This window comes from Syntrophothermus lipocalidus DSM 12680, from assembly GCF_000092405.1.
Taxonomy (GTDB): domain Bacteria; phylum Bacillota; class Syntrophomonadia; order Syntrophomonadales; family Syntrophothermaceae; genus Syntrophothermus; species Syntrophothermus lipocalidus.
The window spans coordinates 978,840-1,036,510 of the sequence record NC_014220.1 but is presented as its reverse complement, the minus strand read 5'-3'; the positions used below and the strand labels follow the sequence as shown (position 1 = coordinate 1,036,510).

61 protein-coding genes (2 of these 61 cut by a window edge) are annotated in these 57,671 nt (G+C 50.1%); all 61 read right to left on the bottom strand.

The window, feature by feature from the left end:
- Positions 1-51: the start of a 30S ribosome-binding factor RbfA gene (gene rbfA / locus SLIP_RS04955; RefSeq protein ID WP_013175185.1), read on the bottom strand. It extends 330 nt beyond the left edge of the window; the window shows 51 of its 381 coding nt (coding positions 1-51); its start codon is at positions 49-51; its stop codon lies off the left edge, out of view.
- 84 nt (positions 52-135) lie between these two features.
- Complete coding sequence (infB, locus tag SLIP_RS04950; RefSeq protein ID WP_013175184.1) at positions 136-2,466, bottom strand: translation initiation factor IF-2; 2,331 nt, start codon at positions 2,464-2,466, stop codon at positions 136-138.
- A complete protein-coding gene (locus SLIP_RS04945) occupies positions 2,454-2,801 on the bottom strand; it encodes a L7Ae/L30e/S12e/Gadd45 family ribosomal protein (RefSeq protein ID WP_013175183.1) in 348 nt (115 codons plus the stop codon). The genes infB and SLIP_RS04945 overlap by 13 nt, the downstream gene beginning before the upstream one ends.
- Complete coding sequence (rnpM, locus tag SLIP_RS04940) at positions 2,798-3,067, bottom strand: RNase P modulator RnpM (protein WP_013175182.1); 270 nt, start codon at positions 3,065-3,067, stop codon at positions 2,798-2,800. The genes SLIP_RS04945 and rnpM overlap by 4 nt, the downstream gene beginning before the upstream one ends.
- Positions 3,068-4,120, bottom strand: a complete 1,053-nt coding sequence (nusA, locus tag SLIP_RS04935) for a transcription termination factor NusA (protein WP_013175181.1) — start codon at positions 4,118-4,120, stop codon at positions 3,068-3,070.
- A gap of 102 nt (positions 4,121-4,222) precedes the next feature.
- The gene (locus tag SLIP_RS04930) at positions 4,223-4,684 is read right to left on the bottom strand and encodes a ribosome maturation factor RimP (RefSeq protein WP_013175180.1); all 462 of its coding nucleotides are present in this window, start codon (positions 4,682-4,684) and stop codon (positions 4,223-4,225) included.
- A 168-nt stretch (positions 4,685-4,852) separates the two neighbouring features.
- Positions 4,853-8,509, bottom strand: a complete 3,657-nt coding sequence (locus SLIP_RS04925) for a PolC-type DNA polymerase III (protein ID WP_013175179.1) — start codon at positions 8,507-8,509, stop codon at positions 4,853-4,855.
- 165 nt (positions 8,510-8,674) lie between these two features.
- Complete coding sequence (locus tag SLIP_RS04920) at positions 8,675-9,337, bottom strand: MgtC/SapB family protein (protein ID WP_013175178.1); 663 nt, start codon at positions 9,335-9,337, stop codon at positions 8,675-8,677.
- Positions 9,338-9,372: 35 nt separating this feature from the next.
- Entirely contained in the window at positions 9,373-11,076 is a 1,704-nt protein-coding gene (locus SLIP_RS04915; protein WP_013175177.1) for a proline--tRNA ligase, read from the bottom strand.
- Positions 11,073-12,149 carry a flavodoxin-dependent (E)-4-hydroxy-3-methylbut-2-enyl-diphosphate synthase gene (ispG, locus tag SLIP_RS04910; protein WP_041432745.1) on the bottom strand — a complete coding sequence of 359 codons (1,077 nt, stop codon included), beginning with the start codon at positions 12,147-12,149 and terminating at the stop codon, positions 11,073-11,075. Before ispG ends, SLIP_RS04915 begins: the two co-directional genes overlap by 4 nt.
- Complete coding sequence (gene rseP / locus SLIP_RS04905; protein ID WP_013175175.1) at positions 12,146-13,183, bottom strand: RIP metalloprotease RseP; 1,038 nt, start codon at positions 13,181-13,183, stop codon at positions 12,146-12,148. The genes ispG and rseP overlap by 4 nt, the downstream gene beginning before the upstream one ends.
- 410 nt (positions 13,184-13,593) lie before the next feature.
- The gene (locus tag SLIP_RS04900; RefSeq protein ID WP_041432742.1) at positions 13,594-14,739 is read right to left on the bottom strand and encodes a 1-deoxy-D-xylulose-5-phosphate reductoisomerase; all 1,146 of its coding nucleotides are present in this window, start codon (positions 14,737-14,739) and stop codon (positions 13,594-13,596) included.
- Positions 14,740-14,746: 7 nt separating this feature from the next.
- Positions 14,747-15,868: a sporulation integral membrane protein YtvI gene (gene ytvI, locus SLIP_RS04895; protein WP_013175173.1), complete on the bottom strand. Its 1,122-nt coding sequence runs from the start codon at positions 15,866-15,868 to the stop codon at positions 14,747-14,749.
- An 11-nt stretch (positions 15,869-15,879) separates the two neighbouring features.
- Positions 15,880-16,704, bottom strand: a complete 825-nt coding sequence (locus tag SLIP_RS04890) for a phosphatidate cytidylyltransferase (protein WP_013175172.1) — start codon at positions 16,702-16,704, stop codon at positions 15,880-15,882.
- A complete protein-coding gene (locus SLIP_RS04885; protein ID WP_013175171.1) occupies positions 16,673-17,422 on the bottom strand; it encodes an isoprenyl transferase in 750 nt (249 codons plus the stop codon). Before SLIP_RS04885 ends, SLIP_RS04890 begins: the two co-directional genes overlap by 32 nt.
- A gap of 61 nt (positions 17,423-17,483) precedes the next feature.
- A complete protein-coding gene (frr, locus tag SLIP_RS04880) occupies positions 17,484-18,050 on the bottom strand; it encodes a ribosome recycling factor (RefSeq protein ID WP_013175170.1) in 567 nt (188 codons plus the stop codon).
- On the bottom strand, positions 18,034-18,774 hold the full coding sequence (gene pyrH / locus SLIP_RS04875) for a UMP kinase (RefSeq protein ID WP_013175169.1): 741 nt from the start codon (positions 18,772-18,774) through the stop codon (positions 18,034-18,036). Before pyrH ends, frr begins: the two co-directional genes overlap by 17 nt.
- Before the next feature lie 60 nt (positions 18,775-18,834).
- Complete coding sequence (gene tsf / locus SLIP_RS04870) at positions 18,835-19,449, bottom strand: translation elongation factor Ts (protein ID WP_013175168.1); 615 nt, start codon at positions 19,447-19,449, stop codon at positions 18,835-18,837.
- A 139-nt stretch (positions 19,450-19,588) separates the two neighbouring features.
- The gene (gene rpsB, locus SLIP_RS04865; protein ID WP_423218581.1) at positions 19,589-20,272 is read right to left on the bottom strand and encodes a 30S ribosomal protein S2; all 684 of its coding nucleotides are present in this window, start codon (positions 20,270-20,272) and stop codon (positions 19,589-19,591) included.
- A 176-nt stretch (positions 20,273-20,448) separates the two neighbouring features.
- Positions 20,449-20,901 carry a DUF6115 domain-containing protein gene (locus SLIP_RS04860; RefSeq protein WP_013175166.1) on the bottom strand — a complete coding sequence of 151 codons (453 nt, stop codon included), beginning with the start codon at positions 20,899-20,901 and terminating at the stop codon, positions 20,449-20,451.
- A gap of 10 nt (positions 20,902-20,911) precedes the next feature.
- Positions 20,912-21,238, bottom strand: coding sequence for a hypothetical protein (locus tag SLIP_RS04855; RefSeq protein ID WP_013175165.1), 327 nt, complete (start codon positions 21,236-21,238; stop codon positions 20,912-20,914).
- Positions 21,239-21,261: 23 nt separating this feature from the next.
- A complete protein-coding gene (locus SLIP_RS04850) occupies positions 21,262-22,662 on the bottom strand; it encodes a FapA family protein (RefSeq protein ID WP_013175164.1) in 1,401 nt (466 codons plus the stop codon).
- Between the two features lie 30 nt (positions 22,663-22,692).
- Positions 22,693-23,469, bottom strand: a complete 777-nt coding sequence (locus tag SLIP_RS04845; protein ID WP_013175163.1) for a FliA/WhiG family RNA polymerase sigma factor — start codon at positions 23,467-23,469, stop codon at positions 22,693-22,695.
- A complete protein-coding gene (locus SLIP_RS04840) occupies positions 23,470-23,955 on the bottom strand; it encodes a chemotaxis protein CheD (RefSeq protein WP_041432739.1) in 486 nt (161 codons plus the stop codon).
- On the bottom strand, positions 23,955-24,581 hold the full coding sequence (locus tag SLIP_RS04835; RefSeq protein ID WP_041432738.1) for a chemotaxis protein CheC: 627 nt from the start codon (positions 24,579-24,581) through the stop codon (positions 23,955-23,957). The genes SLIP_RS04840 and SLIP_RS04835 overlap by 1 nt, the downstream gene beginning before the upstream one ends.
- Before the next feature lie 51 nt (positions 24,582-24,632).
- Positions 24,633-25,091, bottom strand: coding sequence for a chemotaxis protein CheW (locus tag SLIP_RS04830; RefSeq protein ID WP_013175160.1), 459 nt, complete (start codon positions 25,089-25,091; stop codon positions 24,633-24,635).
- A 19-nt stretch (positions 25,092-25,110) separates the two neighbouring features.
- Positions 25,111-27,186 (bottom strand): chemotaxis protein CheA, encoded by a 2,076-nt coding sequence (locus tag SLIP_RS04825; RefSeq protein WP_013175159.1) that lies wholly within the window; start codon positions 27,184-27,186, stop codon positions 25,111-25,113.
- 19 nt (positions 27,187-27,205) lie between these two features.
- Entirely contained in the window at positions 27,206-28,285 is a 1,080-nt protein-coding gene (locus SLIP_RS04820) for a protein-glutamate methylesterase/protein-glutamine glutaminase (RefSeq protein ID WP_013175158.1), read from the bottom strand.
- A 20-nt stretch (positions 28,286-28,305) separates the two neighbouring features.
- Positions 28,306-28,956 (bottom strand): flagellar brake protein, encoded by a 651-nt coding sequence (locus tag SLIP_RS04815; protein WP_013175157.1) that lies wholly within the window; start codon positions 28,954-28,956, stop codon positions 28,306-28,308.
- A gap of 19 nt (positions 28,957-28,975) precedes the next feature.
- Positions 28,976-29,872 carry a MinD/ParA family protein gene (locus SLIP_RS04810; RefSeq protein WP_013175156.1) on the bottom strand — a complete coding sequence of 299 codons (897 nt, stop codon included), beginning with the start codon at positions 29,870-29,872 and terminating at the stop codon, positions 28,976-28,978.
- A complete protein-coding gene (gene flhF / locus SLIP_RS04805) occupies positions 29,872-31,032 on the bottom strand; it encodes a flagellar biosynthesis GTPase FlhF (protein WP_013175155.1) in 1,161 nt (386 codons plus the stop codon). Before flhF ends, SLIP_RS04810 begins: the two co-directional genes overlap by 1 nt.
- Positions 31,029-33,074 carry a flagellar biosynthesis protein FlhA gene (gene flhA / locus SLIP_RS04800; RefSeq protein ID WP_013175154.1) on the bottom strand — a complete coding sequence of 682 codons (2,046 nt, stop codon included), beginning with the start codon at positions 33,072-33,074 and terminating at the stop codon, positions 31,029-31,031. Before flhA ends, flhF begins: the two co-directional genes overlap by 4 nt.
- A 482-nt stretch (positions 33,075-33,556) precedes the next feature.
- On the bottom strand, positions 33,557-34,657 hold the full coding sequence (gene flhB, locus SLIP_RS04795; protein WP_013175153.1) for a flagellar biosynthesis protein FlhB: 1,101 nt from the start codon (positions 34,655-34,657) through the stop codon (positions 33,557-33,559).
- A 7-nt stretch (positions 34,658-34,664) separates the two neighbouring features.
- A complete protein-coding gene (fliR, locus tag SLIP_RS04790) occupies positions 34,665-35,429 on the bottom strand; it encodes a flagellar biosynthetic protein FliR (RefSeq protein WP_013175152.1) in 765 nt (254 codons plus the stop codon).
- Positions 35,430-35,451: 22 nt separating this feature from the next.
- Positions 35,452-35,727 (bottom strand): flagellar biosynthesis protein FliQ, encoded by a 276-nt coding sequence (gene fliQ / locus SLIP_RS04785; RefSeq protein WP_013175151.1) that lies wholly within the window; start codon positions 35,725-35,727, stop codon positions 35,452-35,454.
- Positions 35,728-35,814: 87 nt separating this feature from the next.
- Positions 35,815-36,594, bottom strand: a complete 780-nt coding sequence (fliP, locus tag SLIP_RS04780) for a flagellar type III secretion system pore protein FliP (protein WP_013175150.1) — start codon at positions 36,592-36,594, stop codon at positions 35,815-35,817.
- Positions 36,587-37,234 (bottom strand): flagellar biosynthetic protein FliO, encoded by a 648-nt coding sequence (locus tag SLIP_RS04775; RefSeq protein WP_013175149.1) that lies wholly within the window; start codon positions 37,232-37,234, stop codon positions 36,587-36,589. Before SLIP_RS04775 ends, fliP begins: the two co-directional genes overlap by 8 nt.
- Before the next feature lie 15 nt (positions 37,235-37,249).
- Complete coding sequence (locus SLIP_RS04770; RefSeq protein ID WP_013175148.1) at positions 37,250-37,612, bottom strand: response regulator; 363 nt, start codon at positions 37,610-37,612, stop codon at positions 37,250-37,252.
- Positions 37,613-37,630: 18 nt separating this feature from the next.
- On the bottom strand, positions 37,631-38,833 hold the full coding sequence (gene fliY / locus SLIP_RS04765) for a flagellar motor switch phosphatase FliY (protein ID WP_013175147.1): 1,203 nt from the start codon (positions 38,831-38,833) through the stop codon (positions 37,631-37,633).
- Positions 38,826-39,818, bottom strand: coding sequence for a flagellar motor switch protein FliM (fliM, locus tag SLIP_RS04760; RefSeq protein WP_013175146.1), 993 nt, complete (start codon positions 39,816-39,818; stop codon positions 38,826-38,828). Before fliM ends, fliY begins: the two co-directional genes overlap by 8 nt.
- 49 nt (positions 39,819-39,867) lie before the next feature.
- Positions 39,868-40,350: a flagellar basal body-associated FliL family protein gene (locus tag SLIP_RS04755; protein ID WP_013175145.1), complete on the bottom strand. Its 483-nt coding sequence runs from the start codon at positions 40,348-40,350 to the stop codon at positions 39,868-39,870.
- Positions 40,351-40,407: 57 nt separating this feature from the next.
- Positions 40,408-40,602, bottom strand: a complete 195-nt coding sequence (locus SLIP_RS04750) for a flagellar FlbD family protein (protein ID WP_013175144.1) — start codon at positions 40,600-40,602, stop codon at positions 40,408-40,410.
- 80 nt (positions 40,603-40,682) lie between these two features.
- Positions 40,683-42,146: a flagellar hook protein FlgE gene (locus SLIP_RS04745; protein WP_013175143.1), complete on the bottom strand. Its 1,464-nt coding sequence runs from the start codon at positions 42,144-42,146 to the stop codon at positions 40,683-40,685.
- Positions 42,147-42,226: 80 nt separating this feature from the next.
- Positions 42,227-42,604 carry a TIGR02530 family flagellar biosynthesis protein gene (locus SLIP_RS04740; RefSeq protein ID WP_013175142.1) on the bottom strand — a complete coding sequence of 126 codons (378 nt, stop codon included), beginning with the start codon at positions 42,602-42,604 and terminating at the stop codon, positions 42,227-42,229.
- Complete coding sequence (locus SLIP_RS04735) at positions 42,601-43,116, bottom strand: flagellar hook capping FlgD N-terminal domain-containing protein (RefSeq protein ID WP_013175141.1); 516 nt, start codon at positions 43,114-43,116, stop codon at positions 42,601-42,603. Before SLIP_RS04735 ends, SLIP_RS04740 begins: the two co-directional genes overlap by 4 nt.
- A gap of 11 nt (positions 43,117-43,127) precedes the next feature.
- Positions 43,128-44,543, bottom strand: a complete 1,416-nt coding sequence (locus tag SLIP_RS04730) for a flagellar hook-length control protein FliK (protein WP_013175140.1) — start codon at positions 44,541-44,543, stop codon at positions 43,128-43,130.
- A 104-nt stretch (positions 44,544-44,647) separates the two neighbouring features.
- Positions 44,648-45,280 carry a MotE family protein gene (locus tag SLIP_RS04725; protein WP_013175139.1) on the bottom strand — a complete coding sequence of 211 codons (633 nt, stop codon included), beginning with the start codon at positions 45,278-45,280 and terminating at the stop codon, positions 44,648-44,650.
- 116 nt (positions 45,281-45,396) lie between these two features.
- Positions 45,397-45,858, bottom strand: coding sequence for a flagellar export protein FliJ (gene fliJ, locus SLIP_RS04720; RefSeq protein WP_013175138.1), 462 nt, complete (start codon positions 45,856-45,858; stop codon positions 45,397-45,399).
- On the bottom strand, positions 45,859-47,202 hold the full coding sequence (fliI, locus tag SLIP_RS04715; protein ID WP_013175137.1) for a flagellar protein export ATPase FliI: 1,344 nt from the start codon (positions 47,200-47,202) through the stop codon (positions 45,859-45,861). It abuts the gene before it with no gap.
- The gene (locus SLIP_RS04710; RefSeq protein ID WP_041432732.1) at positions 47,180-48,004 is read right to left on the bottom strand and encodes a FliH/SctL family protein; all 825 of its coding nucleotides are present in this window, start codon (positions 48,002-48,004) and stop codon (positions 47,180-47,182) included. The genes fliI and SLIP_RS04710 overlap by 23 nt, the downstream gene beginning before the upstream one ends.
- Positions 47,997-49,004: a flagellar motor switch protein FliG gene (gene fliG / locus SLIP_RS04705; RefSeq protein ID WP_013175135.1), complete on the bottom strand. Its 1,008-nt coding sequence runs from the start codon at positions 49,002-49,004 to the stop codon at positions 47,997-47,999. The genes SLIP_RS04710 and fliG overlap by 8 nt, the downstream gene beginning before the upstream one ends.
- Positions 49,005-49,008: 4 nt before the next feature.
- Positions 49,009-50,547: a flagellar basal-body MS-ring/collar protein FliF gene (fliF, locus tag SLIP_RS04700; RefSeq protein ID WP_013175134.1), complete on the bottom strand. Its 1,539-nt coding sequence runs from the start codon at positions 50,545-50,547 to the stop codon at positions 49,009-49,011.
- Positions 50,548-50,577: 30 nt separating this feature from the next.
- Positions 50,578-50,895 (bottom strand): flagellar hook-basal body complex protein FliE, encoded by a 318-nt coding sequence (fliE, locus tag SLIP_RS04695; protein ID WP_013175133.1) that lies wholly within the window; start codon positions 50,893-50,895, stop codon positions 50,578-50,580.
- Positions 50,896-50,909: 14 nt separating this feature from the next.
- Positions 50,910-51,347 carry a flagellar basal body rod protein FlgC gene (flgC, locus tag SLIP_RS04690; RefSeq protein WP_013175132.1) on the bottom strand — a complete coding sequence of 146 codons (438 nt, stop codon included), beginning with the start codon at positions 51,345-51,347 and terminating at the stop codon, positions 50,910-50,912.
- Between the two features lies 1 nt (position 51,348).
- Entirely contained in the window at positions 51,349-51,765 is a 417-nt protein-coding gene (flgB, locus tag SLIP_RS04685) for a flagellar basal body rod protein FlgB (RefSeq protein WP_013175131.1), read from the bottom strand.
- 139 nt (positions 51,766-51,904) lie between these two features.
- Complete coding sequence (gene codY, locus SLIP_RS04680; protein WP_013175130.1) at positions 51,905-52,687, bottom strand: GTP-sensing pleiotropic transcriptional regulator CodY; 783 nt, start codon at positions 52,685-52,687, stop codon at positions 51,905-51,907.
- 31 nt (positions 52,688-52,718) lie between these two features.
- On the bottom strand, positions 52,719-54,122 hold the full coding sequence (hslU, locus tag SLIP_RS04675) for an ATP-dependent protease ATPase subunit HslU (RefSeq protein ID WP_013175129.1): 1,404 nt from the start codon (positions 54,120-54,122) through the stop codon (positions 52,719-52,721).
- Between the two features lie 13 nt (positions 54,123-54,135).
- Positions 54,136-54,669, bottom strand: a complete 534-nt coding sequence (gene hslV / locus SLIP_RS04670; RefSeq protein WP_013175128.1) for an ATP-dependent protease subunit HslV — start codon at positions 54,667-54,669, stop codon at positions 54,136-54,138.
- Between the two features lie 5 nt (positions 54,670-54,674).
- Positions 54,675-55,595, bottom strand: a complete 921-nt coding sequence (gene xerC / locus SLIP_RS04665; RefSeq protein ID WP_013175127.1) for a tyrosine recombinase XerC — start codon at positions 55,593-55,595, stop codon at positions 54,675-54,677.
- Positions 55,596-55,622: 27 nt separating this feature from the next.
- The gene (trmFO, locus tag SLIP_RS04660) at positions 55,623-56,921 is read right to left on the bottom strand and encodes a methylenetetrahydrofolate--tRNA-(uracil(54)-C(5))-methyltransferase (FADH(2)-oxidizing) TrmFO (protein WP_041432729.1); all 1,299 of its coding nucleotides are present in this window, start codon (positions 56,919-56,921) and stop codon (positions 55,623-55,625) included.
- A 24-nt stretch (positions 56,922-56,945) separates the two neighbouring features.
- Positions 56,946-57,671, bottom strand: the 3' portion of a protein-coding gene (gene topA / locus SLIP_RS04655; protein WP_148216515.1) for a type I DNA topoisomerase. It continues 1,356 nt past the right edge of the window; 726 of the gene's 2,082 nt are visible here — the last part of the coding sequence; its start codon lies off the right edge, out of view; the stop codon is at positions 56,946-56,948.

Sequence of the window (57,671 nt, the reverse complement as noted above, 5' to 3'; positions counted from 1 at the left end):
TAATCCCCGTTTGATTTCTTCAGCCAGTCTTTCTTGGCGACGAGAACTCATCCATAACACCCCCAACAAATCGGAGTTGCATCGGTCTACTTGGAACTCTCCGGAAAACTCTCAGGGTCATAATCGACGACGATATTAAAGCTCCCTGGGGATTTGCTCTATGGTGTAAGCTTCTATGATATCCCCTTCTTTAACATCATTGAAATCTGCGATACCGATTCCACACTCGTACCCCTCAACTACTTCGCGCACATCGTCTGTAAATCGCTTTAGTGAAGCCAAACCGCCTTCGAACAACACCACTCCGTCGCGCAATAATCGGACTCTAGCGTTCCGGTTAATCTTTCCTTCCTGCACGTAGCACCCAGCCACATTCCCCACTTTTGGTATTTTGAAAACCGCCCTTACTTCGGCTCTTCCCAGGAATACTTCTCTCAGCTCTGGTTCCAACAGCCCTCCCATGGCTTTTTTAACATCATCGATGGCCTCATAAATGACCCGATAGAGCCGGACATCGATATGTTCATTCTCCGCGTATTTACGGGCTTTACTGTCAGGTCTAACGTTAAAACCTATGATTATGGCCTTCGAGGCCGAAGCCAACATAACGTCCGTTTCGGTAATCGCACCCACACCGGAATGTATAACATTAACCTTGACCTCGTCCGTAGACAGCCGCAGCAAGGATTGGGTCAAAGCTTCAATTGAACCTTGAACATCTCCTTTTACTATGAGGTTCAGTTCTTTGACTTCGCCCTCTTTTATCTGCTTAAACAAGTCGTCCAGACTTACCCTAGCAGTCTTGGCCTGTTCTTCTCTCTTTTTCTCATCTAGGCGCATCGCACTGACTTGTTTAGCTATCTTTTCATCCACAACCCGGAAAATATCCCCGGCCATAGGTACCTCTTCCAGCCCGACAACTTCTACTGGGCAGGAAGGTTCAGCAGTCTCCACCCGCTGCCCGCGGTCATCCACCATAGCCCTGACCTTACCCCAGGTCAAACCGCACAGGATACTGTCACCCACTCTTAAGGTTCCTTTTTGAACCAGCACTGTTGCCACTGGACCTCTCCCTTTGTCCAGCCTGCTTTCAATAACCACTCCTTCGGCCGGGCGGTTAGGATTGGCTGCTAGTTCCCTCATCTCAGCTACCAAAAGTATCATTTCCAGAAGCTGCTGGATGCCCTTACCTGTCTTAGCCGACACCGGCACCATTATCGTATCTCCGCCCCATTCCTCAGCCACAAGGTTGTATTCCGTTAACTGTTGTTTGACCCGATCCGGGTTGGCGTCGGGTTTGTCGACCTTGTTTATGGCTACGATAATAGGAACCCCAGCTGCCTTGGCATGGTTAATAGCCTCAACCGTTTGTGGCATTACCCCGTCATCGGCCGCCACTACCAGCACGGCAATGTCCGTAACTTGAGCTCCCCTGGCCCTCATCGCAGTAAATGCCTCGTGACCCGGAGTATCGATGAAGGTGATCTTCTCTCCCTCGATCTCTACTTGATAGGCACCGATGTGCTGGGTAATACCTCCTGCTTCGCTAGAAACAACGTTGGTTTTTCTGATAGCATCGAGCAGAGAAGTCTTGCCGTGGTCAACATGCCCCATGACCGTCACTACTGGTGGCCGCGGCACAAGGTTAGCCTCGTCATCCACGATTTCCTGCAAAAGCTCCTCTTCCTCGGTTTTTTCGCTTTCTACTGCCACATCAAATTCTGCCGCCAGTATTTCTGCGGTCTCAAAGTCTATAGTCTGGTTTATCGCCGCCATTATTCCCAAACCCATGAGTTTTTTCATTATCTCAGCGGGGTTACGATTCAGCTTCTCTGCCAGCTCTCTTACCGTAATCGTCTCCGGGATCACGATGATATCAGGAGTTGCCACATCCAGTTCGTTCCTCCGGCGCTCCTTTTTCTTTCCCTTGGCCTTTGGTTTCTTTTTTATGTCCCTGACCTTGCTGTCAGCCAAAGCCGAATGTCCTGCAAAGGGAGAAACTTTTCTTACCGGCGGGGTGGCTTTTGCGTGGGCTGTAACCTTCCCTGATTCAGGTGGGGCTGCCGGGATAGGTTTGGTTGGTCCCGGCTGGGCAGAAACGGATGCAGCGTGAGGTCTCCTGCTACCTTTAGACTGGTCCGAAAGTTGGGACCTCACTGGCCGGCCAACTTCGTTTCCGGCGGGCAGATTGCGCGCAGGCATCATATCACGAGACCGCTGTTCTTGTGGTTTCGCCACCTCTCTGGCTTCGCCCACCCCTTTACCCTTTCCGGCAGGAGTAGCCTTATCTTTTGACACCCCCGCTGCTTTTTCCTCCAATCTACGCTTAACCCATTCGGCTTGTTCTTCTTCTAAGGTGCTCATATGGTTTTTTACGTCCAAACCCAGATCCTGAAGCACCCCAACTAGCTCTTTACTGGATATGTGCAGGTCTTTTGCTAGTTCGTGAACTCTTACTTTCGCCATTCAACCACCCCCGTAAAATTAGCCTCGTTCCCCTCTGCATCGATCAGTTCTAATATCGTTTGGGCAAAACCTTTATCGTTAACCGTAACCGCCACCCGGTATGCCTTGCCTACGCTGGCACCTAGCCTGTACTTGTCGCCCACAACCCGCCAGGGAACATGGTATTTTTCGCAGGCACTGACGAGCGACTCCCGGGTTCTGGGTGAAATATCACCGCTCATTATCAATAGATGAGCCCGCCTTCTCAAAAGACTGGTCTTTGCTGCCATCGTTCCAGCTGAAACCAGTCCCGCCTTGCGCGCGAATCCGAGCACTTGATATAAGTCTTTTCTCAAGTTTCCACCAGCTCTCTCCTAAGTTCTTCCAAAACCTGGTCCGGAATTTCGTGTTCTAGGGACTTCTGCAACCTCTTGCCTTTGACCGCTTGGTTAAAACAGTCCAAGTTAGGGCAAATATAGGCGCCACGGCCAGATTTCTTCCCAGTCTTGTCGATGATTATTTGGAGATCAGGGGTCCTTACTACCCTGATAAGTTCTTTCTTGTTCTTCATTTGACGGCAACCAACACACATTCTCTGAGGGATTTTTCGGGCTTTGGGCAACTATATCCCTCCCCTTACAGCTTCTACCTGGGACTCGCTCTTTATATCTATCTTCCAGCCCGTAAGCTTGGCCGCCAGTCTAGCATTCTGCCCTTCCTTACCGATAGCCAGTGACAACTGATAGTCGGGTACTACCACCCGCGCCATTTTTTCACTTTCAGACGCCTCTACCGATACTACCTTGGAAGGGCTTAAGGCGTTGGCAATATACTGCTCGATATCCGGGCTCCACTTTATTATATCTATTTTTTCTCCATTTAGCTCTCTGACGATGTTTTGCACCCTCAATCCCTTGGGCCCGACACAAGCTCCGACCGGATCCACTTTCTCGTTACGCGAATAAACGCTTATCTTAGACCGTGAACCAGCCTCCCGGGCTATTGACTTTATTTCGACCAACCCCTCGTAAATCTCCGGAACCTCCAACTCAAAGAGGCGTTTCAAAAAGTTGGGATGAGTCCGGGAAAGAAATATCTGCGGTCCCTTAGCACTTCTCTTAACCTCGCTTATATAAGCCTTAATCCTTTGTCCTGGCTCGTACGCCTCGTTCGGTATCTGGTCCTGGGACCCCATTAAGGCTTCTGTTCGCCCTAGGTTGATTATCACTGTCTTCTGTTCCACCCTCTGCACGGTCCCGGTGACGATTTCGCCTGCCCGGTTGGAAAACTCGTTAAAAACTATGCTTCTTTCTGCCTCTCGCAGCCTTTGGATCACCACTTGCTTAGCGGTTTGCGCAGCTATCCTTCCAAAATCGGCAGGAGTTACTTCTACATCGATTTCATCGCCTATTTCAACCTCAGGGTAAATCTCGCGGGCTTCCGCAAGACGCACCTCCAAACGCTCATCCTTAACTGTTTCCGCTACGGTTTTCTTGGCATAGACCTTCACTTCGCCGCTTTCCATATCCATCTGTACTGTTACGTTTTGTAGAGAACCAAAGTTCTTTTTGTAAGCCGTTCTAAGAGCAGACTCAATCGCCTCTACCAGAACTTCTTTGGGTATACCTCTCTCTTTCTCAATCTCGCCCAACGCCTGGATTAATTCACTAGACATCCGCTTTTCCTCCTCTTACCATCCAGGTGCTAATTGCATCTCCAGCACTAACATACTTACAACACTGTCCTGTCGAATCATCACGCCTAACAGCCTCATTCTTTAGATTTCAGCTACTAACCTTACTTGAAGAGCTTCCGTTCTGGGAACCTCTAGAATCCGATCCCCTAAATCTACCATGATTTTGCCATCTCTCAGCCCCAAAAGTAGTCCTTTAAAGTTCTTCTGATTATTTATAGGTTCCCGGACTTTCACAGTAACCTTTTTCCCAGTAAACCTTTCAAAATCCTTGTCTTTCTTCAAAACCCGGTCCAAACCGGGAGATGATACCTCCAGGACATAGCTGTGGGGAATGGGGTCTTCCCAATCCAGTGCTCGCCCAATGATCTCACTTGCCTGCTGACATGTATCCAGATCTACTCCTCCCGGCTTATCTATAAAAACCTGCAGAACCCAGCGTCCCGCTTGATTCTTGTACTGAACATCGACTACATCAATCCCGACGGGCTCGAGTTCCCTCTCTATAATCGGCTCTACCCTCTCGACCACGCCCTTCGATTTCATCGAAAACCACCTCTGATGTCACACATAATAAACGAAAGAGTGGGGTCACCCACTCTTTGCTTCTCAACGATGTTGTCTCGCCCGTTACTGGTTATAATAATACCACACATGCCCTTCTCCACACAAGCGAAAACTGGGTTTTGTTCGTAAGCCCGCACAAACACCCGTCTAAGCAAACAGGCTCAACTGGCTGGTCTCCGGGAGGTCGTGCAGACACCCGTTTCGCTTGAGGGTGTCGACCACAGCTCGGGAAACACCGGCCCGAAACTGCAAGTCTTCAATCGACGCGAACGTCCCTAGCTTGCGAGCTTCTATAATGCTCAGGGCCGCCTTTTCCCCTAGCCCCGGCAACGCCGAAAACGGCAACAGCAGGCCTTTCTTTGTAACCAAGAATCGAGTAGCATCGGAAAGCAACAAATCCACGGGCAAAAACCGGAATCCCCTCGCGTACATCTCCAACGCCACCTCTAGGACAGGCAAGAGTTTCCGGTCTTTAGGCGCAGCGTTGCTGTTCATTTTTTCGATCTCGACTACCCGTTGTCTGACCTTGTCGTAGCCCCCTAAGATCACTTCGGCGTCAAAATCCTCAGCCCTTACGCTGAAGAACGCCGCGTAGAATTCCCGGGGGTAATAGACTTTGTAATAGGCTATGCGAAAGGCCATCATAACGTAAGCTACGGCATGGGCCCTGGGGAACATGTACTTTATCTTCTGGCAGGAGTCTATGTACCATGCAGGAATTCGGTATTCCTGCATGGCTTGGACCTCTTCCCGTACCAAGCCCTTTCCTTTTCTTACGTTCTCCATAATCCGAAAAGCCTGCTTTTTGTCCATCCCCTTATGAATTAGAAAAGTCATTATGTCATCGCGAGTCGCTATGACTTCTTTTAAAGGCGCGGTCCCATTCTCAATCAATTCCTGTGCGTTATTGAGCCAGACGTCGGTGCCGTGGGACAGACCACTGATTCTGACCAACTCCCCAAAGGTTTGCGGACGCGTCACCTCCAACATCTGTCTCACGAAGCGCGTGCCGAATTCCGGCACGCCGTAGGTTCCTACCGCGGATCTAATAGCTTCGGGGGTAACCCCCAGGGGTTCAACCCCTGAAAAAAGCCTCATAGTCTCCCTGTCATCCAAAGAAATATCCAAGGCCCGGTAACCGGTCATGTCTTCCAACACTTTGATCATGGTCGGATCATCATGGCCAAGGATGTCCAGCTTGACTAGGCGTTCGCTTATGGAGTGATAATCGAAATGAGTAGTTATGATCCCGCTCTCCGCTTTATTGGCAGGGTAGTTCAGAGGCGTAAATTCGTGTACATCCCGCTCGCGCGGGACCACCATAAGCCCCCCGGGATGCTGGCCAGTCGTCCTCTTCACCCCGGCCAAGCCCCTAGCTAGTCGCAGCACCTCGCCTTTGCGTAGGTGAAGCCCGTTCTTTTCCGCATAATTTTTTACCATTCCAATAGCCGAAGCTTCGGCCAGGGTATTTATCGTACCCGCCCTGAAAACGTGTTCACTCCCGAATATCTCTTCCACGTACTGGTGAGCTCGTGGCTGGTAGTCCCCAGAAAAGTTAAGATCTATATCCGGTATCTTGTCTCCCTCAAAGCCGAGAAAAGTCTCGAAAGGAATGTCGTGTCCATCGCGAACGAGTCGTTGCCCGCACCTCGGGCAGGTTAGATCTGGCAGGTCGACACCACACTCAACCGATCCATCATTTACGAATTCGGTATAAAAACAGTTCGGGCATCGATAATGAGGAACGAGAGGGTTAACCTCGGTTATTCCAATAAGAAAAGCAACCAAAGACGACCCGACAGACCCACGTGATCCCACCAGATAACCGTCTTCATTCGACCTCTTCACCAGCTTGTGAGCAATCAGGTACAGCACGCTAAACTTGTTATCTATGATGGCCGCGAGCTCCCGCTCAAGACGCTCTCTGACCAGCTCCGGCAGTGGACGGCTATACATCTGGTAAGCCTTTTCCCAAGCCAAAGTTTTAATCTCTTCTTCAGCTCCCGGAATAGATGGAAAGAAGTTGCCGTCTGGCACGGGTTGCAGGTCTTCTACGCCTTCTACTAGCCGATTAGGATTGATGACAACAACCTGATAAGCCTTCTCCTTTCCTAGATACGCAAACTCCGCCAACATTTCTCCTGTGGTGCGCAAATACAGCGGGGCCTGGGCTTCGGCATCTTCATACCCTTTGTTGGCCTGCAGAATCCTCCTGAAAACTTCGTGGTGGGGATCCAAGAAGTGAACATCTCCGGTGGCTATGACCGGCAGGTTTAATCTTTCTCCTAATTCTACTATGTAGCGATTCATTTGGATGAGATCCTCGAACGAGGATACCCGTCCTTCCCTAACCAAGAATTCGTTGTTCATTAACGGTTGAATCTCCAGGAAATCATAAAAAGAAGCTATCCTTTCGAGCTCATCATCGCTCTTGTTTTGAAGGTAACCGGTAATGAGTTCCCCCGCTTCACACGCCGTTCCGAGTATCAAGCCTTCTCGCAGCTCGACCAATTGTTTTCGCAAAATGCGCGGGTTACGGTAAAAACCCTCCAGGTGAGATTTGCTGACCAATCGATAAAGGTTTTTCAACCCTTCTCGGTTTCTCACCAGGATTATAATGTGATAGGCCTGTTTCTGTCTCAGATCATCGACCAGATACCCTTCCATTCCATAAACCAGTTTGATACCCTTGAGCTTAGCATAATCGTAGGCCTCGGGGAAGGCTTGAACCGCACCGTGGTCAGTTATCGCTACCGCCTTATGTCCCCATTCTGCTACCCTTTCTAACAGGTCCTTTATCTTGACTACCCCGTCAAGGGTGCTCATAACCGTGTGAAGATGAAGTTCAACCCGTTTCTCCGAGGCATCGTCAACCCTCTTGGGTACGGGAGCCGTTTCCCAGGCCTGGACTGACAAAACCAACTCTTTTTCAAACTCGTCGTATCTAGTAGCTCCTTGAACCTTTATCCAATCGCCTTCCTTAAAAGGCAGATCCTCGTCCGGCTCCAAAAAATACTTTAACATGATAGAGTCTGTAAAATCAGTCAAGTAGCAGGTCAACAGTTGCCGTTGATCCTTAAGCAGGCGCCGCTGTACTTCGAACACTTCTCCTTCAACTACTACCTGGCGCAATCCCTCGGTCAATTCTGCAATGGTAGCCCGAGTGCCTTGAACAGGCTTTTCATCGGAACCGGTTTTCCGCCGGGATGAGCCCCGGACTGTTCTGCGCGGCCCGTTCAAATGAGGTTGCACCGCCAACAAACTCGCCACGGAAACAGCAGCTTCGGCCGAAGCCTCCTGGTATTCCTGCTCTGACCATGGCCTGGCAGAGCAAACACACTTGGCCACTACCTGCCAACGGTATTCACGTCTAAACCACTCAGATACCAGTGACCCGAGGTCCCTTGCCAGCAGCCCCTCCCATTTCTCACTATCATCAACCTCGAAAATAATCGACCTACCGTTAACCCTCCAGTGAATATCACCTAAACTTGGTTTTTCTATTCCTTCCGACACCAGGAAAGAGAGCAGCTCATTTTTTCTAGCTTCCAATACTTGGGTTAAACATGCTTCGACGTCAACCAGAGCGATGTTGAGCCTGACCTCGGCGTCCAGCCCAATCTCTTCTTTCAATAGCCTTTCCACCAGCTCCAGGTCCGCCGTAGGCACAAGGCGTTCTGTCCTAACATGTATGTCCCAGCGCCTTTCTCCCAAGCTAACTTGAACCTTGGTCAACTGAGCTCTTTCCCAATTTACGTTAGGCTTCAGTCTCAGCTTTTCTCGCAAGAAACGCTCCCAGTCCAAGAATATTCCTCCCAACGGTGCCGATAAGTACACGGTCCCATATTGCTGCAAAACCTAAATCACATAGAGCATCTCGTTAAAGGGCGTTTGCCAAGGGATCCGGCCCTCCATTCCGTGCCTTGTACCGGTGTTACCCTCCAAAAGATGAGTCCAGGGGTTGAACTGCTAGTTGAGCCTCTCTACCTCCCGGCATCCGGGCGCGTTCTGCAGGGCATCGGCGACCTGGTCCGGGGTCACATTCGGGGGCAGCTGCAGGAGGAGTTCCACTTCCAGCCCTTCCTCTTCCACCCTTTCCAGTTGAATATTCTTGATAAGGACGTTCATATCCCCTAAAACTGAACCAATCCGCCCCACCTGTCCTGGCTTGTCATCGACAACGACCAGAAACCCTTTATATTCCCGCATGCCGGTGTACTTCTCTTCAAATTTCACAAAGTAAACAAGCACAAAAAGTATGAGACCAGTGGTTATAACCGCCGGCAGATACATACCTGCTCCTACCGCCAAGCCAATACAAGCAACCACCCATAAACCCGCGGCTGTAGTCAACCCTCTTATGTTTGCGCCCTCGCGCATGATGGTACCTGCTCCCAGAAAACCGATTCCGCTCACGACTTGGGCCGCAATTCTTCCCGGGTCCGCATTTACCGTGTGCGCGTATTGATAATACATGTCTAAAGACACAATCATGGCCAAGGCCGAACCCATACAAACCAGGGTATAGGTGCGCAAGCCGGCAGGGCGGTTAAGACTCTCTCTTTCCAGCCCTATAACGCCTCCCAGAAAACAAGCCAAGGCCAGTTTTAAGATAATTTCGTAGTCAGACATCAACGCACCCGCCTTTTTCTCAAAATGAAGGTCGTCTAGTCTTCGCGCAGTATCGACCTGACCTCAGTTGAAACGTGCTCAATGGGTACGCCCTTAACCTCGTTTTCCCAACGTTTCTTGATTTCTACCTGCCCAGCTTTTAATAACTTTGGACCTATAGTTATCCTGACAGGAACACCGATGAGGTCGGCATCCTTAAACTTTACCCCCGCCCGTTGGTCTCGGTCATCGATAATGACTTCATACCCCTGTTTAACCAGTTCATGGTACAGTTTCATTCCTATTTCCATCTGCTGCCCGTCCTTGGAGTTTACCGGGACAATGATAATTTGGTAAGGAGCGATAGCGAGAGGCCAGATTATACCGTTTTCATCATGATTCTGCTCCACGGCTGCAGCCATGGTTCGGGAAATGCCAATACCGTAACACCCCATGACCATAAGCCTTTCCTTGCCGTTCTCGTCTAAAAATGTTGCCCCCATCTTCCCCGAATACTTGGTGCCTAGCTTGAAAATATGGCCGGTTTCGATACCGCGAGTGGCCTTCAGTTTCCCCTCTCGGCAGACCGGGCAAATATCCCCCTCTTCGGCGTTACGCAAGTCGCAAAACGCTTCCGGTTGGAAGTCCCGCCCGGGATTGACGTTAATGTAATGATAATCGTCCTCATTAGCCCCGCATACAAAGTTGTTCATACTTTGAACTTCGAGGTCGGCATAAACCTTCATGTTCATTCCCACTGGCCCCAACGACCCAAAGCCGGCCCCCATAACCTCCCGCACCAACTCCTCCGGAGCCAGCTCGATGAAGTTCGCGTTTAAGTAATTCTTAACCTTGATCTCGTTGACCTCCCGGTCTCCACGCACCAAAACCGCTACCGGAACTCCATCGGCCACATAGACCATGGTCTTAACCTGTCTCGTGTCTGGTATATTCAAAAACACGCTGATGTCCTGAATCGTTTTCTGTCCAGGCGTACTGACCTTGGTAAGAGGCAACTCATTTTCTGCGGCCGACATGTGTGGTATACATTCGGCCTTTTCGATATTGGCAGCATATTCGCAAGCATCGCAGAACACAATAACCGATTCCCCGGTCGGAGCTAAAACAATGAACTCATGGCTCACGTTGCCGCCGATGGCTCCGCTATCCGCTTCGACTACCCGGTACTGAAGTCCCAGCCGTTCAAACACCCGGCAGTAGGCATCATACATCTTTTGGTACGATACCTCCAATCCCGCTTCGTCCACATCAAAAGAATACAGATCCTTCATAATAAACTCCCGGCCCCGCAACAGTCCAAACCGCGGTCGGATCTCGTCCCGGTATTTGTTTTGAATCTGGTACAACAACAGAGGCAGGTCCCGGTAAGAATGCACTTCATGGTTGACCACATCCGTGATAACTTCTTCGTGAGTAGGCCCAAGGCAGAAGTCTCTCTGGTGACGGTCTTTAAGGCGAAACATCTCGTCTCCATACACTTCCCAACGCCCGGATTGCGCCCACAATTCCCTGGGTTGGATAATGGGTAGGCCTACTTCTTGCCCTCCTGCCCGGTCCATTTCTTCCCGGACAATATTCATAATCTTCTTTATGACCCTAAACCCGAGAGGCAAGTATGTATAGATCCCCGCCGCCGTCTTTCTAACCATGCCCGCCCGAAAAAGCAAGCGATGACTTACGGTTTCGGCTTCCGCGGGATCCTCTCTCAAAGTCGGGAAAAACAACTCTGAGGCCTTCACTGGCTGTAACCCCCTTGCAGGATATTGTCTATCTCATCCATCAAAGCCTTTACCAACTTGTCCTCTTCGACTTTCCTTACTATTTTACCTTTTTTGAACAAAAAGCCAAATCCGCGTCCCCCGGCAATACCGACGTCGGCATCTCGGACTTCTCCTGGCCCGTTCACTACGCAACCCATCACCGCCACTTTGATGGGCTCCCTTATTGAGCGCAAACGACTATCCACTTCCTCGGCAATCTTGATGATATCTACCTCGGTGCGCCCGCAGGTAGGGCACGACACCAGCTCTGCCCCTTCTTTTCTTAAACCCAAGGCTCTCAAGATTTCATATGCTGCCCAAACCTCATCGACCGGATCAGCCGTCAACGATACCCTCACCGTATCTCCTATACCCTCAGAAAGCAGCAGTCCTAAACCCAGTGCTGACTTGATCAAACCTCGATCCTTGGTGCCAGCTTCCGTTATGCCTAGGTGAAGAGGGTAATCGACCATGCCTGCTATCCGGCGGTAAGCTTCCAGAGTAAGCTTAAGCGACGAAGCTTTCAACGATACCTTGATGTTCTTAAAGTCCAGGTCTTCCAATATAGCTATGTGATGCATAGCGCTCTCTACCATGGCCTCGGCACAAGGTTCGCCGTACTGGTCTAGAAGCCTCTTTTCCAAGGATCCGGCATTGACCCCGATTCGGATGGGAACGTTTCGTTCCTTGGCTGCCCGCACCACTTCCTCAACTTTACGCCTGCTTCCAATATTTCCGGGGTTTAACCTCAACCCGTCTGCACCCGCATCTAGACTCAAAAGAGCTAAACGGTAGTCAAAATGGATATCCGCGACCAGAGGGATGGCAATACGGGGACGTATCGCCCGGATAGCCCGGGCTGCTTCCTCGTCCATCACCGCCACCCGCACCACTTCGCACCCTGCTGCTTCTAGAGTCTTAATCTGGTTGACTGTGGCATCTACATCTCGGGTGTCGGTGTTGGTCATGGACTGAACCACTATGGGGTTATCGCCTCCGACTAACACTCCACCGAGGTTAACCACGCGGCTTTTCCGCCTCACCGATTTCATCCCCTCACGAGCCTAACGATATCGTTATAGGTCACCAGCAAAATCAAAACCATGAGAAACACGAAGCCGAGAAAATGTATAAAGTTCTCCCTTTCGGGTTCTACCGGTTTCCTCCTTATACCCTCGATAACCGCGAACACAATCCGGCTCCCATCCAGGGCAGGGATGGGCAACAGGTTCAGAATGCCCAGGTTTATGCTCAAAAGGGCAGTAAAATTGGCAAGGTACACCAATCCTCCTTCAGCCGCATCCCCTATCATCCTGGTAATGCCTACTGGGCCGGCTAAATCCGCGCTGGAAGCAGCCCCGGTCAAAAGTTGGCCTAACCCGGAAAGAAGCAACCACGTAATATGAAACGTTTGATAAAAACCTAGCTTAAGCCCGTCCCAGATTCCGACCCTCTCAAACTCTATCGTTTGCCGTACTCCGATGATAGAGGTCTTCTGTTCTCGATCAAATTCTGGCCGGACTGTTAATTCAATCTTCTGCCCGTTTCTCACTACAGTCATCGATATAGGCTGCCCGGGCTCCGCCTTCCTCACCTCGGCCACAAACTCGTTCCAGGTAGATATGTTCTCTCCATTTACTGACACTACCCGGTCCTGTGCCCTCAAACCGGCCTCATATGCCGGCTTGCCTTGGATAACCTCCCCGATAACTGGGCTCTCCACCGCATGGGGTATTCCGACAAAAGTAAAAGTATAGACAAATATCAAAGCCGCAAGCAAGAAGTTCATTCCGGGCCCGGCTGCAAGAACCTCAACTTTTTGTAAGGGGGTTTTCCGGTTAAAACCCTGCGGGTTGTCTTGGTCTTCGTCCTGTGCTCCCATGCCAGCCATGCGCACAAAACCACCCAAGGGAAGTAAGCGCAAAGAGTACCTGGTCTCCCCTCTCTTGATGCCGATGAGGCTCGGACCGAAACCTATGCTGAACTCTTGCACCTCGACGCCTTGCCACTTGGCTGCCACGAAATGTCCTATTTCGTGCACCATAACAATGATCGCGATTACCAATAAAGCCGTTACAATCGTCATAACCTATCCAACTCTCCTCATATTTACGCAACATTCCTTCCCACTGAAATACCCTCCTGACACCCAGTAGTGTCACTACTAGAGAATGAAAATTGGCATACCGTAGGGCCAAAGGACCATAACCTTTTATAATATTTGATTCTCACGCAAAAACCCCTGTCTGTCCCTAGAAGAAGTCAACATATAGTGGTGAGACAGAAAACCACTACTAAATATAGCGGATAATCGAACCAAAAATTGGTTTTTACAGTGGAATCAATATTTTTTATTTATAATCAGTGTAAATCTGCGTTCATCTGCCCGGCACTCAGTTAGCTGAGTTTGCAGCACCGTGCTGTTTCGCATGCAAAAGGGCATTTACTAAGAATTTAGAACTTGAGCTGAGTGCCGGGTCTGTGTCTATCAGTGGCTCATTTTCGGAGCAGCGTCCTGAAACACTCTCGAGCCCATGCGTCTGCCTCGAGGACAGATTCTAAATCAGGTTCTAGAACCACCCCATGCCGTCCCATGACCTCAGCTACCAGCTCCGCTATCTGTACAAATCGTATCTGCCCATCCAGAAACGAATAAACCGCCTCCTCATTGGCCGCGTTGAGCACCGCGGGCATAGTCCCACCAATCCGCCCGGCTTCATAGGCGAGCTCCAGGGCCGGAAACCGTTTGGTGTCTGGCGGTTCAAACTGTAGAGTTTGGCAGGAAGCCCAATCCAAGGACAAAGCCGGTGAAGGCCACCTGTCTGGATAACTCAACGCATATTGAATAGGAATCCGCATATCAGGCACTCCTAAGTGAGCCAAAAAAGAACCATCAATAAACTCCACCATTGAGTGGACAATACTCTGGCGATGGACCAAGACCTGGATATCGTCATATCCTACTGAAAAAAGATAATGAGCCTCTATTACCTCCAACCCCTTGTTCATCAAAGTTGCCGAATCAACCGTTATTTTCTTTCCCATTGACCAATTAGGGTGATGTAAAGCCATTTCCGGCGTAACCTTTCCCAGCTCTTCTGGCGTGAAGTCTCGAAAAGGACCCCCGGATGCGGTTAACCAAAGTTTGCGCAAAAACCTTCCTTCATTTCGGAGACATTGAAAAATCGCAGAATGCTCGCTGTCCACTGGAATAATGGCGGCGTTGTACTGGCGGGCCAACTTCGTCACAACTTCCCCTCCAGCCACCAGCGTTTCTTTATTGGCCAGGGCTACCTTCTTCCCAGCCCTGATGGCCGCCAAGGTAGGCAAAATGCCAACTGCTCCGGTTACTGATACTATCACAGTCTGGGCTTCCTCAAGCCCGGCCAAATAACACAGTCCTTCTTCTCCCGCCCATAGCTCCAACCCAGATACCGCCGTTTTAATGTTTGGATATAAAGCTTTGTCTCCTATCGCTACCTTCTTTACCCCAAAATGCAGGGCTTGTTCAGCCAGTCTCTGCCAATTACTGCCCGCTGCTAACCCCACAACCTGGAACTTGTCGCTGTGGTAAGCGATAACCTCCAATGCCTGTTCCCCTATGGATCCTGTCGAACCTATAATCACGACCTTCTGCCTCATAAACCGTTCACACTTTCCGGATGTAGTTCGCCAGTTGATGGAACACTCCCGCCCTTTGGCAGGCAAGATAAAGGATAACCATAACCGGGCCCAGAACTAAACCCGCCGGGCCCAACAATTTCAGACCAATGTAAAGAGAAACCAAAGTAGCTAAAGGGTGAAGTCCTATGCTGTCTCCTACCAGCTTCGGTTCCAACACCTGCCTGACCGCTACCAGAATCCCGTAGAGTATTAACAGCCCCGTGGCAAAACCGCTGGCTCCTGTAATATACGAGAAGATTATCCAAGGAACAAACAAAACACCTGGCCCTAGAACTGGAAGAATATCGAGTAAACCCGTAACCAGGCCCAGAGTCAAAGCGTACTCTACTCCCAGCAGCTTTAGCCCGACTATTGTTTCGATTCCGGTGACGGTCACTAGCAGGCTGTACGCCTTAAGAAAACCGGTGAAAGCGTTGAATAAGTCCTTGATTACAGTGCGAACAGTGATTTTCCAAGAATCTGGAAGTAGTTCGAAAAACCCAGATCTAAGTTTGTTCCAGTCTCTTAGGATGAAGAAGGTTGCCACCGTGCTGATTAGAAAAAAAACAAACAGCCCTGGCAACCCAACCAAAAAGTCTATCAACACATCGACCGAGCCACTCAATATCTTCTCCAAACCGCTCAAGTACTGCAACAAGCTGTTACGAATAGACTCCTGCACATTATCGGGCAAATTTAAGCGCAAATAGAAAAGTTCAGCCTGTCCCAAGGCCCTGGCAATGGTGTTGGTTATGCTCACGGAATGTTCCGTTATCACCTTGTACAAACCTATAAGTTCACCGATAAGCCTACTGACGAAATAAGTCAGCAGGAACCCGGCTGTGCCCCATACCAAGAGTAAACTAAGGAAAACCGCCCAACCCCGGCGAAGGCGTAATCGATAGTTCAGAAACCTCGCCAAGGGCTCTATCAGTAACGCCAAAAGTAAAGCCACCAAAAAAGGCAAAACGTACCCGGGGATGGCAACGAGGATTGCGCCCACCAAAGGAAGTACATAACGAAACAAAAGGTATACTGACAGTAATGCAAGAAACACCACTGCTGTCTTTACCAAGGTCCTGACACTTCTTGCAAGCTGGGGATCCAATACTAGACCTCCTATCCACCTTTAAAGAAATAATAAACGACCGGTAAAACCCACATAAAACTGTCAAAACGATCCAGGACCCCTCCGTGGCCAGGTATAATCTGCCCCGAGTCCTTGACGCCAAAATGCCTCTTCATAGCAGAAAGCACCAGGTCACCGACCTGGGCACAAATACTTCCGGCGGCCCCCAGGACGAGACCTAAGCCTGGAGAGAAGGATAAGCATCCTATTCCTGCAGCTACTAGCATCGACAAACAAAAACCTCCCAAGGCTCCTTCCCAAGTCTTATTAGGACTTATCATCGGTGCTAACTTGTGCTTCCCCAAGAGCCTGCCTGCCAAGTAAGCCCCGGTATCGCTGGCCCAAGTAATCCCAAATACCATTAATAAGGCGAAAAACGGGTGACTGAGCTCCCGTTCAATGAGAACCCCATAGCTCAAAAATATCCCTAAATACAAAGCCCCCATCCAAGCCAAGGATAAGTCTACTAGTGAACACCGGGGAAAACCCAAAAGCAGGAGCACCCCGCTTAAAGCGATGAGCCCTAACAGCCCTGGTTCGAAATAACCGGGCAAGAACCACCCTGAACCCCCAAACCCGGCTAACAGAAACAAAAGAACCAAATAGGCCAATCCGGGACTAGGCCTGTACCCTTTTGGTCGCGCCATCGTCAATAACTCGTGCATGCCGACTCCCGCTACCAGGACGATGAACGCGGTCCAGTACACTCCGCCTACATACGCCAAACTCAAGACCGCCGGTATTCCAACAGCCGCTGTAGCCAAACGCTTCTTTAAATTAGAATCACGCGTCGACCGTTTCCTTGATGGTTCCAAACCTGCGGTCTCTCCTTTGATAATCTATTATGGCTTTGACCAGATCATCCTTAGTAAAATCTGGCCACAAGGTATCGGTGAACCACAATTCAGCATAGGCTGCCTGCCACAACAAAAAGTTGCTGAGCCTCATCTCTCCTCCGGTACGTATCAAAAGATCCGGGTCCGGCAGGTGAGAAGTACATAGATATGAAGACATCATCTCCTCCGAGATATCAGCCACATCAATCTCACCGTCCCTAACCCTCTCTGCCAAACGCCTCGCCGCCATTACCAACTCTGCTCTTGCCCCGTAATTTAAACCTATATTGAGGATGAGCCCGTCGTTACCCGCTGTCAACTCCACTGCTCGCTGAAGCTCGCGCTGAATAGCCGGGTCTAGCTGGTCAGTTATCCCTATAATCGTAATACACACGTTTTTCTCATGCAGGTTTTCGAGTTCGCGGTTCAAGTACTCCAACAAAAGATTCATCAATGCACTAACCTCTTCGGCTGGCCTTTTCCAATTCTCTGTCGAAAAAGCGTAAACTGTCAGGATGTGAACACCTAGCTCAGAGCAGGCCTCCACTGTCCTCTTGAGCGACTCCATCCCTGCCCGGTGTCCAAAAGAGCGGGGGCGCAGCCTTTTTCTAGCCCACCTTCCATTGCCATCCATTATGATGGCGATATGTTGGGGAATTCGGGTGAAATCGAGTTCGTACAAATTGCCATCCAACACGCTCGTACTCCTCTTAAGGAAAAATAATTAACAAAACCCCCGCAGAAGGGGGCTTGCCACATCAGACTTCCATAATGTCTTTTTCTTTGGTTTGTAAGACCTTGTCGATATCCTTTATAGTATTATCGGTCAATTTCTGTATCTCATCAAGCCTCTTTTTAGCTTCATCCTCTGATATTAACTTCTCTTTTTCGGCTAGCTTGATCTCGTCATTCGCCTCCCGGCGAAGATTTCTAACCGCCACCTTGGCTTCTTCTGCCCTTTTTCTAACCATCTTTACCATCTCTTTTCGCCTTTCCTCCGTCAGAGGCGGAATAGCTATCCGGATAACGTTACCGTCGTTTGTCGGATTTACTCCCAGGTCGGACTTCAGTATGGCCTTCTCTATTTCGGGAATAGCCGTCTTGTCCCAAGGCTGAATCACCAACATCCTGGGCTCAGGAACCCCGATGTTCCCGAGTTGGTTGATGGGTGTAGGTTGCCCATAATATTCTACGGTTATCTTGTCAAGCATTGCCGGGTTGGCTCGACCCGCCCGCAAAGAAGCGAGATCCTTGACCAGGTGCTCGACTGTTTTCTTCATCCTCGACTCTACGTCCTTGACTATTTCCTTAACTTCCTTTGCCATTTACCTGCTCCCCTCCTATGAAGGTTCCGATATCGTGACCAGTTATGGCTTTCAAAATGTTTCCGTTTCTGGTGAGGTCAAAAACTATGATAGGTATATCGTTGTCCATGCACAGAGAAGCTGCGGTCGCGTCCATCACCCCTAACCCCTGGTTAAGAATGTCTATGTAGGTCAGATGGTGGTACTTTTTAGCCTCTGGATTACTTTTAGGGTCCGAGTCATATACCCCGTCCACTCTTTTGGCCATGAGAATGACTTCAGCCTCTATCTCAGCTGCTCGTAGAGCAGCCGCCGTATCCGTTGAGAAATAAGGGTTACCGGTTCCGGCTGCAAATATCACTACCCTTCCTTTTTCCAAATGACGGATAGCCCTTCTTCTGATGTACGGTTCAGCCACTGCCTTCATCTCGATCGCTGACTGAACCCTGACCTGTAGCCCTTCTGCCTCTAGCGCATCTTGAAGCGCGAGAGCGTTGATAACCGTGGCCAACATCCCCATGTAGTCGGCAGTAGCCCGGTCCATACCTTTTGCGCTCCCCGAAACGCCGCGCCAGATATTGCCACCACCGACCACGATAGTTACTTGCACTCCGATATCGACTACCTCTTTCACCTGAGCCGCTATATCAGTCAAGATGCTGTGTTCAATGCCAAAACCGGCTTCCCCTGCCAGAGCTTCACCACTCAGTTTGAGCACCACCCGTTTGTATTTGGGTCTTTCCAAGCCTACTACCTCCCCGGAGCTGCTGTCTAGTCGCTCAACCGGCCTGTGGCCTCAGTCAAACTACTCTACTGACTTCTTTTCGATGCCTTCTCCGACCTCAAAACGTGCAAACCTCCGCACCGTGATGTTCTCTCCCAATCTGACGATATACTCGTTGACTACTTCCTGAATAGTTTTGTCCTGGTCTTTAATGAAAACCTGCTCTAACAGACAGTTTTCTTTGAAATACTTTTCCATCCGTCCTTCTACCATCTTTTCGATGACCTTTTCCGGTTTGCCTTCGTTCAAGGCCTGTTGCCTCAGTATCCGCTTTTCCCGTTCAATTATTTCTGGGCTTACCTCATCCCTGGTTACAAATTCTGGCCTAGCAGCGGCAATCTGCATGGCTATGTCGCGGCACAACTGTTTGAATTCATTCGTTTTAGCTACAAAATCGGTTTCGCAGTTCACTTCAACCAGCACACCGATGCGCCCGCCGAGGTGTATGTAAGCTTCCACCAATCCCTCGCTAGCTACCCGTCCTGCTTTCTTAGCCGCTTTAGCCAAACCTTTACTTCTCAACACCTCTATGGCTTTTTCTAAATCTCCTCCTGCCTCTACCAAAGCGTTTTTACAGTCCATCATGCCACACCCGGTTCTTTCACGAAGTTCCTTTACCATAGCTGCTGTTATCACTCTACTTTACCTCCTTACTTTTCCCGCAAGCTAACTTTATCTCAAAAAAAGGGGTGATATCAAGGCATAAACCTTATCCACCCCATAAACCGCAACCCCATTTTACCCTACCCGACTGTTCTTCAATCTCGAAGCCGGGTTAAGCACTCGCCTGTTCTCCCTGTTTCCCTTCGAGCACCGCATCGGCGATCTTTGACGTTATTAACTTCACCGCTCTAATGGCGTCATCGTTGCCAGGTATAATGTAATCGATCTCGTCCGGGTCACAGTTGGTGTCAACAATACCTATTACCGGTATTTTGAGCTTCCTGGCCTCGGCAACCGCGATCTTCTCTTTGCGAGGATCAACTACATAAACAGCCCCGGGCAATTCATCCATGTCCTTGATGCCTCTCAAGAAACGCTCCAGCTTTTCCCGCTCCGCCCTCAAACGAGCAACTTCCTTCTTCGGAAGTAGCTCGAAAGCACCTTCTTCTTCCATTTTTTCCAGTTCCTTAAGGCGATATACACGTTTGCGGATGGTCTTGAAGTTGGTGAGCATCCCCCCAAGCCATCGCTGGTTCACGTAAAACATCCCGCAACGGGTAGCTTCGTCTTTGATGGTTTCCTGGGCCTGCTTTTTGGTACCGACAAACAGTATGGTCTTCCCTTCTGAAACCATGCTTCTAACGAAATCAAAAGCTTCTTCAAATTTCTTGACTGTTTGCTGCAAATCGATGATGTAAATCCCGTTGCGTTCCATATAAATATACGGAGCCATTTTGGGGTTCCAGCGTCGGGTCTGATGACCGAAGTGAACGCCGGCTTCCAACAACTGTTTCATTGTTACAATCGACACGCTCCCACCTCCTTCCTCAAGTTGTACCGCCGCTCCGTCATTCCCCGGGGAAACTCATAGAGCACCACCCTCGGAGTCAGAAAGCGTGAGAGATATGGGATTTAACCCCCGAATAACCAAACGTTAGTATACCATAAAACAGATAAAGCTTGCAACTCCTATCAGCTGCAAGCTTCTTTTCTGCGATGAAGGTCGAGAATAAGCTGAACCTCGCCTTGCCCTCGGCCTAATACCTCCGCAATCTCCTGCACTGTCAACCCTTGTTCTTTCAACCGCGGGACGACGAGATAAGGATGAGCCCGCCTGAGGTCCTCGATACTAAATGGTAAAGGCGTTCTCCCAGCCTTTGCTTTGTCTGCGTGGTGTTCTTTCCCGGCACCATTCACAATTTCAGCCCGTTTTATTCTTTCGTCCAGCGACTGTGCCAAATTCCGAGATAACAGTACAGCGTTCTCCATAGCCGCTTCCAGGTCTTTCTTAACCAGTACGGCTTCATCCAACACATCTCTCATCTCGGAGGTAAACTCCTTTACAAACCTATCCTGTTGAAGAACACTGTATAACGCAGTCACAATTAAGGCGACAGCCGTCACCATCAATATCAACCAACTCAAAAACGCCACCTCACGCCTTAATGTCAATCCTGCCGCCAAGCCCGGGGCTTTCCCACAATGGCCCTTGTTCTAATTTATTCTCTTCATTTTCTGTTTTTCCTGCCGCAGCCTGCCGTTTTTTGTCCTTTCTTCCCTTTTCTTCGCGTTCGCGGATCAGGGCTTTCTGTCCCTCCAAAGAAGGGTTGATGGTGTTCTCATTCCGTACCGTCTGTTGAAGTAGCTGGGCCGTAAGCTCCTGTTGCTGGTTTTGATTGGCTTGTTGTTGATTATGCTGTACCCTCGCTACTTCGCTCGACCGCGGAATCAGCACCTGCAGGTCAACCGTACGAACCGTCATATCACCGCCCCCCTTGCAGGCCTCTAGACAGCAGAAGTCAGGCGAATATCCCCGCTTTCCAAAACGAACATAGCGTTTTTAATGGGATCGTTAACCGTGTACATGGCTTTGCCCATACAGACGTGCACGCCAGGATACACTACATCGAACACCTTTATCCTGCCGTGTTGTGATCGATTAAACTCTTCTTCCAAAGCCTTGTAACGCTCCTCCATCTGTCTCACCTCAGCCGCCAAAGCCTTGTAATCCTGAAGCATTTTCAGCAGAGCCAGGCGGCGTTTATCCGACAGGTTCTCGGCTAATAAGCCTTTTTGTAGCACCTGAAGGTTTTGGGCCATGGTTTCAAGAGACTTCTTCTTTTCCCGGTACTCTTTGGCCAAAACCCGGTACTCTTCGCGTAGCAGGGGATCGGTGCCGACCTCGAGAACGGTTTGAGTAGCCAAAGACGACCCTATCACCCGGGCCGATATCTCATCTCTGGCCTGAACGTGTCCCCCGACAATCGCCCCTTTCTTACCCTCGGCCCTTACTGTTCTCCCGGCAGATACGCGGGCCTGAATAATCGAATCGGTCGCCACAACGTCCTGGCCGGCAATAACGCGGGCATTCTCAATGTACCGGGCCATTACGCTGCCTTGCGCTTGGACCAGAGCACGGTCCGCTCCCGCGATACCCTGTCGGACCAAGATATTGCCTCCCGCTTCTACCGTAGCCGCTTCGACAACGCCGTAGATTTCGACATTCCCCCCCGCTCTCACCTTAAAACCGCTGGTAACCGCTCCTCGAATAACCACATCCCCGACAAAATCTATGTTACCCGAAGCGAAATCAACATCACCGCCGACCTCATAAACCGGCTCCACCGCGATCTTATCTTCCACCACCCGCACGTGACCGTCGATAGTGCTATACAGATTATGTCCGGTTTCGTCGAGCACCGTGTTTCTCCCTCGACGGATAATCGCCGCCTTGCCGGGCTTAGCCGGAACCGGCTTGCCCGTGACCGTCATGCCGGGTGTTCCTGGAGTCGGGTCTAGCTTAACCGCCAACAGCTGACCCTTCTGCACGTTTTGGATAAGGTTGAGGTTACGGTAATCAACCCTGCCGTCAGCCGTTTCTGCAGGCCCTGTCCTTTCCGCTATCGAAAACTTGTATTCCACTCTACCATCTTGTCCGTTTACCGGAGGAGTCCCCTGAGCTATCAATACCAGCCGACCCCAGCTTTCAGGGCTCAAAGCCTCCCTTATCTTAGGAAGGTCAACACCGTGTACCACCCCGGATTGAGCGACAAGCTCTAGCACTTGCTCATACCCAACCTCAACCGTTCCCTCCGGTCCTGGTTCTACAATCAGATACGCTGTCATTTCATCTGGGGATACTCGAACCTTCACCGACAAACTCCTAGCCTCAATTGATTCCGCCACTGTCTCCCCCCTTTTACTTTGAGGGTATCGCTAAAAGACGTCGTTTTTTTTCTTTCCCAGCCGCCCTCTCAGTCTCAGAATAGCCTTGGTATGTAGCTGCGAAATCCGGGACTCAGACAGCCCCAGCACCTCACCGATTTCCTTCAGAGTAAGTCCCTCATAATAATACAGGGTTACTACCGTCCTTTCCTTTTCCGGCAACAAAGCAATGGCTTCAGCCAGCAATCGTTTGGATTCTTCGAATTCGATGAGTTCCAGTCCATCTTCTGCCCGCTCGTCTTTAATGACGTCGGCGATACGTTTGTTCTTATCCCCTTCATCCCCGGGTATAAGATCTTCTAAGTATATTATCGTCGCCAGATTAACTTCTTTCAATAAATTCTGAAATTCTGGTATAGACATCCCAAGTTCACAAGCCATCTCCTCATCCGTAGCCGCCCGGCCCAAGCGATGTTCCAACAAACAATAAGCCTTCTCCAACTCCTTGGCCTTGTGCCGTAAGGACACAGGTATCCAGTCCATAGCCCTTAACCCGTCGATGATTGCGCCTTTTATCCGGGCCAAAGCATACGTTTCAAACTTCACTTTTCGTTTGGGATCAAAACGGTGGACGGCATCGATAAGCCCTTCTATGCCATACGATATGAGTTCGTCGAGCTCTACTTGATGGCTTGACAAATTCGGAAATAACCGCGCGGCTATGTATTTGACTAACCCGGCATAATGAAGAATCAATTCGTCTCTGGCTTCAATATCTCCCTCATCTTTGTACCGAGACCATAACTCCGGAAGGTCTTTCGCGGCCATCTATATAACCCGCTCCCCGTGCCCGATGGTCTTCACCAACAAATCCCCGGTTTCGATATCGAATACAATAGTACGACCGAAATTCCCCCCTGTGTCTTTAGCCACCAGTTTGATGCCATGTCTCCTGAGGTTTTCCTCTACGGCTTGAACGTTGCGTTCCCCTATCCTCATGATGTCACTGTCTCCCGCAAAGCGAAACATTTGAGCCCCGCCCGCTATTTTAGCTGTAAACCGAGCTCGGTTACCCCCGGTTTTCTCCATTTCATCCACCAGCATATCAAGAGCCGTGTCGGCAAACTTGGCCCGGTTTTGGACGTTTTTCGCCTGAAGGCTGGCCGGCAACATAACGTGAGCCAATCCGCCCAGTTTTGCCGTTTTATCATACAAACACACCCCAACGCACGAACCCAAACCGGCGCTCATGAGTTTATCCGGAGCTTTTGCCACTCTGAGATCCGCCATGCCTACTTGGATAATCTGAGCCATCATCCGTTCACCCCAAGTGCCGAAAGTATCGTTTGCAGTGCTCCCGGTTCGGGTAGAACAAAAAAGTGTCCAACCACGTCTTGCCCCTCTTTTTTAAACTCCGTTTCGAGCATGAGCACGTAGTCCCCTATCGCTCCGAACTGGGCCAATACCGCATTGAGAATGGCTCCAGCCATGTCCATACCTAACGCCGGGACCGAAGGTATGAGGGTGAGTCCTGTAAACATAGCCAGAGCGTTCAAATAAGTAGACGCGATTATATTGCCTACCTCCTGCAGAGCAGAAACCTCAATCTCATCCAGGGTCTGAGTGACACCCAAATTCCTTCCCATCAACATGTCCACCAGATGCAAAGCGTTTTCTACTGGCATTACAAACAAGATGCTTGCCCTGGCTGATCCGGTGACACCCAGATAAACCCCAACCACGAAGCGGTCGGCTCCCCCTGTCAAATCCGGAACTTCTCCAAGAGGCAAAATGTTCACTCTGGGTACCGTCATCTCGATCTTGCTGTTTATCATCTGGGCTAAGGCTGTGGCAGCGTTTCCCGCCCCGATGTTCCCTACTTCTCGCAGCGCGTCTAATTGTAGTCCCGAAAGCTGGTTAAAATCACTGATCAAGCACATCACCTCTTCCCATTACCTGGAACGTTTCTTTCCGGATCTTGGACATCGACCTCAGATTTCCAGTAGCTTTGCTAGGTTCAGAAGGATGATCAGCCTCCCATCCATCTTCCCGACTCCGCTTATAAAATCGGCATCAAGAGAACCGTACACCCGCGAGGCCTGTTCGATGTCAGTAACCTTAAGTCTTGACACCTCTGTAACCTCATCGACAATGATTCCGGCCCGTATATCCTGATATTCGAAGACTATTATCCGGGTTTCCTCGGTTTTCTCTAACTTTCCTAGCCCGAAACGCTTGTGAAGATTAATGAGAGGAATCACGTTGCCCCGTAAATTAATTACCCCTTCGATGCAGTACGGGGCCTTCGGAACCCGAGTAACGCGCAGCAGTTTGTTTATTTCTTGCACTGAGAGGATGTCGACCGCGTACTCCTCTTGTCCTAATTTGAAGACCACAACCTGAATTTCTTCTGTACTGGTAGCGTTTTGGTTTTCAGCTAACAATTCCATCCCGCTTCACCGTCCTTTGCTAAAAAAGTGTACCGACGTCCAGAATCAGAGCTACTTGCCCGTCTCCCAAGATGGTGGCTCCTGCCAGCCCTCCAATACCACTGAGAAGCTTACCTAACGACTTAATTACGATGTCTTGCTGCCCAATAAGGTTGTCGCAGACCAGCCCCGTACGCTTGTCTCCCTTTCTCACCACCACGACGTATACGGAATCGTCAGCTCCCTGTTCTTTCGGTACCTGTAACAGCTGATGTAGCCGGGCCAAGGGCAAGACACTGCCCCGCAGCAAAACCACCTCTTGGTTCTGGACCAGTTTTATCTCGTCACGGCTCAACATCGTAGTCTCGTCAACCGAACCCAAAGGGATGGCGTAGGTTTCATCTCCAACCCCAACCAACAAGGCTTGAATAATAGCCAGAGTCAGAGGCAGCCTTATACGGAAGATAGTTCCTTTCCCCGGCTGGAACTCCACGCTAATATCACCATTTAAGGACTCGATCTTGCTCTTTACCACGTCTAAGCCCACCCCGCGCCCAGAAACGTCAGTCACGTTTTCTGCCGTGCTGAACCCGGGCCTGAATAAGAGCGAAATGGCACTGTCCGCGTCCATCTGCTCCGATTCCTTTGGAGTAATCATCCCCTTCTCTAACGCCTTCCTTTTGATATCCTGAACGCTTATGCCTTTACCATCATCGATGACTTCTATGAAAACATTATTACCCTCATGCCGGGCTGAAAGCTTTACCAAGCCGATTCGGGGCTTGCCCAGCGCCACCCGTTCTTCGGGGATTTCCAAACCATGGTCGATTGCATTGCGGAGCAGGTGCATTAAGGGATCGCCTATCTCATCGATTACCGTTCTATCCAGCTCAGTCTCTTCCCCTTCGAGAATGAAATTGACCTCCTTCTCCAATTCATGGGCCAGGTCTCTGACCATACGCGGGAAACGATTAAACACCTGTTTGATAGGTACCATCCTGACTTTCATAACTTCGTTTTGAAGGTCAGTGGTGATGCGATCAATCTGCTCGATGGTTTCGTTCAGTTCGGTTATCTTCTGGGATTGACCGATCTGCTCCAAACGCCCTTTGTTGATAACCAGTTCTCCTACGAGATTCATCAGGTTATCCAATCGCTGGATGTCGACCCGGACGGTTTGCCTGATTTTCTGGACCCTTTCTTGAGTCGGGCCAGAATCCCCAGCTATATCTGAATCTTTGGTCGGCTGCTTGGATGATTCCGTTGTTGTCACCTGACCCGTTTTAACGGATGGGGGTGCAGTGTAAAATGCACCAGCGTTAAGTTTCTGTATGTCGGCAACGCGAATCTCCGATATCTGCTCCAACCGAGAGCGGATATCGTCTTCTTCGGCCTTCGATACCAGTATGACCGCAAACCCTTCCCCGTACCGTCCTTCGTCCAGTTCCTGGGCCGGTGGATCGGATTTGATGACATCTCCATCCTCCTCCAAGGCTTTGAAAACCATAAAGGCTCGAACCTGTTTCATTAGGCAGTCTGGGTCCACCAACACCTTTATATAAAACACGTTCAGCTGTCGGGCAAACGCCTCGCGTATCACCGCTAACTCGTACTCGTTCATGTCCGGCACTATAGGAGGTTCGGATGGCTCTGGTTCCAACGCTTCTGGCGACACAGGTTCCGCTATGGCTGCAGCGTGTTGCACTCCCGTCTCTTTTTCCTCTACCAGTTCCCGGTTTCTTATCTGGTCGAGCAGGTCAACCAGGTCAGAACTGTTGATTCCCCCAGACCCGCCTTCCCGGATGTTATCCAGCATCAACTGCAACCTGTCCAGACACCTAAACAAAACGTCAACCGTAAAAGTATCGGCTGACAGCTCGCCTTCTTTCAAATCGTCCAAGACGTTTTCCATGTGATGGGTGAGGTCTGCCATGTCGTCAAACCCCATGGTAGAAGACATACCCTTCAAGGTATGAGCCGACCGAAAAATCTCATTGAGAACGCTCAAATCGTCCGGCTTTTTCTCCAATTCCAGTAGTTTTTGGTTCATGTTGTCCACATGTTCCCTGCTCTCGTCTAGAAACAGATCCAGGTACTGAGACATATCCATGTTCATAAGACGACCACCTCCGAACCTATAACATTCTTTGAATCTCCTGGGCAATCTCGGGCAAAGGAACCACCTTGTCCACCTGTCCAGTCTCTATCGCTGCTTTCGGCATCCCAAAGACTATACAGGTCGAGGAATCCTCCGCTATAATCTTAGCCCCTCTCTTTTTCAGGTGTATCACTCCTTTGGCTCCGTCCTGGCCCATGCCGGTCATTATTACTCCCACAATATGTCCCCAGAAACTCCTGGCCACCGATTCGAACATGGCGTCAACCGAAGGGCGATGACCAGACACAGGGGGATCAAAAGTAAGATTGACCAAAAGCCGGCCAGGCCCGGTTTCCTTATCAGTCATCACCAGCAGGTGATAGTCACCAGGGGCTATGTAGGCTGTTCCCGGAGCAATGACTTCTCCATGCTCGGCTTCCTTAACTCTAAGGCCCGATATCCCGTCAAGTCTTGCTGCCAAGGAGGCGGTGAATCCCGGTGGCATGTGCTGAACAATTAATACCCCTGCTTCAAGATCACCCGGCAGGCGGGGAATAACCTCGTGCAAAGCTTTTGGTCCCCCGGTCGATGTGCCGATCAACACCAGTTTTTCAAGACGACCGCCAACAGGCCTGGAAAGAGGTATCCCCGGACTTACCGGTCTTGCGACCGAACCCAAACTGCCCGCCCCCGAAAATAACCTCCGTATCTGAGGCCGGGCCAAAGCCGCTATCCTGACCTTACGCACAATGTCTTCGCTTACTTTGGCGATATCGAGGGAAATAGTACCTGAAGGCTTCGGCACAAAGTCTACAGCCCCTAACTGCAAAGCTTTCATGGTCATTTCGGCTCCATTTTGGGTCAGACTGCTGAGCATGACTACCGGTACCGGGTCAGTTTCCATGATTTTTTTCAGAGCCGTAATACCATCCATAACCGGCATCTCGACATCCAAGGTGACAACATCGGGGCCCAATTCTTGAGCTTTTTGCAGGGCCTCCTCTCCATTGCGGGCAACGCCGACGACCTGCATATCGTTCTGGCTATTGATGATGTCGCTTATGACTTTTCTCATAAAAGCCGAGTCATCAACTACCAGTACTTTAATCTTCTTCATGCGATGTTCACCCCTCTTGCCTAATAAAGGCCTTTCTTGAGGCGTTCTCTCTGTACTTCAAAAATGAACTTCACCAGAGCGTCTCTCTGTCCTTCTTTTATGTCCACGAATTCGCATGCTACTCGGTATCCTCTGCTCTCTTTTTCTTCCGGTGGCACTATCCTGCGCACGATAGCCGGGCTAATAAACGGCTCCCTTTCTGGCAACTCCAGCCTTATACGTATTCGGCTTCCTATTCTCAACCAGTCTGCCCGGGTAACGAACAGTACGCCGCCCCCACTGAGATTTAAAGTTCGCCCCTCTTCCACTTTCTCGAACTGGCCATCAGAAAAATAAAAAGTTACGGGCAAACCTATCTCGATCCTTACCCAGTTCCGACGTTGTACTTTTTCCACGTCCTGGGAATGGGCCAAAACCACTACCGGAACCCGGTTTTGTTTACGAGCGATAATGTCTGTTTTAAGGCAATACACCTCCTGGTCTTGCATGAAGTAGACCCTCACTACATCCCCAATCCTCAAGGGAATGAGTGCCCCGTGTTTTATAGGAACTGCCAGACAAACCCCTTCTTCAACTACCTCTTCTACCCGGCTTGGATAAACCCCTTTATAAGCTGGCATGTCAGTTTCAATTTCTACCAACTGGTTAATCCTTAAATCTCTGGAATCCAATTCCTTTCCTCCTTGCATCTTACCTGAGAAAAGAAGTCAAGTTACGGAAGAAACTCCGGAGTCCAGAAGCCTTTACCGGAACCTTGTCCCCGCCACTTTTGTCATGCAGCTTGCGCGCGATATCCCTTACATTTCGACTTACCTGACTATTAGGGTGGGAAACGAGAAACGGCTGCTGATTCTTAACCGCCACCTCTACCGCCCGGTCTTCGACCAAACATCCCAATAACTTCATTTCTACCCCCAAAAACCTTTCTCCTACGCTGATGAGTTTTTGAGCAACCAGAATACCCTCTGTTTCCGTTTCCACCCGATTGACCACGATATAAACCGCGCCGCGAGCTTGGCGATTTGAAGCAGCCTTGATAATACCATACGCGTCGGTAAGTGAGGTCGGCTCTGGAGTGGTGACAACCACGATGTCATCAGCAGCAGTAACATAACTCAGAACACTGTTGGAAATCCCCGCTCCGGTATCGATAATCATCAGATCGTACTCTCCATCCAATCTCCCCAGGTCTCTTATCACTGCCTGCAAAGCTTCTTCAGGGAGATTAGCCAGTTCCTGAATACCTGATCCCCCCGGAATTATCTCGAGCCCGCATGGACCGTGCAGGATAATCTCTTTTATGCCCTTTTCTCCACGGATAACGTGGTACAAGTTGTACTTGGGAGCTAACCCTAAGATGATATCGACATTAGCCAAGCCCATGTCCGCGTCGAGTAAAACGATTCTGAGTCCCGATTCGGCTAAGGCCAGTGCCAAGTTCAGTGCCAGGTTGGTTTTCCCTACTCCTCCCTTGCCGCTGGTCACCACCACAACCCGGGTATGCTTCATACCGCGGACCAAATCATTTTCGATCCTGGTTTTAAGGCTCTTGGCCATAAGCCTGAGTCTTTCGGCTTGGTCTTTCATCAAACCGATACCTCTCCCAGTATCATCTTCGCCAAGTAGCTGGGGTCTGGAACCATTATGTCATCCGGTACGTTTTGTCCGTTAGTGATGTAAGCGAGCCCCGTTTTCGTTTTGTAAGCCACGTTCAATATCTGCCCGAAACGTTCACACTCATCTACTTTGGTGAACACGAGTTTATCGATTCTAACCACGTTAAATCTCTGGTAAATCTCCAAGAGATCCAACGTAGGGGTATTGGTACTCAAAACCAGCAGGATTTCGTCTGGTTCAGCTACCCTGAGAAATTCGGCCAATTCGTTAATATGAGGCTCGTTTCTAGGGCTTCTCCCGGCGGTGTCGATGAAAATGACATCCTTGTCTTTATGTTTGGCCAAAGCCGTTTCTAATCCTTCTGGGTGAAAAACCACCTCTAGTGGAACCCCTATGATTTCGGCGTAAGTTTTGAGCTGCTCCACCGCAGCAATACGATAGGTATCGATAGTGACCAAACCTACCCTTTTCCTTTCTAATAGGGCAAAATTAGCGGCCAGTTTAGCTATAGTTGTGGTTTTGCCAACGCCGGTCGGACCGATCATCGCTACTACTCTGGGCCTGCCTCGGTTAAACTCTATAGGCTTAGGCTTCTTAAACATGGACCCCAGTACCTCAGTACATACCCCCATCATGTCCTCGTCATGATGACCTTCCTCGGTCTCAATCCTCTGCTTCACCGATTGCGCAATTCGAAAGGCCAGTTTCTCATTGACCTGGTTATTGACCAGAGCTTTATAAAGTGACTGTACCGATCGCGGCATCCCCTTTAGCTTATCCTTTTCCTCCAGTTTATGGTTGAGATCAGCCATCATCTGTTTCATTTCGCGTAGCTCTTCAAGAAGCTCGTCAGCCTTTTCTGGTAGTTCCTTGTTAACGGCAACAAAAGTGTCTTCCGAAACCATCGGTACCGGCTTCGATTCCGCCCTAAGTGTATCGTGGCTTGCGGCTTGGGCAACTTCTTCATCCAGGGCTACCGTGATCTCGATTCGGGGCCGAGCGAAAAGACCAAAAAAACCGCCCTGCTTAAACTTACGAGTATGGATTATCATGGCATCTCGCCCCAGCTCAAGCCGGGCTTGTTTCACCGCTTCCTGGAGACTATCGGCCACATACCTTCGGATCTTCATACCGACACCATCCCTGCTACTTCCAGTTCAATCCCAGGTTCGATTTCATTGTACGATAACAGAACCAGATTAGGAACAAACCTTTCGATGAACCGCTTAAAATAGATACGCAAGATCGGTGCTACAAGAAGCATAGGTATGCTTCCCTTTCGTGCCAAGTGTTCACTGTGCTTCCGTATCTCATTTACCAGCTTCTGCGCCATATCCGGTTCTAACACCAGATAAGAACCAAACTCGCTTTGCTGAACTGATTCTCTCAGTTTTTCCTCCAAACCAGGCTCAATCGTCAGAACCACTAACTTGCCCTTGTCATCCACGTACTGTTTTGTAATATGCCTGCGCAAAGCCTGCCGAACATATTCGGTCAAAACATCCGTGTCTCGCGTTACCCTTGCATAGTCAGCCAAGGCTTCAAGAATGGAAACTACATCCCGGATCGACACCTGTTCCCGTAACAGGTTCTTCAACACCTTCTGTACGTCACCCAACGACAGAAGATCCGGAATAAGTTCGTTTACTACTGCCGGGTTTTGCTCTTTTATGTAATTGAGTATGTTCTGTACCTCTTGCCGTCCCAGGAGCTCATGCGCGTGCTCCTTAATAACCTGGGTCAAGTGAGTTGCCAAAACTGAAGGCGGGTCTACAACGGTAAAGCCTTTCAACTCCGCTATTTCTCGTTCGGATGAATCTATCCATTTGGCAGGCAAATTGAATGCAGGCTCCGTGGTCAGTACCCCTTTGATGTCTTTGTCCTCTTCTATGCCTGGCCCTAAAACCAAATAACTGTCTAACATTAGTTCTCCCGCGGCAATCTCCATTCCCTTGATCTTGATGCTGTAAGCGTTCGGTTTCAGCTGCATGTTATCTCGAATGCGGATCGGGGGTACTATGAATCCGAGTTCGGTTGCGCACTGCCTGCGAATCATGACAATCCGGTCGAGAAGATCTCCCCCCTGGTCGGCGTCAACCAACGGTATCAAGGCATAGCCGAGTTCCATCTCCATTTTCTCTACCTGCAGCAGCTCCACAACGTTTTCTGGCTTCCTTATTTTAGCCGCTTCTTCTGCTTCAGCCGGTATTTGCGGTTCTACGTTCTCTGGTGTGCTCCTACGCAGGGTATAAAAGAGAGCACCGAACACAGCGGCCATGAAAAACATAGGCCCTTTAGGAAGGCCTAGAAATCCCAAAACAACCAGAACTGCCGCCGCAATTCCCAGAGCTTTGTAATGTGCCAGCAACTGCTTGGTCAACTCCTCGCCCAGGTTAGCTTGTGAAGCGCTTCTAGTTACCACAATACCGGTAGCCGTGGATAGAAGCAAAGCCGGTATCTGGGTCACCAGGCCGTCGCCCACAGTAAGGATTGTGTAGGTCTTAGCCGCTTGGTTGATAGACATGCCCATCCGTGCCATCCCAATAATCAAGCCACCTACGATGTTTATCATCAGAATAACGATAGCGGCAATCGCATCCCCTTTTACAAACTTGCTGGCTCCATCCATAGCCCCGTAAAAGTCGGCTTCCCTCTGAATCTCTTTTCTCCGTTCCCTAGCCTCGTTCTCATTTATCAATCCGGCGTTTAAATCAGCATCTATAGCCATCTGTTTGCCCGGCATGGCGTCCAACGTGAATCTAGCCGCCACTTCAGACACCCGTTCAGCTCCTCTGGTAATAACGATGAACTGGATAACAACCAAGATTAAAAATATCACAAGACCTACTACCATATCCCCGCGGACCACAAAGTCCCCAAACCGCTGGATGACATTGCCGGCGAATGCATCTAAAAGTATCAGCCGAGTCGAAGAAATGTTGAGGGAAAGCCTGAATAAGGTCATTATCAGCAAAATCGAAGGAAATACCGAAAAGTCCAAGGGACGCAAAGTGAACATACACACCATGAGGATGATAAGAGAAAAAGCGATATTGAAGGTTAGAAAGATGTCCAGGAGGTAGTAAGGCATAGGAATGATCATCATCATAACTATTATGATCAGCCCGACCGATAGCAATATGTCGCTGTTATTGAGCAACTTACCTAACAATGTCCCTACCCTCCTCCATGTCCTTGTCAGAAAACGGGCCACAGATTAACACAGATTTTCACTGATTAACACGGATGAACCTGCCTGGACATAGACACTCTTGACACCCGGAGGCGTCACTATTACAGGGTGAAAAAAGGGCCATTCAATCACAAGATTGATCATAATTATTCTGAACAATATGCCCCGAAAACGAGCCGCAGATGCCCACAGACCCGGCACTCAGCTCAAGTCTTTAACTATTAGCGGCTAGCGTTTTCGAGACCCAATAGCATGTTACAATTTTAGCCAGCTGACTGCCGGGCAGATGAACACCGATTTTCCCTAATTTGAAGATTTTCTAGGTTACCATTAAAGAAACCGAAGTTTTCACTCTCTAGTGGTGACTCGGATGAGAGTCATAAAGGTCTGCGTAAGTCAGCGTCTAATAAACATCTGTGCCAATCCGTGTCCATCTGTGCCCATCAGTGGCTAAGAAAACCTCACCCGAGATTACGTTTCTGGCGGTATACGAAAGCGAGTACCTCGGCCACGGCCTGATAAAGAGTTTCTGGAATCGGATCTCCGATCTCGGTTGAGTAATAGATAGTTCGAGCCAAAAATGGGTTTTCTACTAAGGCCACTTGGTGCTCCATAGCTACTTCTCTTATGCGCAAAGCCAGAAAGTCCTGCCCTTTAGCCGTTACCACTGGAGCTGTCATCGCTTCCGCTTCGTATTTCAAGGCCACAGCAAAATGGGTTGGGTTGGTTATTACAACATCGGCTTTGGGTACCTCGGCCATCATGCGGCGCATAGCCATTTCGCGCTGCTTTTGCCTCTGCTTGCTCCTTATCTGGGGGTCGCCTTCCGTTTGTTTGTATTCCTGTTTCAGTTCCTCCTTACTCATCCGCAGCGATTTCTCGTGCTCCCACCACTGGTACAAATAATCTAGTAAACCCACCACCAGTAAAACAACCCCGATTTTCATAGCCATCTCGAAAATGATGTTACCTAAAGACATCACCATGCTTACAGGCTCCATATCTACAAAACGGGGAAAAAGGTACAGGTTCTTTTTCAAGACCGAGTAAACCACCCAACCTGTTAGGACAACTTTGGCCACTGATTTGACCAGCTCGATCAGGGCACGCAGCGAAAATATCCTTTTAAACCCCTCGACCGGGTTAACGCGTTCTGGTTTTATAGATAACGGTTCCCCAGCAAAAACAAACCCTACTTGCAAGAGATTGACGAGTAATCCAGCCACCAAGACCGCTCCTATTACAGGAAAGGATATCTTAGCCATTAGCAGGATGGCATCCAGTAACATTACGTGAAACGTAGCCGGAGTCAATTGAGTCAGAGCCCTATCTGATAAATACCGGCTGAAAAATCCCTGTATCCCGGTTAACATATAGGGGGTTGTAAAATGCAGCACCGCGAATCCCACAAGCAATATGACGGCAGAGTTAAGGTCCACGCTCCGGAAAACCTGGCCTTTTCTCCGACTCTCTTGCCGCCGCCGCGGAGTCGCTTTCTCGGTTTTTTCGCCTCCTTCGGCAAACAGCTGCAGATCTAGTATCCAAACACCGCTTGTTTCCATCAGCTTATCACCTGGCCAAAAAGTACAAGGCCTGATCCAGGCAGTCAAAAAACTGGGCAAAAAGTACCTGCAACAACCACACGTAGACTGGGATGACCAAGAGCAACATGACAATTCCCCCCAGTATCTTTAAAGGCATGCCCACCAAAAAGATGTTCATCTGGGGTACCGTTCGGGCCATAAAGCCCAGAGCCGTATCCGCTACTAACAGGGCAGCTACTACTGGAGCGGCAATCTTCACCCCTAGCACGAACATATATCCCCCCAGCTTAACCAAAAAAGCGGTAAACCCCGGCTGAAACTTGGCTCCCAAAATCGGGATAACATCATAGCTGTGATAAACTGCTGACAGAAGCTGATGATGCCCGTCTATTCCCAAAAACACCAGAATAGCTAACAGATAATAAAAACTTCCCACTAAGGGAACTTGCATCCCGGATTGGGGATCCATCACATTGACAATACCGAAACCCATCTGCATATCTACCAACTGTCCGGCAAGCTGAACAGCCGCAAACAAAACATATCCTGCCAGTCCTAAAGCATAACCGGTGAATACCTCTACTGCCAAAGCGACCAAAAAAATACCGGTGTTATCGAGCTCTACTCGGGTCGAGATCGGCCTCACATAAGTTATTATCGCGGCCAGTAAAAGCCCCAAAAACACTTTGATCTGAACCGGTATTTGCCGGCTGGAGTAAACAGGTGCGGACAAGAACAAGCCCGAAACACGCGCAAAAACCAAGAGAAACTTGTCAATCTCTAACGGCACCAGGCCTCACACCCCGCCTCCATCACCGCAAGTCGATAAACTGAGGTATATTAACCAAAAGGTTATTGGCAAAGGCAACCATCGTATTGAGCATCCAAGGACCAAAAACTATGATAACCACCAGTACAACAATGATTTTTGGAACAAAGGTTAGAGTCTGTTCTTGAATCTGGGTAGTTGCCTGTAAAATACTTATTACCAAGCCGATCAACAGGCTCCCGAGCAAAATAGGAGCCGCAACCAACAGGGTAGCGTACACCGCTTCTTTAGCCAGGCCTAATACAACGTCTTGATACACCGCTTTCCTCCTTCCCCAACCAACAGAGATAACCTGTTTCGAACCACCTTCCAATCTATGTCCTTCCGTCTTGGACAAGGCGCCGGATCATCGAAAACTCATAAGGAGCGAGTTGACGACCAAGTTCCACCCGTCTACCAAGACAAACAGCAATATCTTGAAAGGGAGCGATATCATCATAGGTGGAAGCATCAACATTCCCATGGACATGAGGGCGCTGGAAACCACCATGTCGATAACCAAAAAAGGAACAAAGATGATAAACCCGATCTCAAACGCGGTCTTTAATTCACTGATAACAAAAGCCGGAATAAGCACGTAGTTAGGAACATCCCCGTAAGTGCGAGGACGCTGGATTTTCGCCATTTTCACGAACAACGCCAAGTCCTTTTCCCGAGTTTGTTTGAACATAAAAGTTCTCAGGGGCGCCATACCCCGAGTGAACGCCTGGTCCTGGGTTATTTCTCCCTGGAAATAAGGCTGCAAAGCCTTTTCGTTGACTTCTTTCCAGGTCGGAGCCATTACGAAAAACGTCAAAAACAAAGCCAAACCTACAAGAATCTGGTTGGGCGGCATCTGCTGGGTGGCCAGGGCACTCCTGACAAAAGACAACACCACGATTATCCTGGTAAACGAGGTAAGCAGTATTAATATCGCCGGCGCCAGCGACAAGATAGTAAGCAAAGCCAATATCTGCAAAGCTTGAGAAACCCCGGTTTCTCCCTGGGATTCACCGCCGATATTGATGCTGACCTGAGGAATCTGGAACTGTTGGGCTTGAGCCTCACCGGTCAAGCATACGACAACCATAATTAAGAAGGCCGCAAGCACAAAGCCGACAGCCACTACCCTGGCGACTTTATTCATTGTCGTCACCTCTCCCTGAGGTGTCTTGAGCCCTATCCCGGCCGGACCGAAGTCGTTCCAGATTCCGCAATTCCTCCTGCATCAGAGAATGAAAATACCGTTCCCGTTCTTTGGAGTTCCTGCCCTTCCCAATATTCAGAGCCTTTTGTGCCCGTTCCCAAAGAAGACTAGCCGGTATTGAAGACTGGGTTACCTTTCTTTCCTCAGCTTTCTTTATCATGTCTTCTATCAAGGCTTCATCGGTCACTTCAAAGAGGGTTGCCACCTGGTGATCCGTAACCCCCACGGCAAAAACTTTCCCCCCCACTTCACACAACATAATGCCGCGATTGGGGCCGATCATAACCTCGTCTAGCACCTGTATCCACTCGCCCTGCATTCGGCGTGTCATCTGCTTGCCCATCAAACGGATAACCAGCCAGGCACTACCGACGATGACTGCCAAGCTCAGTATCAAGCGAACCATAGCTCCAGCCATACCGGTACCGGGTTCAGCTTTCGGCTCCTCGTACTTGAGGTCTAGCTTCTGCTTCTCAATATCAGCCCCCAGCGCTCTTCCTATCTGGGAACAAAAACTCAAGAAAACAACCAGTAACATGAAGGCGAGCATCCAGCGATGTCGCCGAGAAAACCCAAACACCTTACCACTTCCTGCTCAACCTATTGCCTTGCTTACTGCTTCTACTACCCTTTCGGGTTGAAACGGTTTTACCACGAAATCCCTGGCTCCGGCTTGAATTGCGTCGATGACCATGGCTTGTTGCCCCATGGCGCTGCACATTATGATTTTGGCTCCTGGATCTATCTTCCTTATCTCCCTGACCGCCGTAATACCGTCCATTTCCGGCATCGTTATATCCATGGTTACCAGATCGGGGTTAAGTTCCTTGTACTTCTCCAAGGCCACCAAGCCGTTTTCCGCTTCACCTACCACCGCATAACCGTTTTTGGTCAAAATATCCTTTATCATCATCCGCATAAAAGCCGCATCATCTACCACCAATACCGTCTTAGCCATCAGGTCAACCTCCCCAGACTACTGAAGTTTACTGACTCTGTCCATAGGACTGATTATCGCGGTCACCCTAACCCCGTAGTTTTCGTCGATGACTACCACCTCTCCTTTAGCAATGAGCTTTCCATTAACCAGAATATCGACCGGTTCCCCGGCCAATTTTTCGAGCTGAACTATGGACCCTGGTCCCAGGTCCAGTATTTCCTTAATGGTCTTGCGGGTCCGCCCCAGTTCAACTGAAACGTTCAAAGGCACGTCCATTATTAGGCTGATGTTTTGTGGTTCAACATAGCGCACCTCGGGGGTTAAGGGAGCGAACTGCACCGGTTGCACTGCTATCTCGCTCTTCTTTACCCCCGCTCCCCCGGCAACCGTCTGGGCGAATGCCTGTTCATACAACGCCCCGCCGTTAACCGACGGCATAGAAAGAGGCGGAGGTGGCGGAACTATAGGTATTTCTTCTGGTTTGCCCCCCGAAGGAGTGCTGGTCTGGGGACCACTTACGCCTGCTAACGGTGGCGGGCTTGCCGCCACGGCATCGCTCGTTTCGGGGACACCCCCCATCAAGGTCGAAACCATGCTCTTCGCTGCCTCTAAGGGCATAATCTGCATTATCTCGCTGTCAACCAACCCTTCTATTTCCATGCGGAAGAGTATCTGTACAATGTCTTGATATTCCTGGCCTAGCTTGGCGTCAATGTTTTCTTTCCCCAAATCCACTAGGGTAAGCCGGGGCGGGGCTATCTCAATCCGCCGGTCAAACATGGAAGACAAACTCGTGGTGGCCGAGCCCATCATCTGGTTCATAGCCTCACTAACCGCACTCAGTTCAATTTCTCCTAACTCTTGTCCCCGACCGCTACCGTCTCCTCCCATCATTAAATCTGCGATTACAGCAGCGTCCTCTTTTTTTACCACCAGGATATTGCTTCCCGAAAGCCCGTCCGTGTACTCCACCTCGATGAGCAGGTAAGGCAAAGGATAGTCGGTCTGGAGTTGCTGCCTGGTTGTCAGCTTGACCTGAGGTGTAGTAATACTGACCTTACGGCGCAACAAGGTAGAAAGCGTAGTCGCAGCAGTCCCCATCGAGATGTTGCCGATTTCGCCAAGAACATCTCTTTCAGTGTCTGTCAGCGTGGCATCTGGTTTTTTTTCTTCATGAAAAGCAACCTCTCCACGCAAGAGAGCGTCTATTTCTTCCTGCGAGAGTATCCCATCAGGCATCATCATCCACCTCGCTTACAATTTCCGTAATCTTGAGAGCTAATCGGTTCCCTACTACCCCCGGTTTGCCCCGAAACTTGGGTTTCTGTCCAATAACCACTTCCAAGTCCTCGTCTAACCGCCGTTCCAATGGGATTACATCCCCCGGAGCCAGTTCTAACAGTTCTCTCACCGTTATGACCGTGCTCCCGATCAGTATCTTGACCGGAACCATAGCGTTCTCGATGCGGTTCTTTAGCACCAACGCGCTATCTTTAGACCGCTCTTTAACACTAGATGAGTAATAGTAGTTGACGTTCAGCTTCCCGGTAATGCTTTCCAACACCAAAAAAGGAATACAGATGTTAATGAGGCTGAGTACATCGCCGATCTTGGATTCCAAAGAGATTATAACCACCATTTCACTCGGAGACACGATCTGGGTGAATTGAGGATTAGACTCGATCCGGTCCATCACCGGCTGCAGCTCAATAATCCCGCTCCACGGTTCTTCCAGGTAACTCAACATCCTCTGGGCCAATCTCTCAATCAGTGTTATTTCTATTTCAGTTAAAGGGCGAATACGCTCTGGCGGCAAACCTGGACCTCCAAGAATCCGGTCCAGCATAGCAAAACCTAGATTAGGGTTTATCTCCATTATCGCACTACCCTCCAGAGGTTGAAGCGAAAAAACACACATGATAGTCGGGTTGGGTAGTGAGCGCATGAATTCATCGTACGTCAATTGCTCGACCGAAAGCACGTCGATCTGTACAGCAGCCCGCAATTGTGCCGACAGGTAGGTGCTAACCGAGCGCGAATAGTTTTCGAATATCACCTGCAGAGTGTGAAGCTGGTCTTTGGAGAACTTGTTAGGCCGCCTGAAATCGTAGAGCCGGATCTTTTTCTTCGTTTGCTCCTGCCGAAGCGAATCAGCATCAACTTCACCCCGGCTGAGAGCAGCCAGCAAAGCGTCTATCTCCTCCTGAGAAAGAATATCGCTCACCAAATCTCCCTCCGCTTAGTACGAGATACTCCCAGCCCCGGTTCCAACCTCATTGAACAATGAAACTGGTAAAGTAGACTCCTGTGACCTTTTCCCCGCCCAATTTGCGGTTCAAGCGCTCCTTAATCGTCTTGCGCAGGTTATCCCGGTTTCGCACGTCTAGATCTGCCACTGTCTGAGAGGAAAGGATCGAAAGTATTTCGTCTTTTACTACCGGCATCACCGTTTCTAACTCTTTCTCCACCTTCTTATCGGGGACCTGGAGATACACCTCGGCTTTCAAGTAGCGAGTTCCGTTTATGTCGTAAATGTTAGTGGTAAACTCTCCTGCTTCTACCAGCACTACCTCTCCAGATGATGACTTTTTCTCCTCTTCCTGGGGCAACAGCGGAGCCAAAAGACTGCGGATCATAAAGTAAGCCCCGCCCATGCACATCAGGAATACTACCAAACCTACCACGATTATCTGCAGATCAAGTCGTGACTTCGAACTCTTTTCTTTGCTGTCGCCGTTGTTCTTTTCCTCTGCCACCTGCCTCTAACCTCCCAGTTACAATGATGCTGAATAATAACAACTGGTAAATGTCGCTCAAAGCTTCAGGTTGGCGAATATTCTCCTTTTATATCGTATCATTTCTTCGCTAATTCTGGATACAGATTCACGCACAACCAACTTTTTACCCGTAGTCAAGGTAATTACCGTATCAGGGGTCTCCTCAAGGTATTCCACCATCTCCGGATTTAAAATGATCTTCTCTCCATTCAAACGGGTTAGCCTCAGCATGACTCTCTCCCCTTCCCCGTTCTAGCCTTGCAGGTAACTCAGGGCCGGCGGGCGCCAGCCCGCCGCCTCCGAGTCATATCCTACCGCTTGAGGTTCACCAGTTCCTGCAGCATTTCATCAGAAGTGGTTATGATTCGGGAATTGGCTTGAAAACCCCTCTGGGTAACTATCATGTCGGTGAATTCCTCTGAGAGGTCAACATTGGACATTTCTAAAGAACCCGGGAGTATGGCACCCATAGCTTCCTCGCCGGGGGCTCCGACCTTGGGGTCGCCAGAGTTGTTGGACACCTGGAACAGGTTGCCGCCCTTAGCCAAGAGGCCCGCCGGGTTCTGAAAAACGGCCAAGGCTACTCTGGCCAGGTTGTCTGTGATTCCGTTGGAGTAAACCCCTAGGATAACCCCGTTCTGGTCGATAGTTATGCTTCTTAAATCACCCTTGGTGTAACCGTCCTGATACTCAGCCCAACCGGTAAAAGTAGCGTTATACTGGGTAAGGTATGAGAAATTCAGGGTAATGGGCTGTTGAGTCGGCACCCCATTGTTTACATAATGGATAGTGATACTTTGACTGCTTGGATCATCGGTTGCAGCAAACGTCATAGCCGTAACATCCGGTTCTTGCCAGTCCGAAGAGCTTGCCCCGGTCGTGCCGTTATCGTGTTTTGCCCGGATCAGCTTTCCTTTTTCATCGAAAAACAAGTAGTAGTCCTCGCTCTTGGAGTCGCTGGCAGTCGGATTGGGACAGTCGGGATCGGAGCTCGCACGGACCCGCCATATGCTCCCGTTCATAGTCTCGCCATTGCCGATATCCACATTGTCTCTTTCCATGACCTTCTCAAACTTGAAATACTGGACCCTTTTATTGCCGAGGGTATCGTAGAATTCCTTAGAAGTAATCTTGGAATCGGCCCCGTCTGGATTGTCGACAAAGCTACTCGAGGTTTCGTCCCAAACGTATTCGGGTTCCAGGGTCGAATCGAAGTTCCCGGAAAACCGTATCAGGGTTGTGGCTTTCGGTTCCGTGCTCTGGAGAGCTGAGATATCGATTGGAACCAGTCCGGTAGTGATATCGATCTTGCGTTTCCCGCTCGAGTCCGTGATCCAGTTCCCGCTGTCGTCCTTCGAAGGCATGTACCCCATGACATGCAACCCGCCCGAAGCCACGTAGTTACCGAGGACATCGAAATCAAAAGCTCCAGCCCTGGTGTAATAGCGCTCGCCCCCGCTTTCCAGGATGAAATACCCGTTACCGTCGATGGCGAGGTCAGTATTCTTGCCCGTGGTTTGAGCACTGCCGGGAGTCGCTATCACGTCGACGCTCGACAGTTGTACCCCCAAGCCGATAGCCTGCGGGTTGGTTCCGCCTCTGGCCCCGGTCGGCGCTGAACCACCACGGATAGCCTGGTAGAAAGCATCTTTGAAAATGGCCCGGCTTTTCTTGTATCCAACCGTATTAACATTAGCTATGTTGTTGCCTATCACATCCATCCGCAGCTGGTGGGTACGAAGACCCGACACCCCAGCATACATGGACCGCATCATCGGCATTCGACCTCCTTTGCTGTATTTTCAGCGCCTCAGTCGTTCAGCGCCAGCAGGGCTTCCTCTCTGGAGGTCCAGCCCTAAACTATAACCGCGCTGTCGATATTCGTAAAAACGTTCTCCTTCATGTTCTCGCCATCGACGGCGGTTATGACCGTATTGTTTTTGACGCTTACCACTAGGGCTAATTTGTCAAAAAGGATGAGAGACTCCCGTGCCCCTTTCTCCCGGGCTTTCTGTACCGCAGCCTCAAGTTTTTCTATCTCACCTGATGTAAGCTGAATGTTTCGTGACTTCAGTCTCTGCTGGGCATGGTTAGAAAACCGCAGCGGTGGCGACTGCAGCTTGTGATTTAATATCTCGGCAAATGAAGCCTGGTTTTCCTGGGCTGCTGTTGCCTTGCCCGGCGATTTTACCGGAAGACTTGCGGCTTCAGGAAACATTATCCTGGAAGTCACTGGGCCTCGTCCTCCTCTGTACCGTCTTGGCTACTACCCGTACTAGCTGGTGCTGTTGTCGCTTCGTCTGAATTACTACTCCAGTGCACCGAAGTTACCTGGGCAAGACTTACCTGTTCCCCGTTTACGGTCAAATAGGGAACCCCGTCTTTTAAGACTATAGACTCGACCCTCCCGCAAGCCGTCCCTGCCGCGGTCTCGAATTCGATCTCTTGTCCAAGCAAGGCTAGGGCCTCTTGCCACGACAAGTTGCTACTCAACGTCGAAACGTAGCTGTTCAAGGCTGTAGACAGGCTCTGCAGGTTGGTGTTCATGTTGTACATCTGCTCCAGCGAACTGAAGCTGGCCATCTGGGCTATGAATTCTCTGTCTTTCATGGGTTCGAGGGGATCCTGGTACTTGAGTTCCGTAATCAAGAGCTTGAAGAAATCATCTTTGCCCAGTATTTGAGACTTCGCCGCGCTCGTTATGGCAGTGGAACTTTCACTACTGGTCACTCCAGAAACTGGCATCGCTTCACCCCCTAAACCACGTAATCCAAGACCCCAACGCTTGACCCTTCAACCCCAGGATAATGAGATATTTGTTCTTCTTGTACCTCATCCACTGTCAGACCAGCACCTACCCCCTCGTATCCCCACTTTGCGGTCGGAGCTCTTTGCTGGTGAAATCCCGACTGTCCCTGGAAATCCTGCCCTCCTTGATAATAAAGGCCGACTTCTGCCCGGTCCAGCTTCAGGCCCCCGGCTTCGAGAGCCGCCTTCAACTGCGGGAGGTTAACTTCCAATGCCTGCTTGACTTGCTGGTTTTCTGCCATAAAACGCGCTGTCACTTGGTGGTTCTCCAAACTCAGTTTGATGGTGAGCTTGCCCAGAATTTCTGGTTTGAGCACCATCTCGACCTCAGACCGTTCCGGTGTGAGTAAAACGTCAAGTTTTCGCACCACCTGGTCTACCAGCTTTTCGAACGGCACCGGATTCTTTGCTCCAATCTCCTTAGAAAGCCCCTGAATATCCGTAGGCTTACCGGCAAGCATCATACTGTCAGAAGGTAAGGTCGGGATAGTATTGTCGGTATTCGTGTTCGGTTCTTGCATCAGTTGAGGCTCTTTCAGTCCTTTAGCCCGGCAGGTCTCTGCGAGAATCAGGTCTTTGACGTTTACCGGTTGTTGCGATGCTGACTCTAGAAAACCCCGTATCTGGGGCGTTCCTTTGGTATCCGCTTGAGGGCTGACCGTAACACCATCCGGCACTGGCGGATTCGTGTCGCCAGAAAGCCGCCCTTTCCCGCCCCCCTTGTCCACTGAAACCACCTGGGGCCCTTCGACCAAAAGTATCTGAGGGGTTTCGTCGGCAACAGCGGGCAAAATCCCTGTTCCGTTGCCTGGCGTAACAGGTAAACCGTCTGCGTTGATAACCCCGGCCCCATCGAAAGCAACAACTGTCGGGTACGAACTCGGCCCCCTCACGTCTCCCTCAGGAGCCTGCAGCCCCGAGAGATCGCCTCGCTCGCTGTTCTGTGGCGCTGTGAAAAGGATTAACCCCGCCGAAGCAATCTCAGGCATAACCGCCATGCCACTGGCCAGCAAAACCAAAGCGTTTCCGTCTGCTCCTTGGGCCTTGTTAGTGACGTTATCCCCCAGAAACTCAACCACAAACGGGGTCACCCCGCCTTCTGCTCCCAGGCTCGCTGTCACGCCGTCGCTTGCCAGGCCCGCGTTCTGGCCTTTGTCTGTTTCCTGCCCCAAAGCACCACCCTCGGGATCAGAGGCTTCTTTCCCCTGGTGGCCCTGACAGGCTTGTTTCAACAACAAGGCGAATGCGGTCTTGCCATTTTCTGCAGTGGCCGGAGCCGGGTTGTTAGGCCTTACCTCGCCTTCAGCAACGAGCCGGGCCTGCTTGGAGGCCAAGAAGAATGCGGATGCGCTCCCTGTCTCCAATTCCATCACCTCCTTCCTGAGCATTTTCTAGCAGAAGTATCTATCTGACAGCCGGTAGTCGCAAATAGATAAGATTGCGCCGGCTTCAGATGGCACAGAGTATATCAGGTCGTTCCAGGCGTTTCCACTGCCAGCATTTTCTTGGTGATCAGGGCAGCGCGTTCTGGAGACATAGCAGCCAGTATCTTCCCCACTTGTTCGCTGTCCATGTGCTGCAGTATGCCTATTACCGTTTCGTCATCGAGTTGTTCGAAAACCTTGGCCGAATCCTTAGGCTTGATCGAAGAATAATAACCGGCCAATTCTTTAAAAACCTCGTCCTGCCCTTGGCTCGTGAGGTTAGCGTTCTTCAGTTCTTCTACCTGCTTGTTAACCCTCGCCAGGGTACTCTTAGCCTGCTGCAGTTCGGTTTCTTTCTCACGAACCTGTTGTTCAAGCTTGGTCATCTTCCCCTGTAAAGACTTAATTCTTTCCAGCAACTGGCGTTTTTCCTGCTCTACTGGCGATGACTTACTTGTAGTCACATCACTTGTGTCAACCAAACGATTGACCACAGGAATGTCTTTGAAAAAAGCAGGAGCTGACAGCACTCCTAAGTAAATCAGAGAGCACCAAGCTCCCGCCAGTAAGGCAAGGGATATGACCAAAAGTAAAACTTTTCTTGATATGCTCACCCGTTGCTTCACCCCTACCCAACTAAAACCGGGAAACGGGTCGCGCTGTACCCTTCCCCTCATCCAAGCCCCAAACCACCGCTACTTCTCAATTCTCAATTCTCAATTCTTAATTCTCACTTCTCACTTCTTCATTCTTCATTTTTCATTCTGAATTCTTAATTCTGCATTCTTAATTCTTACTTTTTGCTTCCCTCTGTCCGCCCCCGCCAAAACCTGGTCATCGCTACCTCATCCAAAACCAACTGCTCTTGCTTGCGAAACTCCACCAAATACTCTTTCCATCGTCTGTCTTTAAGTTTTTCTAGAGCCTTTCTTTCTTTCATGATCTCGTACAACCGTTCTCGAGCCCGGTTCACTTCCTCCTGCGCCTTTTCTACCTTTGTCCTTTGCCAGCGGATCCTATCTCTGAGTACCGGCACATATTCTTTGACCGAAATGATCTCATGAACAGTGGTTACGGCACCGTCTTTGCTCCGCAACCGGTCGTACGTCGACTCCAACTCTTGCTCCCAAGCTCGTAATAATCGGACTTGCTTCAGGTACTCCCGCTGGCGCCGGGCCAGTTCCGCCTTGGCCATACTTTCTTCTCTCGAAACCACGTTCAGCTTGGTCTGGAGACGATAACGGAACCGCTTCATTTAACGCACCTGCCTTTGCCCAGTTACAACCTGTTCCAGTTCCAATACGGTGTCGTTAAAACTGGCTTTTTCCCAAACCCCCTGCTGAAGAAACGCGTTGCAACCGTCTATCAATTCCAAGGCCTCGTCGATGCGCGGGTTGGCTCCGCGGCGATAAGCTCCAATATCGACGAGATCCTTAGCCTCTCGGTAAACCGCCAACAGGCTGCGGAAGCGTCCCGCACTCTCGAGGTGAGAACTCGAAACTATTTCGGGCATTACCCTGCTTATGCTGCCCAGAACGTCTATTGCAGGGAAGTGATTGAGCGATGCCAGCTCTCTCGTCAAAGCAATATGACCGTCAACTATGCCTCTCACAGCGTCGGTTATGGGCTCGTTCATATCGTCACCTTCTACCAAAACCGCATAAAGCCCGGTAATAGTACCCTTGTCTGAAGCCCCCGCCCGTTCTAACAACTTGGGTAATAGCGCGAATACCGAAGGCGTAAAACCACGAGTAGCAGGAGGTTCGCCGATGGCCAAACCTATTTCTCTTTGGGCTAACGCAAACCTGGTCAGGGAATCCATTAGGAGCAACACGTCCAACCCCTGGTCACGGAAGAATTCGGCGATTGAAGTGGCTACAAAAGCCCCTCTTAACCTGATCAGGGCAGGCTGGTCCGAAGTCGCTACTACTACCACCGACCGCTTCAACCCCTCTTCTCCCAGGTCTCTTTCCAAAAAGTCTCTGACTTCCCGGCCCCGCTCACCTATCAGAGCAATAACGCTAACGTCTGCCTCGGTGTTACGGGCTATCATACCCAACAAGGTGCTTTTCCCTACCCCACTCCCGGCCAGTATACCCATTCTTTGCCCTTTGCCAACAGTAACCAGGGCGTCTATAGCCCTTACCCCCACTGGCAGCACCTCAGTTATCCGACGTCTTTTCAGAGGATCGGGCGGATGATTCATTACGGGGTACGTGGTCTCTGTCTCCACTGGCCCTCCCCCGTCTATAGGCTCTCCCAGCCCGTTCAAAACCCGCCCCACCAGGCTGCGCCCAACCCTGACCTTGAAGGTTTGCCCGGTAGCCACAATCTCGCTGCCAGGTCCAATACCATCTAACTCTCCTAGGGGCATCAGCAAGGTCTTATTACCTTTGAATCCCACTACCTCGCACCGTAAGGGCTTGTCACTCCTGCCCGGGCTCCGAACAAGACACAATTCTCCCATCCTGGCCCTGGGCCCATCGGATTCGATGGTTAGCCCCACTACTTGAGATATCCTGCCCTTGAAAACCAAGGGGTTTACCTTATCCAGAACCTTTAGGTACTTGTCCAAGTCAAGTGTGGTTACTTTCCCCACTGTTTCCTGCTTCCCCCATCAAGGCTTCAGCCACCTTACTTATACGGGTTTCCAGCTGAGCATCCACTATCCCTACATCGCTTTCAATGATAAAACCACCCGGAGTAATCCGGTTATCAAGCTGAACTTCCAAATGCTCGATAGCCTGGCCAGGGCTGGCGAGGCTAAATCTGTTCTCCGCGACAGTCTCAAAATCATGGGAATTTACCAGGATCTTTGAGTTTCCCGCGTTTCCAACCATCGCCAGGGTACTGCGTATTAGGTTAATAATTATATCGGAATTTTCTCTTACTTCCTTATCTATGATCTTACGGGCTATGGCTAAAGCCAAGTTCACTATGTCTTCTTCTGCAGAACGGATGATAGATTCCTTGGTCTTCCTTGCTTCTTCTACCATCTGATGACACTCTAACAAGGTCTTGCTTCTTAAGTCTTCTATCTCTTGGAAAGCCTTTTCCTGTCCCTCGCGATAACCCTCTTCCCAGGAGTGTTTTTTGATCAATTCTGCCTCCTGCCGTGCTAGGTTCTTTATCCTGTCAGCTTCTTCCTCTGCTGAGGCTATTACCTGCTGCGCTTCGGCCCGGGCATTTTCCAGGATCTCTTTTACCATATCCTCTGCTTCTCTAATGACCTCAGCCACTTCTGTGCGAAGCTCCTCCACTTCAAGTTCCCGCTTATCAGGTTCAACCAGGGTCTCATTATTTCTTATTTCGGCTAGCCCCTTCCCTGACTCCGGTTCGAAATTGCTCAACATCCGAGGCTCCTTAATTACCAAGTATTTTGACTTGATGATCTTAGACAATGATCTCGTCACCCCCACCGCGGGCAATAACAATCTCTCCAGCATCTTCCAGCTTGCGGATGATGTTGACTATGCGTTGCTGCGCCTCTTCTACGTCGCGCAAACGTACCGGTCCCATGAACTGTATATCCTCACGCAACATCTCGCCAGCACGCTTCGACATGTTGTTAAATATCTTGGTCGCGACCTCATCACTCGCCCCTTTAAGCGCCAATGCCAGATCATGAGACTCCACTTCACGCAGCACTCTTTGAACCGAACGGTCATCCATGGTGACGATGTCCTCGAAGACAAACATCAGCCTCTTAACCTCTTCTGCTAATTCCGGATCCTGAACTTCCAAAGCTTCCAGTATGGTCTTCTCTGTAGCCCGGTCCACCCGGTTCAAAATCTCGACCAGAGACTTAACCCCGCCGGCACTGGTAACTTCATGAGGGATCACCGAAGACAACTTGCGCTCCAGCACCCTCTCCACTTCCTTAATCGCATCCGGTGAAGTCGTATCCATCAACGCTATCCTTCTCGCTACATCCGATTGTTTATCAGGCGGTAACGCGGAAAGAATAATCGAAGCTTTCTCGGGTTCCAAATACGCCAACACCAAAGCGATGGTCTGCGGGTGTTCGGCCTGGATAAAGTTCAATAACTGCGCAGGTTCTGTCTTACGGGCAAAGTCAAAAGGTCGTACTTGAAGCGATGCCGATATCCTGGACAGTATTTCTACGGCTTTCTGGGGCCCTAAGGCTTTCTCTAGAAGTTCTTTCGCGTACTCGATGCCCCCCTGGGCGATGTACTGGTTAGCCAAAGCCATTTCGTAGAACTCGCGGAAAACGTCGTCCACGCGATCCCCGGTAATCTTGCGAACGTTGGCTATCTCCAGAGTAAGTTCCTCAATTTCGCTCTCGTTCAGGTGTTTGAAAATCTTGGCTGACTTTTCCGGGCCCAGGAAAATAAGAAAATTAGCAGCCTTCTGCTTGCCGCTCAAACCCTTCCTGACCATTCCCTCACCTCTTCTCTTCCAATAGCCAGGTTCTTATTATCTGAGCCACATCTGCGGGATTTTCATCTATAAGCTTATCGATCTCCTCGCGGATCTTGAGCTTTTCTCTTTCTTCCGGAGTCAGTTCCCGTTCGACCAAAGATTCAATAGGTATCTCCTCGTCTACCAAAGCCTCAAACCCTTCTTGTTCTTGTGCTTTCCTGCGTCTAGCCAGCCAGAACAGCAAAACGGCTATCACCAACGTGGCCCCCAAACCTGCTGGTAACATATACTTTTGCCAAGTACTTGCCGGAGGAGCAGTCTCCTCAGTTGGGGTTTGAAATTTCATAAAGCTAACATACACGCTGTCATTTCTTTTCTCGTCGGCCCCGACAGCATTTTTGACGGCCTCAACTATTTCTTCTCGCTTTGACTCAAACCCTTCGTCGACCAGCACAGCTACCGTCATCCTTTTGATTGCTCCCGGAGCAACCTTGGTTTTGGTCTCCACCTTATCTCCTTCATAATTGACGGTCTGCTCGGTCTTTTCCGAGGTAGAACTAGAAGTCCCTTGCCCTTCTGTCCCTTGATACGTCGGAACATTGGTATCGACTCCAGGAGATGCAGCAGCCCCCGTGTTACTGCTGGTGTTGGACTCTTCCACCGTATGCTTGCTCACCACGACCCTTTGTTCAGGGTCAAAATCCTGGCTGTACTGTTCGACTTCATCGAAATTAAGCTCTGCGTTAACCCTCACTACTGATTTGCCCGGCCCCAGGGTTGCATCCAGCATGCTCTGAACCGCTTGCTGTTTTTCCCTTTCCAGCTGCCTCTTAACTGCCATCTGCTGGACCGACAACTCGGCCGAGGCCATAGAATCAGCGGAGGGAATATCAGCGGAAAGTAGATTACCGTACTGGTCGACCACCACCACGTTTTCGGGTTTCAGTTTCTCTACACTGTTGGCCACGAGATGGACAATCCCTGATATTTCCCTGTTGGTCAATTCCTCGCCAATCTTCACCTTCAGCACCACCGAAGCGGTGGCCGGCGCCTCTTGATCGACATAAAGCCGCGGCTCGGGCAACACCAGGTGCACCCGAGCGGATTCTATCTTGTCTAAGCTTTCGATGGTCCTGACCAGTTCTCCCTGCAGGGCTGTCAGATACTTCACCCTTTTGTCAGTCTCGGTCTCACCAAAACTGGTACTCTGAAACAGCTCAAAACCGGCTGTTCCCTTTGGTAGCCCTTCCCCTGCCAGCTGTAACCTCACCTGGTACTTCTGCTCAGAAGGAACTAGAATGGTGCTACCTTCGTCGCTCAAGCGGTAACTTATTTTCAGCTCATCGAGCTTTTTGGTTATGGCAGCAGCATCTTCCACCGACAGGCCGGAATACAATGGTTCGTAGTTCTTGGCCGTTTGGCTGGACAAAAGCATTCCTAGCGATACCAAAGTAAGAAGCACAGCCCCGCTGATGAGAACCTTCTGGTTAAGAGTCAACAGACTCCACCTGTTCTTGGCCAGCTGTAACCAGTGTTGTACTCGCTCCCAAAAACTGTTCATACCAATTCTCCGTCATCCAGCCTGTTGAGTCTACATCTGCATTCTCATGATTTCTTGGTAGGCTTCGATGAGTTTGTTCCTGACCTCAATGGTCAACTGAAGCGCCAAAGCCGCCTTTTCGTATGCTATCATCGTTTGGTGAACGTCGGCTTCCCCTCCCGTAGCCAGGTTAAGGGCTGACTGGCCGGCCTCTTCCTGCAACTGGTTAACCTCGTTCAGCGCAGCTTTCAGATAACTGCTAAAGCTTTTGCTATTGTCGGCTGCCGAAGCTGAGTCTTGCCCGCTTTTGGCCCAACTCGGCGGCTGAAGCGGTTTAAGGGTATTAAGAGTAACGGTATCTATCTTCATTTACTTTTACCCCTTTATCTACCGATTTCCAAGGCTTTCATCGCCATACTTTTCGTAGCTTCTACTGCGCTTACATTGGCCTCATAAGCCCGGGTAGCTGAAATCATGTCTACCATCTCTGAAACCACGTTGACATTGGGCATGTTTACGTATCCATCCTGATCAGCGTCCGGGTTCCCAGGATCATACACTCTTTTGAAAGGCGAGGTGTCCTCTCGTATGGCTTTTACCCGAACCCCCCCCTCGCCTTCCATATAAGCACTCAATAAATCCTTGAAGTTCCCTTTGCTAGGAGTACGAGCTTCGAAAATAACCATCTGTCGGCGGTAGGGGCCCCCCTGCGGGGTCCGAGTAGTATTAACGTTAGCCAGGTTATTGGAGATAACATCCATCCTCAGACGCTGAGCTGTCATCCCGCTGGCACTGATGTCGAAGGCGTTCAAAAACCTCAAGCTAACCCCTCCCTTCGGTGATAGCCATCCGCAGCAGCTTAAACTCTTCGCTCATACTGGTAGACACTGCATTGTAATAAACGACATTTTTAGAAAGTCGCGCCATTTCTCGGTCGATATCTACACTATTCCCGTCATTGCGGAAAGTGTACCCTTCGGCAACATTAATCCCCACCTGGAAACTCGAGATGTTCGGTATTTGGAGGTGCCGGGGATGGGTTGTTTTCAAGTTGTACTCGCTCCCCGCTTCTTTCATTGAATTCTTGAGCTGTTCTTCAAAAGTAACTTCCATAGCTTTGTACCCTGGGGTATCGACGTTGGCCAAATTGTTGGCTATGACCTTTTGCCGCAACATCGCACCGTCCAAAGCTTTTTCTAAAACGTTTATCCTTTGGTTACCGATGACCTTATCGAGCATCGCCATCCCTCCCATGTTTGCCCGATCTTCCTACAAAATTCTATAATTACCGTAATTATTCCTTCCGGCATCGGCAGCGCTTATAAAAATTTCTGAAAAAAAAAACTAATCCTGCCCGGATTAGTCACATTTCCTTTTGTTAACCGCGAAGCTCGTCCAATATATTGTCTACCAGAAGTCTTATGTAAGTACCTTTCATGCCCAGCGATCGAGACTCTATGATGCCGGCGCTCTCAAACTTGCGAAGAGCGCTGGCCACTACTGACCGGGTCAACCCTACCCGGTCGGCCACGTGGCTAGCCACCAAGACCCCTTCCTTACCTTTAAGCTCAGACAAAAGGTGATAAAGTGCCTCTCTTTCTGACTGTGAAATAGCCGCTAATGCCGCTCCGAGCGAAGCCTTTCTCTGGCTAACGGTTTCTTGTCTCTCGGACTTCAGGTACATGATTTCATTGGCTATAACGAGAGCTGCCACTTTTCCCAGAACCAGCTCTTCCTCGGAAAATTCTGGTTCACGGCGGTAAAGGACCAGGGTAGCGAGCCTGCTCCGGCCGCCCTGAACTGGAATTATAGTGAATACCTTTCCTTTGCAGTCACAAGCTGTTCTTCTCATCCGAAAAACACATTTTCTCCCCAACCGCCGGTTGATCAAAGGTTGTGACAGGTTGAGAAAATCCCGGTTAAAGCTCTCGGGGAAGCGTTCGACATAATCCAACAACTTTTCAATTTCAGGGAAATCGCCGTTGTCCTCCTCAACGGACCACCCCAAGATTCGCCCTCTTCGTCCCACTATATAAACGTTACAGTCAATATTTTGCGCAATCAAAGCCGCCATCTGGCCAAAATCCACCGGTGCTTCGTCTTGCTGCTCTGTCACCTCGCTCAAACCGAGACACCTTTTCCAAAGACTAACCCCCGCCAACCTCCTACCTCCTCTCCCAAATTACTCGCTCTTATAGTATATATCGACTCAGGTCCTCGTCCTTTATAATAGGACCGAGCCGGGCCTCTACATAAGCTTTATCAATAACCACCGTTTGACCTGCCATTTCACTTGCCTCAAACAGAAGATCCTCCAGCACTTTCTCTAAGATGGTGTGTAACCTCCTTGCCCCTATGTTCTCGGTACTGGCGTTCACCTCATAAGAAACCTGCGCGATATAGTCTATTGCTTCAGGAGTAAAAGAAATATCTACCCCCTCGGTCGATAACAAGGCTACGTACTGCTTGATAAGGGAATTATCGGGTTCGGTGAGGATCCGTCGGAAGTCTTCAACGGTCAGGCTGGTCAGTTCTACCCTGATGGGAAACCTTCCTTGCAGTTCAGGTATTAAATCTGATGGCTTGGTTATATGAAAAGCACCTGCGGCAATAAAAAGAATGTGATCGGTCTTGACAGGGCCGTACTTGGTCATCACGGTTGAACCCTCGACAATGGGCAATATGTCTCTTTGCACTCCACCTCTAGACACGTCTGGTCCGTGGCCGGTTTCGCGGCCAGCAATTTTGTCGATTTCGTCCAGAAAGATTATACCGGAGTTTTCGGCACGGTAGACAGCTTCCCGTTGCACCTCATCCATGTCAATCAGCTTTTGAGACTCTTCGTTGGTAAGTATCCTCCTCGCTTCCGCTACCGTCACCTTTCTCTTTTTCTTCGACTTGGGCGCCAGGCTGCCCAGCATGTCTTGAAGGTTGATTCCCATCTCCTCGACGCCAGCTCCCGAAAAAACCTCGAAAAACGATACGGGTTTTTCCTCGACCTCGATCTCGATCAGCTCGTCTTCCAGCTCCATGCGGGCAATCTTGGTGGATAGTATTTCTCGCCGTCGCCTTATGTCCTCGTAGCCGGGTCCTATGTCCGAGTCTTGGTTGTCAGTTTCCGAGGATGTCCTGCCTAACAAGAACTCCAGCGGGTTAACCACCTGGGATCCTCTCTTTTTGGGTAAGGGCAGCATGTAATCTACTATTCGTTCTTCAGCCAGCTTGCGAGCCTTGTTTTCCACCTCGGCCATCTTTTCTTTCTTTATCATCTGCACAGAGGTTTCTACTAGATCCCTTATCATAGAATCAACGTCTCGTCCTACGTAGCCTACCTCGGTAAACTTAGTAGCTTCCACCTTAATAAAGGGAGCGTTTACCAATTTGGCCAGCCTGCGGGCAATCTCGGTCTTTCCAACGCCAGTTGGCCCGATCATAATAATGTTTTTAGGGTATATCTCTTCTCCTATCTCCGCCGGCAACTTCTTCCTACGGTAGCGGTTCCTCAGGGCAATCGCTACCGCCTTTTTAGCCGCTTCTTGGCCCACGATGTAACGGTCCAATTCTTCCACAATCGCCCGGGGGGTAAGGTTTTCCATACACCCACTCCTCTCACTTCAGTTGTTCGACCGAAATGTTGCCGTTGGTAAAGACACATATCTCCGCCGCGATCCTCAGAGCTTCTTCCGCGATCTCGCGGCTGGAGAGTTGCGTATGCCTAAGTAGGGCTCGGGCTGCAGCCAAGGCATACGGTCCTCCTGACCCTATAGCCACTACCTGATCGTCGGGTTCGATGACCTCGCCACTTCCGGAAATCAGAAACATCTTTTCCTTATCGGCCACTATCAAAAGAGCCTCCAACCTCCTTAACACCCGGTCTGTCCTCCACTGCTTCGCTACCTCCACCGCTGCCCGGGTGAGGTTCCCGTTACTCTCGCGTAAACAGTCCTCAAACCTTTCGAAAAGAGTGATGGCATCGGCTACGGATCCGGCAAACCCTGCCAACACCTTACCGTTGTATAATGTTCGTATTTTTTTGGCCTGGGCCTTTAGCACGAAGGTCTGTCCGTATGTAACCTGCCCATCGCCCGCTATGGTAACCTCACCGTCTTTCTTGACTGCTACAATCGTAGTTGCCCGAAACATGCCCATCACCTCCGGGGAAATTTGTCGTCGTAAATGTTCTTTAACCGCTCAGCGGTAACATGAGTATAGACCTGAGTTGTAGACAATCTGGCATGGCCTAAGAGCTCCTGCACAGAGCGAAGGTCCGCCCCACCGTTTAACAAATGAGTAGCAAAGGTGTGACGCAGGGTATGCGGGCTGATCTTTAGCCGCAAGGCAATTTCTTCTACATACCGGTTCACGATGTTTCTTACCCCCCTTGCCGACAACCTTGTACCGTGCCGGTTCAAAAAAATCGCGTTTTCAGTTCCCTGTTTTCTAGCCGCCAACACCCGGCGGCTGCTGTTCAAGTACCTGTTCATGGCCTCAACCGCCCTTGCTCCCACGGGTACTATCCGCTCTTTGCTCCCTTTGCCCATTACCCTGATAAACCTTTCTTCTGCGTCGAAATCAGGTAAATCCAGGCCCACCAACTCTCCTACCCGGATCCCAGTAGCGTATAGAAGTTCCAGTATGGCCTGGTCTCGCAATCCCAAAACATCACCCCCATCAGGTGCTGCCAGCAAAGCTTCCACTTCTTGCGAGTAGAGAAAACGCGGCAGTCTCTTCTCCCTTCTGGGCGTGGATACGGTGGCAACCGGGTTAACCTCGATGATCTGGGAGCTGCACAGATACTTGCCAAACGACCTTAAAGCCGCCACCTTGCGGGCCATGGTTGACCTTTTTAGCCCGCATTCTTGTAAATGAGCCAGATACTCCCTGACCGTTCGGGGATCAAGAACCTCAAACCCGATTTCTTCCGGCCCGATACCCCTTTTATCCGCGAAGTGAGCCACAAAACGCTCGAGATCCGATCTGTAGCCCGCCAGAGTCAAGGGAGATGCTCCTTTTTCAATCTCGAGGTGTTCGAGGAACCTCTTTACGTGCGACAATAACACTAAGCCCACTCAGTCCCTTTCATATCGAGCTCTGGTTCAGCCTAACTCCGCTTTATCAACAAATTCTTGAAGACTACGAAGCGATCTTTTGCTATACGCCAAATACCTTTCCCTTCGCCCTTTAACCTTCTCCTCTAAGGGAGGCAGTAGACCGAAATTAGCGTTCATTGGCTGGAACCTGTCACCAGAGGCGGAGGTGATGTGATGGCACAAAGCGCCTATCATGGTAGTCCTCGGTAAAACCAGTAAGGGCTTGCCTGCCGCGAGACGCACCGCGTTCAGCCCTGCCAAAATCCCGGTAGCGGCGGACTCCATATAACCCTCGCACCCGGTAATCTGCCCGGCAAAGAACACGCCATCTTTTGGTGTGAATGCAAGGGTTGGCTCGAGTAACCGGGGACTGTTGATGTAGGTGTTGCGATGCATAACCCCATAGCGCACGAACTCCGCTTTCTCCAGTCCTGGAATCAACCTGAACACCCTTTCCTGCTCTTTAAACCTCAGCCTGGTCTGAAAGCCAACCAAACTGTAAAGAGTTCCTTCTCGGTTTTCCTGTCGAAGTTGTACAACCGCGTGCACCCGTTTACCATCACCCGACTCAAGCCCCACCGGCCGCATCGGGCCGAAGCATAAAGCCGCTTCCCCCCGGCGAGCAATGACCTCTATCGGCATGCATCCTTCAAAAAAGAGCCCTTTATCCACCGGATGGCCTTCATGGACATCTGCTTCGACCAGGGCACGGTAAAACCTTCGGTACTCTTCTTCCGTTAGGGGACAGTTTAGGTAGTCATCCCCACCCTTTCCGTACCGCGACCCTCGGAATATCTTTGAAAAATCCAAGCTATCGGCAGTCACCACCGGTGCTACCGCATCGTAAAAATAAAGGTTGTCCTCTCCGGTAACATCCCTTATCCATGCCGCTAACCGGTCAGAGGTTAACGGTCCGGTTGCAATAATAGTAATACCCTCCTCGGGAATGCAGGTAATCTCTCTTTCTTCTACCCGAATAAGAGGATGGGAACGGATGATCCCGGTTACCTTAGCAGCAAAAAGCTCTCGTTCTACGGCCAAAGCCGACCCCGCAGGAACACGACAGTCCTCAGCACAATCCAGCAGCAAAGACCCCAACAGTCTCATCTCAGCCTTCAGTAAGCCTTGGGCAGTTGCCGGGTCCTCAGACTTTAGGGAATTACTGCAAACCAATTCAGCCAGGTAACCCGTCTGGTGAGCGGGAGTCATTCGAACAGGACGCATCTCACATAACCTGACCCTGATCCCGCTCTCGGCGATCCGATAAGCGGCCTCGCACCCAGCTAGGCCACCACCAACCACCATTACCTCCTCGGTTCTTGTCAATCCTCACATCCTCGCTTCCTTTTCTTCATAACGGCATTCCTTGCTGGTACAAGCCAGGTACTCTTGGCCCCGGCCTCTTTTCCTAACCATCGGCCCGCCACACTGAGGACATTTCTTTTCCGTAGGCAAGTTCCAGGATCGAAAATCGCATTGTGGGTATCCTTCACACCCGTAAAAACGTCGACCCTTCTTGGTTCTTAGAGCTATTACTTTTCTCCCGCATTGCGGACAGGTAATCCCTGTTTCTTCGTTTACCGATTCCGTGTAACGACATTTTGGAAACCCGGAACACGCAAGAAACCGGCCATAGCGCCCGTTACGGATAACCATGGGTTTCCCGCAAACCGGACAGTCTTTTCCGGCTTCTTCTGGTTTTAGCTCTACTTTTTCAATCTCACTACTTGCCTTCCGCAGTTTATCAGAAAACGGAACATAAAACTCTTCTACCGTCTCTTGCCAGTTCAGTTCTCCTTCCTCTATCCGGTCCAGGTTTTCCTCCATGCTGGCGGTAAACTCTACATCCATGATCTCGGGGAAATAATCCTTCAAAAGATCCACTACGATAAACCCTAGCTCTGTGGGCACAAACTGCTTGTTTTTTCGTTCTACATATCCCCGGCGCAGGATAGTATCAACAATCGGTGCGTACGTACTCGGCCGCCCGATATTCTTTTCTTCCAGCATCTTGACCAGACTGGCCTCGGTGTAACGGGGCGGAGGTTGAGTAAA

What these genes read in the sequence shown, in the direction of transcription:
- fliY (WP_013175147.1), bottom strand. Translation starts at nt 38,833, where the DNA reads ATGCCTGATGGGATACTCTCGCAGGAAGAAATAGACGCTCTCTTGCGT.
- SLIP_RS04725 (WP_013175139.1), bottom strand. Translation starts at nt 45,280, where the DNA reads ATGAGGGGAAGGGTACAGCGCGACCCGTTTCCCGGTTTTAGTTGGGTA.
- trmFO (WP_041432729.1), bottom strand. Translation starts at nt 56,921, where the DNA reads ATGGTGGTTGGTGGTGGCCTAGCTGGGTGCGAGGCCGCTTATCGGATC.
- hslV (WP_013175128.1), bottom strand. Translation starts at nt 54,669, where the DNA reads ATGTTTCGGGCAACTACGATTGTAGCAGTCAAGAAAGACGGTGAGGTT.
- ispG (WP_041432745.1), bottom strand. Translation starts at nt 12,149, where the DNA reads ATGAAATCGGTGAGGCGGAAAAGCCGCGTGGTTAACCTCGGTGGAGTG.
- SLIP_RS04750 (WP_013175144.1), bottom strand. Translation starts at nt 40,602, where the DNA reads ATGCTGAGGCTAACCCGTTTGAATGGAGAGAAGATCATTTTAAATCCG.
- fliJ (WP_013175138.1), bottom strand. Translation starts at nt 45,858, where the DNA reads ATGAAGCGGTTCCGTTATCGTCTCCAGACCAAGCTGAACGTGGTTTCG.
- flgB (WP_013175131.1), bottom strand. Translation starts at nt 51,765, where the DNA reads ATGCTCGATAAGGTCATCGGTAACCAAAGGATAAACGTTTTAGAAAAA.
- fliP (WP_013175150.1), bottom strand. Translation starts at nt 36,594, where the DNA reads ATGAATAAAGTCGCCAGGGTAGTGGCTGTCGGCTTTGTGCTTGCGGCC.
- rseP (WP_013175175.1), bottom strand. Translation starts at nt 13,183, where the DNA reads ATGACGATTGTAACGGCTTTATTGGTAATCGCGATCATTGTTATGGTG.
- SLIP_RS04830 (WP_013175160.1), bottom strand. Translation starts at nt 25,091, where the DNA reads ATGGAATTGTTAGCTGAAAACCAAAACGCTACCAGTACAGAAGAAATT.
- rpsB (WP_423218581.1), bottom strand. Translation starts at nt 20,272, where the DNA reads ATGAAACAGTTGTTGGAAGCCGGCGTTCACTTCGGTCATCAGACCCGA.
- SLIP_RS04840 (WP_041432739.1), bottom strand. Translation starts at nt 23,955, where the DNA reads ATGGCTCAGATTATCCAAGTAGGCATGGCGGATCTCAGAGTGGCAAAA.
- SLIP_RS04930 (WP_013175180.1), bottom strand. Translation starts at nt 4,684, where the DNA reads ATGAAATCGAAGGGCGTGGTCGAGAGGGTAGAGCCGATTATAGAGAGG.
- hslU (WP_013175129.1), bottom strand. Translation starts at nt 54,122, where the DNA reads ATGGAAAACCTTACCCCCCGGGCGATTGTGGAAGAATTGGACCGTTAC.
- SLIP_RS04770 (WP_013175148.1), bottom strand. Translation starts at nt 37,612, where the DNA reads ATGGCTAAGACGGTATTGGTGGTAGATGATGCGGCTTTTATGCGGATG.
- fliG (WP_013175135.1), bottom strand. Translation starts at nt 49,004, where the DNA reads ATGGTCAGGAAGGGTTTGAGCGGCAAGCAGAAGGCTGCTAATTTTCTT.
- SLIP_RS04835 (WP_041432738.1), bottom strand. Translation starts at nt 24,581, where the DNA reads ATGTGCTTGATCAGTGATTTTAACCAGCTTTCGGGACTACAATTAGAC.
- SLIP_RS04825 (WP_013175159.1), bottom strand. Translation starts at nt 27,186, where the DNA reads ATGAACATGGATATGTCTCAGTACCTGGATCTGTTTCTAGACGAGAGC.
- SLIP_RS04845 (WP_013175163.1), bottom strand. Translation starts at nt 23,469, where the DNA reads ATGGCCGCGAAAGACCTTCCGGAGTTATGGTCTCGGTACAAAGATGAG.
- SLIP_RS04820 (WP_013175158.1), bottom strand. Translation starts at nt 28,285, where the DNA reads ATGAAGAAGATTAAAGTACTGGTAGTTGATGACTCGGCTTTTATGAGA.
- fliE (WP_013175133.1), bottom strand. Translation starts at nt 50,895, where the DNA reads ATGAAGATAGATACCGTTACTCTTAATACCCTTAAACCGCTTCAGCCG.
- infB (WP_013175184.1), bottom strand. Translation starts at nt 2,466, where the DNA reads ATGGCGAAAGTAAGAGTTCACGAACTAGCAAAAGACCTGCACATATCC.
- SLIP_RS04900 (WP_041432742.1), bottom strand. Translation starts at nt 14,739, where the DNA reads ATGAGGCAGAAGGTCGTGATTATAGGTTCGACAGGATCCATAGGGGAA.
- SLIP_RS04745 (WP_013175143.1), bottom strand. Translation starts at nt 42,146, where the DNA reads ATGATGCGGTCCATGTATGCTGGGGTGTCGGGTCTTCGTACCCACCAG.
- flhF (WP_013175155.1), bottom strand. Translation starts at nt 31,032, where the DNA reads ATGAAGATCCGAAGGTATGTGGCCGATAGTCTCCAGGAAGCGGTGAAA.
- SLIP_RS04810 (WP_013175156.1), bottom strand. Translation starts at nt 29,872, where the DNA reads ATGAAAGACCAAGCCGAAAGACTCAGGCTTATGGCCAAGAGCCTTAAA.
- frr (WP_013175170.1), bottom strand. Translation starts at nt 18,050, where the DNA reads ATGGCAAAGGAAGTTAAGGAAATAGTCAAGGACGTAGAGTCGAGGATG.
- fliF (WP_013175134.1), bottom strand. Translation starts at nt 50,547, where the DNA reads ATGAACAGTTTTTGGGAGCGAGTACAACACTGGTTACAGCTGGCCAAG.
- SLIP_RS04920 (WP_013175178.1), bottom strand. Translation starts at nt 9,337, where the DNA reads ATGTCTGACTACGAAATTATCTTAAAACTGGCCTTGGCTTGTTTTCTG.
- SLIP_RS04735 (WP_013175141.1), bottom strand. Translation starts at nt 43,116, where the DNA reads ATGCCAGTTTCTGGAGTGACCAGTAGTGAAAGTTCCACTGCCATAACG.
- nusA (WP_013175181.1), bottom strand. Translation starts at nt 4,120, where the DNA reads ATGTCTAGTGAATTAATCCAGGCGTTGGGCGAGATTGAGAAAGAGAGA.
- flhB (WP_013175153.1), bottom strand. Translation starts at nt 34,657, where the DNA reads ATGGAAACAAGCGGTGTTTGGATACTAGATCTGCAGCTGTTTGCCGAA.
- SLIP_RS04855 (WP_013175165.1), bottom strand. Translation starts at nt 21,238, where the DNA reads ATGACGGTTCGTACGGTTGACCTGCAGGTGCTGATTCCGCGGTCGAGC.